The 55339-nt window shown below is 73.4% G+C and carries 55 protein-coding genes, 1 tRNA gene and 1 other RNA gene (1 of these 57 cut by a window edge); 31 read left to right on the top strand and 26 right to left on the bottom strand.

Going from position 1 to position 55339, the window contains the following annotated elements:
* Positions 1-890, top strand: the 3' portion of a protein-coding gene (locus tag ACFYMO_RS16970) for a precorrin-2 C(20)-methyltransferase (RefSeq protein WP_366774093.1). The gene continues 844 nt to the left of window position 1, outside the view; only the last 890 of its 1734 coding nucleotides appear in the window; its start codon lies off the left edge, out of view; its stop codon occupies positions 888-890.
* A gap of 72 nt (positions 891-962) precedes the next feature.
* On the opposite strand, the gene ACFYMO_RS16965 is transcribed toward ACFYMO_RS16970, so the two are convergent.
* From ACFYMO_RS16965 to ACFYMO_RS16955, 3 genes are all read right to left on the bottom strand, one after another.
* The gene (locus ACFYMO_RS16965; protein WP_366774094.1) at positions 963-1457 is read right to left on the bottom strand and encodes a multidrug efflux SMR transporter; all 495 of its coding nucleotides are present in this window, start codon (positions 1455-1457) and stop codon (positions 963-965) included.
* Positions 1458-1570: 113 nt separating this feature from the next.
* Positions 1571-1891, bottom strand: a complete 321-nt coding sequence (locus ACFYMO_RS16960; protein WP_360292506.1) for a multidrug efflux SMR transporter — start codon at positions 1889-1891, stop codon at positions 1571-1573.
* 87 nt (positions 1892-1978) lie between these two features.
* Entirely contained in the window at positions 1979-2344 is a 366-nt protein-coding gene (locus ACFYMO_RS16955; protein WP_366774095.1) for a DsbA family protein, read from the bottom strand.
* Between the two features lie 113 nt (positions 2345-2457).
* Here ACFYMO_RS16955 and ACFYMO_RS16950 point away from each other — a divergent pair, with 113 nt between their 5' ends.
* The gene (locus ACFYMO_RS16950; RefSeq protein ID WP_366774096.1) at positions 2458-2637 is read left to right on the top strand and encodes a MerR family DNA-binding transcriptional regulator; all 180 of its coding nucleotides are present in this window, start codon (positions 2458-2460) and stop codon (positions 2635-2637) included.
* A gap of 185 nt (positions 2638-2822) precedes the next feature.
* Positions 2823-3512, top strand: a complete 690-nt coding sequence (locus ACFYMO_RS16945) for an aspartate/glutamate racemase family protein (protein ID WP_388547084.1) — start codon at positions 2823-2825, stop codon at positions 3510-3512.
* Between the two features lie 75 nt (positions 3513-3587).
* Here the strand turns inward: ACFYMO_RS16945 and ACFYMO_RS16940 are convergent, their stop codons facing one another.
* Entirely contained in the window at positions 3588-4334 is a 747-nt protein-coding gene (locus tag ACFYMO_RS16940; RefSeq protein ID WP_366774098.1) for a cobalt-precorrin-6A reductase, read from the bottom strand.
* Positions 4335-4351: 17 nt separating this feature from the next.
* Here ACFYMO_RS16940 and ACFYMO_RS16935 point away from each other — a divergent pair, with 17 nt between their 5' ends.
* Positions 4352-5509 carry a cobalt-precorrin-5B (C(1))-methyltransferase gene (locus tag ACFYMO_RS16935; RefSeq protein ID WP_366774099.1) on the top strand — a complete coding sequence of 386 codons (1158 nt, stop codon included), beginning with the start codon at positions 4352-4354 and terminating at the stop codon, positions 5507-5509.
* A 41-nt stretch (positions 5510-5550) separates the two neighbouring features.
* Here ACFYMO_RS16935 and cobM read toward each other — a convergent pair whose 3' ends face one another.
* Positions 5551-6300 (bottom strand): precorrin-4 C(11)-methyltransferase, encoded by a 750-nt coding sequence (gene cobM, locus ACFYMO_RS16930; RefSeq protein WP_366774100.1) that lies wholly within the window; start codon positions 6298-6300, stop codon positions 5551-5553.
* Complete coding sequence (gene cbiE / locus ACFYMO_RS16925; RefSeq protein WP_366774141.1) at positions 6297-7622, bottom strand: precorrin-6y C5,15-methyltransferase (decarboxylating) subunit CbiE; 1326 nt, start codon at positions 7620-7622, stop codon at positions 6297-6299. The genes cobM and cbiE overlap by 4 nt, the downstream gene beginning before the upstream one ends.
* 250 nt (positions 7623-7872) lie before the next feature.
* Between cbiE and ACFYMO_RS16920 the strand changes: the two genes are divergently transcribed.
* The gene (locus ACFYMO_RS16920; protein ID WP_366774101.1) at positions 7873-9714 is read left to right on the top strand and encodes a prolyl oligopeptidase family serine peptidase; all 1842 of its coding nucleotides are present in this window, start codon (positions 7873-7875) and stop codon (positions 9712-9714) included.
* On the opposite strand, the gene ACFYMO_RS16915 is transcribed toward ACFYMO_RS16920, so the two are convergent.
* The 4 genes from ACFYMO_RS16915 to ACFYMO_RS16900 form a co-directional block, all read right to left on the bottom strand.
* Positions 9620-10465 carry an SURF1 family protein gene (locus ACFYMO_RS16915; protein ID WP_366774102.1) on the bottom strand — a complete coding sequence of 282 codons (846 nt, stop codon included), beginning with the start codon at positions 10463-10465 and terminating at the stop codon, positions 9620-9622. The two genes, ACFYMO_RS16920 and ACFYMO_RS16915, sit on opposite strands and share 95 nt — an antisense overlap.
* Positions 10466-10588: 123 nt before the next feature.
* Positions 10589-11965, bottom strand: coding sequence for a hypothetical protein (locus ACFYMO_RS16910; RefSeq protein WP_366774103.1), 1377 nt, complete (start codon positions 11963-11965; stop codon positions 10589-10591).
* Entirely contained in the window at positions 11962-12537 is a 576-nt protein-coding gene (locus ACFYMO_RS16905; protein WP_063829223.1) for a SigE family RNA polymerase sigma factor, read from the bottom strand. Before ACFYMO_RS16905 ends, ACFYMO_RS16910 begins: the two co-directional genes overlap by 4 nt.
* Positions 12538-12884: 347 nt before the next feature.
* Positions 12885-14165, bottom strand: coding sequence for an aspartate kinase (locus ACFYMO_RS16900; protein WP_019354760.1), 1281 nt, complete (start codon positions 14163-14165; stop codon positions 12885-12887).
* A 489-nt stretch (positions 14166-14654) separates the two neighbouring features.
* Between ACFYMO_RS16900 and ACFYMO_RS16895 the strand changes: the two genes are divergently transcribed.
* Positions 14655-15458, top strand: a complete 804-nt coding sequence (locus tag ACFYMO_RS16895; RefSeq protein ID WP_366774104.1) for a VWA domain-containing protein — start codon at positions 14655-14657, stop codon at positions 15456-15458.
* A 192-nt stretch (positions 15459-15650) separates the two neighbouring features.
* On the opposite strand, the gene ACFYMO_RS16890 is transcribed toward ACFYMO_RS16895, so the two are convergent.
* The 6 genes from ACFYMO_RS16890 to ffs all read right to left on the bottom strand — a co-directional run bounded on the left by ACFYMO_RS16890 (position 15651) and on the right by ffs (position 21794).
* On the bottom strand, positions 15651-16670 hold the full coding sequence (locus ACFYMO_RS16890) for a hypothetical protein (RefSeq protein ID WP_366774105.1): 1020 nt from the start codon (positions 16668-16670) through the stop codon (positions 15651-15653).
* A 367-nt stretch (positions 16671-17037) separates the two neighbouring features.
* The gene (locus ACFYMO_RS16885; RefSeq protein ID WP_366774106.1) at positions 17038-17706 is read right to left on the bottom strand and encodes a DUF5063 domain-containing protein; all 669 of its coding nucleotides are present in this window, start codon (positions 17704-17706) and stop codon (positions 17038-17040) included.
* Positions 17707-17765: 59 nt separating this feature from the next.
* Positions 17766-18365 (bottom strand): recombination mediator RecR, encoded by a 600-nt coding sequence (gene recR / locus ACFYMO_RS16880; RefSeq protein WP_019354764.1) that lies wholly within the window; start codon positions 18363-18365, stop codon positions 17766-17768.
* A gap of 368 nt (positions 18366-18733) precedes the next feature.
* The gene (locus tag ACFYMO_RS16875) at positions 18734-19069 is read right to left on the bottom strand and encodes a YbaB/EbfC family nucleoid-associated protein (RefSeq protein ID WP_074998858.1); all 336 of its coding nucleotides are present in this window, start codon (positions 19067-19069) and stop codon (positions 18734-18736) included.
* Between the two features lie 133 nt (positions 19070-19202).
* Complete coding sequence (locus tag ACFYMO_RS16870; protein ID WP_366774107.1) at positions 19203-21632, bottom strand: DNA polymerase III subunit gamma and tau; 2430 nt, start codon at positions 21630-21632, stop codon at positions 19203-19205.
* Between the two features lie 65 nt (positions 21633-21697).
* An RNA gene (gene ffs, locus ACFYMO_RS16865) (signal recognition particle sRNA small type) lies at positions 21698-21794 on the bottom strand.
* A 118-nt stretch (positions 21795-21912) separates the two neighbouring features.
* Between ffs and ACFYMO_RS16860 the strand changes: the two genes are divergently transcribed.
* The 7 genes from ACFYMO_RS16860 (at position 21913) to ACFYMO_RS16830 (ending at position 28436) form a co-directional block, all read left to right on the top strand.
* A tRNA-Ser gene (locus tag ACFYMO_RS16860) sits at positions 21913-21997 on the top strand.
* A 623-nt stretch (positions 21998-22620) separates the two neighbouring features.
* On the top strand, positions 22621-23724 hold the full coding sequence (locus ACFYMO_RS16855; protein WP_366774108.1) for an acyltransferase family protein: 1104 nt from the start codon (positions 22621-22623) through the stop codon (positions 23722-23724).
* 271 nt (positions 23725-23995) lie between these two features.
* Entirely contained in the window at positions 23996-24577 is a 582-nt protein-coding gene (locus tag ACFYMO_RS16850) for a TerD family protein (RefSeq protein WP_366774109.1), read from the top strand.
* A 274-nt stretch (positions 24578-24851) separates the two neighbouring features.
* Positions 24852-25853 carry a sporulation protein gene (locus ACFYMO_RS16845; RefSeq protein WP_366774110.1) on the top strand — a complete coding sequence of 334 codons (1002 nt, stop codon included), beginning with the start codon at positions 24852-24854 and terminating at the stop codon, positions 25851-25853.
* Positions 25854-26092: 239 nt separating this feature from the next.
* Positions 26093-27427, top strand: a complete 1335-nt coding sequence (locus ACFYMO_RS16840) for a hypothetical protein (protein ID WP_366774111.1) — start codon at positions 26093-26095, stop codon at positions 27425-27427.
* Positions 27428-27588: 161 nt separating this feature from the next.
* Complete coding sequence (locus tag ACFYMO_RS16835; RefSeq protein WP_366774112.1) at positions 27589-28212, top strand: DUF2975 domain-containing protein; 624 nt, start codon at positions 27589-27591, stop codon at positions 28210-28212.
* Positions 28212-28436 (top strand): helix-turn-helix transcriptional regulator, encoded by a 225-nt coding sequence (locus ACFYMO_RS16830; RefSeq protein WP_366774113.1) that lies wholly within the window; start codon positions 28212-28214, stop codon positions 28434-28436. The genes ACFYMO_RS16835 and ACFYMO_RS16830 overlap by 1 nt, the downstream gene beginning before the upstream one ends.
* A gap of 119 nt (positions 28437-28555) precedes the next feature.
* Here ACFYMO_RS16830 and ACFYMO_RS16825 read toward each other — a convergent pair whose 3' ends face one another.
* On the bottom strand, positions 28556-29866 hold the full coding sequence (locus ACFYMO_RS16825; RefSeq protein ID WP_366774115.1) for an NAD(P)-binding domain-containing protein: 1311 nt from the start codon (positions 29864-29866) through the stop codon (positions 28556-28558).
* A 185-nt stretch (positions 29867-30051) separates the two neighbouring features.
* Between ACFYMO_RS16825 and ACFYMO_RS16820 the strand changes: the two genes are divergently transcribed.
* Entirely contained in the window at positions 30052-30408 is a 357-nt protein-coding gene (locus ACFYMO_RS16820; RefSeq protein ID WP_019354782.1) for a helix-turn-helix transcriptional regulator, read from the top strand.
* A 52-nt stretch (positions 30409-30460) separates the two neighbouring features.
* On the opposite strand, the gene arsB is transcribed toward ACFYMO_RS16820, so the two are convergent.
* Together arsB and ACFYMO_RS16810 are read right to left on the bottom strand one after the other, a co-directional pair.
* Complete coding sequence (gene arsB, locus ACFYMO_RS16815; RefSeq protein ID WP_366774116.1) at positions 30461-31561, bottom strand: ACR3 family arsenite efflux transporter; 1101 nt, start codon at positions 31559-31561, stop codon at positions 30461-30463.
* The gene (locus ACFYMO_RS16810; RefSeq protein WP_019354784.1) at positions 31558-31872 is read right to left on the bottom strand and encodes a helix-turn-helix transcriptional regulator; all 315 of its coding nucleotides are present in this window, start codon (positions 31870-31872) and stop codon (positions 31558-31560) included. Before ACFYMO_RS16810 ends, arsB begins: the two co-directional genes overlap by 4 nt.
* 116 nt (positions 31873-31988) lie before the next feature.
* Here ACFYMO_RS16810 and ACFYMO_RS16805 point away from each other — a divergent pair, with 116 nt between their 5' ends.
* Entirely contained in the window at positions 31989-32420 is a 432-nt protein-coding gene (locus tag ACFYMO_RS16805; RefSeq protein WP_388547068.1) for an arsenate reductase ArsC, read from the top strand.
* Positions 32421-32508: 88 nt separating this feature from the next.
* Here ACFYMO_RS16805 and ACFYMO_RS16800 read toward each other — a convergent pair whose 3' ends face one another.
* Genes ACFYMO_RS16800 through ACFYMO_RS16790 form a run of 3 tightly spaced genes read right to left on the bottom strand, consistent with a single transcriptional unit; the run spans position 32509 to position 34177 of the window.
* The gene (locus tag ACFYMO_RS16800; protein WP_388547065.1) at positions 32509-32832 is read right to left on the bottom strand and encodes a hypothetical protein; all 324 of its coding nucleotides are present in this window, start codon (positions 32830-32832) and stop codon (positions 32509-32511) included.
* Positions 32829-33596: an Asp23/Gls24 family envelope stress response protein gene (locus ACFYMO_RS16795; protein ID WP_388547062.1), complete on the bottom strand. Its 768-nt coding sequence runs from the start codon at positions 33594-33596 to the stop codon at positions 32829-32831. Before ACFYMO_RS16795 ends, ACFYMO_RS16800 begins: the two co-directional genes overlap by 4 nt.
* Complete coding sequence (locus ACFYMO_RS16790) at positions 33593-34177, bottom strand: sigma-70 family RNA polymerase sigma factor (RefSeq protein ID WP_366774120.1); 585 nt, start codon at positions 34175-34177, stop codon at positions 33593-33595. The genes ACFYMO_RS16795 and ACFYMO_RS16790 overlap by 4 nt, the downstream gene beginning before the upstream one ends.
* Before the next feature lie 312 nt (positions 34178-34489).
* Here ACFYMO_RS16790 and ACFYMO_RS16785 point away from each other — a divergent pair, with 312 nt between their 5' ends.
* From ACFYMO_RS16785 to ACFYMO_RS16760, 6 genes are all read left to right on the top strand, one after another.
* Positions 34490-35041, top strand: coding sequence for an Asp23/Gls24 family envelope stress response protein (locus ACFYMO_RS16785; RefSeq protein ID WP_366774121.1), 552 nt, complete (start codon positions 34490-34492; stop codon positions 35039-35041).
* A gap of 156 nt (positions 35042-35197) precedes the next feature.
* Positions 35198-35383 (top strand): hypothetical protein, encoded by a 186-nt coding sequence (locus ACFYMO_RS16780; RefSeq protein WP_366774122.1) that lies wholly within the window; start codon positions 35198-35200, stop codon positions 35381-35383.
* Complete coding sequence (locus ACFYMO_RS16775; RefSeq protein WP_388547058.1) at positions 35380-36723, top strand: DUF6286 domain-containing protein; 1344 nt, start codon at positions 35380-35382, stop codon at positions 36721-36723. The genes ACFYMO_RS16780 and ACFYMO_RS16775 overlap by 4 nt, the downstream gene beginning before the upstream one ends.
* Positions 36723-37331, top strand: a complete 609-nt coding sequence (locus ACFYMO_RS16770) for a hypothetical protein (RefSeq protein WP_366774124.1) — start codon at positions 36723-36725, stop codon at positions 37329-37331. Before ACFYMO_RS16775 ends, ACFYMO_RS16770 begins: the two co-directional genes overlap by 1 nt.
* A gap of 268 nt (positions 37332-37599) precedes the next feature.
* Positions 37600-38451, top strand: a complete 852-nt coding sequence (locus ACFYMO_RS16765) for a YihY/virulence factor BrkB family protein (RefSeq protein WP_388547055.1) — start codon at positions 37600-37602, stop codon at positions 38449-38451.
* A gap of 137 nt (positions 38452-38588) precedes the next feature.
* Positions 38589-40208 carry a PH domain-containing protein gene (locus ACFYMO_RS16760; protein ID WP_366774125.1) on the top strand — a complete coding sequence of 540 codons (1620 nt, stop codon included), beginning with the start codon at positions 38589-38591 and terminating at the stop codon, positions 40206-40208.
* Positions 40209-40272: 64 nt separating this feature from the next.
* Here ACFYMO_RS16760 and ACFYMO_RS16755 read toward each other — a convergent pair whose 3' ends face one another.
* Positions 40273-41778, bottom strand: coding sequence for an NAD-binding protein (locus tag ACFYMO_RS16755; RefSeq protein WP_388547052.1), 1506 nt, complete (start codon positions 41776-41778; stop codon positions 40273-40275).
* 819 nt (positions 41779-42597) lie between these two features.
* On the opposite strand from ACFYMO_RS16755, the gene ACFYMO_RS16750 reads away from it, so the two are divergent.
* From ACFYMO_RS16750 to ACFYMO_RS16725, 6 genes are all read left to right on the top strand, one after another.
* Positions 42598-43527: a serine hydrolase gene (locus ACFYMO_RS16750; protein WP_366774127.1), complete on the top strand. Its 930-nt coding sequence runs from the start codon at positions 42598-42600 to the stop codon at positions 43525-43527.
* Positions 43528-43873: 346 nt separating this feature from the next.
* The gene (locus ACFYMO_RS16745; RefSeq protein WP_366774128.1) at positions 43874-44530 is read left to right on the top strand and encodes a class I SAM-dependent methyltransferase; all 657 of its coding nucleotides are present in this window, start codon (positions 43874-43876) and stop codon (positions 44528-44530) included.
* Between the two features lie 291 nt (positions 44531-44821).
* Positions 44822-45709 carry a response regulator gene (locus ACFYMO_RS16740; protein WP_388547048.1) on the top strand — a complete coding sequence of 296 codons (888 nt, stop codon included), beginning with the start codon at positions 44822-44824 and terminating at the stop codon, positions 45707-45709.
* Positions 45706-46959 carry a histidine kinase gene (locus ACFYMO_RS16735; protein WP_366774130.1) on the top strand — a complete coding sequence of 418 codons (1254 nt, stop codon included), beginning with the start codon at positions 45706-45708 and terminating at the stop codon, positions 46957-46959. The genes ACFYMO_RS16740 and ACFYMO_RS16735 overlap by 4 nt, the downstream gene beginning before the upstream one ends.
* Before the next feature lie 189 nt (positions 46960-47148).
* Positions 47149-48126 (top strand): phosphatase PAP2 family protein, encoded by a 978-nt coding sequence (locus ACFYMO_RS16730; RefSeq protein WP_366774131.1) that lies wholly within the window; start codon positions 47149-47151, stop codon positions 48124-48126.
* Between the two features lie 83 nt (positions 48127-48209).
* The gene (locus ACFYMO_RS16725) at positions 48210-49970 is read left to right on the top strand and encodes a bifunctional phosphatase PAP2/diacylglycerol kinase family protein (RefSeq protein WP_388547044.1); all 1761 of its coding nucleotides are present in this window, start codon (positions 48210-48212) and stop codon (positions 49968-49970) included.
* A gap of 96 nt (positions 49971-50066) precedes the next feature.
* On the opposite strand, the gene ACFYMO_RS16720 is transcribed toward ACFYMO_RS16725, so the two are convergent.
* Positions 50067-50840, bottom strand: coding sequence for a CAP domain-containing protein (locus ACFYMO_RS16720; protein ID WP_366774133.1), 774 nt, complete (start codon positions 50838-50840; stop codon positions 50067-50069).
* Positions 50841-51397: 557 nt separating this feature from the next.
* Here ACFYMO_RS16720 and ACFYMO_RS16715 point away from each other — a divergent pair.
* The 4 genes from ACFYMO_RS16715 (at position 51398) to ACFYMO_RS16700 (ending at position 53328) form a co-directional block, all read left to right on the top strand.
* The gene (locus ACFYMO_RS16715) at positions 51398-51733 is read left to right on the top strand and encodes an ArsR/SmtB family transcription factor (protein WP_388547041.1); all 336 of its coding nucleotides are present in this window, start codon (positions 51398-51400) and stop codon (positions 51731-51733) included.
* Positions 51734-52480, top strand: coding sequence for a cation transporter (locus tag ACFYMO_RS16710; protein WP_388547038.1), 747 nt, complete (start codon positions 51734-51736; stop codon positions 52478-52480).
* Between the two features lie 129 nt (positions 52481-52609).
* The gene (locus ACFYMO_RS16705; RefSeq protein ID WP_366774136.1) at positions 52610-52945 is read left to right on the top strand and encodes a YnfA family protein; all 336 of its coding nucleotides are present in this window, start codon (positions 52610-52612) and stop codon (positions 52943-52945) included.
* A 107-nt stretch (positions 52946-53052) separates the two neighbouring features.
* The gene (locus ACFYMO_RS16700; RefSeq protein WP_388547035.1) at positions 53053-53328 is read left to right on the top strand and encodes a hypothetical protein; all 276 of its coding nucleotides are present in this window, start codon (positions 53053-53055) and stop codon (positions 53326-53328) included.
* Positions 53329-53384: 56 nt separating this feature from the next.
* On the opposite strand, the gene ACFYMO_RS16695 is transcribed toward ACFYMO_RS16700, so the two are convergent.
* Together ACFYMO_RS16695 and ACFYMO_RS16690 are read right to left on the bottom strand one after the other, a co-directional pair.
* On the bottom strand, positions 53385-53915 hold the full coding sequence (locus ACFYMO_RS16695; RefSeq protein WP_366774137.1) for a flavoprotein: 531 nt from the start codon (positions 53913-53915) through the stop codon (positions 53385-53387).
* The gene (locus tag ACFYMO_RS16690; protein WP_366774138.1) at positions 53912-55099 is read right to left on the bottom strand and encodes a helix-turn-helix transcriptional regulator; all 1188 of its coding nucleotides are present in this window, start codon (positions 55097-55099) and stop codon (positions 53912-53914) included. The genes ACFYMO_RS16695 and ACFYMO_RS16690 overlap by 4 nt, the downstream gene beginning before the upstream one ends.
* Between the last annotated feature and the right edge of the window lie 240 nt (positions 55100-55339).

The following is a 55339-nucleotide window of genomic DNA, read 5'->3' as shown; positions in this document are numbered from 1 at the left end:
GCTACGTGGAGCGCGCCACGATGCAGGGTGAGCGCACCGGGCGGGTCGCGGACGTGGATCCGGACTCCGTGCCGTACTTCTCCGTCGCCGTACTGCCGAGCAGGGTCGGCGCGCCGGCCCGCGAGTGCCGCGAGGACTCCCCCGGCGAGGTCGTCGTCGTGGGCACCGGCCCAGCCGGGCCGCTGTGGCTCACCCCCGAGACCCGGGGCGCGCTGGCCGCCGCCGACGACGTGGTCGGCTACACGACCTATCTGGACCGGGTGCCACGACGGGACGGCCAGCGGCGGCACGGCTCGGACAACCGGGTGGAGGCCGAGCGCGCGGAGTTCGCCCTGGAACTGGCCCGGCGCGGACGGCGGGTGGCCGTCGTCTCCGGCGGGGACCCCGGCGTGTTCGCCATGGCGACGGCCGTACTGGAGGCGGCCGAGCAGGACGCGTACGCGGGGGTCCCGGTACGCGTACTGCCCGGGGTGACGGCCGCCAACGCGGCAGCCGCCCGCGTGGGGGCGCCGCTGGGCCACGACTACGCCGTGCTCTCCCTCTCCGACCGCCTCAAGCCCTGGGAGGTCATCGCCGAACGCCTGCGCGCCGCAGCGGCGGCCGACCTGGTGCTCGCCCTCTACAACCCCGGTTCCCGCAGCCGCACCTGGCAGGTCGGCAAGGCCCGCGAGGTCCTGCTGGAGCACCGCGCCCCCGACACCCCGGTCGTGCTGGCCCGCGACATCGGCGGGGACGGCGAGCGCGTCCGCACCGTCCCGCTGGCCGAACTGGACCCGGACCAGGTGGACATGCGCACCCTGCTGCTCGTCGGCTCCTCGCAGACCCGGACCTTCGGCGGAGCGGACGGCCCGGCGCGAGTGTGGACCCCGCGCCGGTATCCGGAGGAGTGAACCGCCCGCCGCCCGCCACCCGCTGCGGAGACAGCGAGCGGCGGGCGGCGGCGCCGGCCGGTGGGCGGTTGCTCACCGGTCCGGCCGGGCGGGCAGCTCGTCGGTCCGTGGGCGCTGGGGCCGGTCGGAGAGCTTGAGCCAGACCACCCCGGCGATGATGACGGTCAGCCACAGGGCCTTGACCGGGGTGAGGGTCTCGTCGAAGAACACGGGGCCGAGCAGCGCGGCCCCGACGGCGCCGATACCGGCCCAGACCGCGTAGCCGAGGCCGACGTCGAGGGTGCGCAGGGCGAGGCTCAGGGAGAAGAGCGTCAGGAGGAAGAAGACGACCGCGACGAGCGACCAGGACAGCACGGTGAAGCCGTGGCTCCCTCCCACGGAGAGCGCGTAGCCGACCTCGAACGCTCCGGCCAGGAGGAGCACGAGCCAGGCCCGTGCCCGGCCGCCGGGGGCGGCGGCGCCGTCCCCGCCGCTGGTGTCGCCGTGGCGGACGATGTCTTTGTTTCCGAGGGTGTCGTTGTTGCCAAGGGTGTCGTAGTTGCCGACGGCGGCGGTGTGGTGGGACATGTGCGGGCCCTTCTCATGCGTGCGGGAACGGGTGAACGAGACAGCGGGGGAAGCGGCGGAACAGGGGACGGCGGACCGCGGGCGGACTGGCCGGCCCACTGGGCGCCGGACGGTCAGGCCGCTCCGCTGAGCTGGAGGCCGACGACGCCGACGATGACCGCGGCGATGCCCAGGAGCTTGCGCCAGTCAAGGCGCTGGCCGAAGAGGAGGGCGCCGAGGACGACGATCCCGACCCCCGCGGCGGAGGTCCAGATCGCGTAGCCGACGCCGACGTCGAAGGTCAGCAGCGCCAGGCTGAGCAGATAGGTGGCGATGCCGCCGCTGGCCAGGGTGACCGCGGTCCAGGCGGGCCGGGTGAAGCCCTGGGCCTTGCCGGCGGAGAGGGCGACGGTGATCTCGAAGACGACGGCGGCGCCGAGGTAGAGCCAGTGCATGAGAGGTCCTTGGGTCGAAAGGGTGCGAAAGAGCGCGAACGGGAAAGGGCATGAACGGATTCGCGGGGCGCGAGAAGGCGCGCGGGGTCAGAAGCGGGCCGTGGAACCGGAGTGCGGTTCGGAGGAGTCGGCCGGCAGATCCCGGAGCCGGCCCTGCTCCGCGGCGTACTGGGCGCCGCGGAAGGCCGACTCGGTGTAGGGCTGTGGTGAGACGGTGGGCAGCCGCATCGGCACCTGGTGGCGGCGTGCCATCGGATACCCGGCGCGCTGCCAGGTGTCGGGCAGGTACGGATCCTCCGGGCGGAGCGTGGGGGCCGGACGAGGGCGCAGTTCGTGGGGGTGGTGGACGACCTCGACGTCGGGCCGGTCGCGGACCGCCCGCTCGGTCACCTCGTCGGCGATCAGGCAGAACGGGCAGACGTAGTCCGACCACAGATGGATCCGCGCGGTCATGACGGCCTCCGATTCCCCCGGGCACCCCCGGTGGGTGCGGCTCCCAGAGCGTCGGACCTCACACCGGTGTCAACTGCAACACTGGAGTCCCACGGACGGCCTCGGGAGGTCTCATGCGTATCGGTGAGCCGGCGGACGCCGTCGGCGTCAGCTCCCGGTCGCTGCGGTACCACGAGGAGCACGGGCTCATCCGCTCCCAGCGCACGCCCGGCGAACGGCGCGGCCTCGACCGCGAACTCGACACGCTCCAGGCGCTCCGCAGCGAGACGGCCGTGCCCCACGACGCCCGGTGACCCCGTCGGCGTCCCCCTCGTCCGCCGACGCCTCTGCGCTCCTACCCGCAACACGCCAAAGGCCGCCTTATGTGGTGGGCTGCGGTACGGAGGTGCCACGGCGGGCGAGCCACGGCGCGACGGCGGCGACGGTCTGAGCGCACGCACGGGGCGACGGGACGGGACGAGGAAGGGCGGCGGCAGCGGTGCGAACCATCGGGCTGATCGGCGGAATGAGCTGGGAGTCCTCGGCGGAGTACTACCGGATGCTCAACGAACTGGCCAGGGACCGGAAGGGCGGGCTGCACTCGGCGCGGCTGGTGCTGTACTCCGTCGACTTCGCCGAGATCGAGGTGTTGCAGGCGCAGGGGCGCTGGGACGAGGCGGGCGGCATCCTCGCGGCCGCCGCCCGGGCCCTGGAGGCGGCGGGCGCCGATCTGCTGGTGCTGTGCACGAACACCATGCACCGGGTGGCCGAGCGCATCGAGGAGGCCGTGGAGGTGCCGCTGCTGCACCTGGCCGATGCGACGGCGGGCGCGGTGCGGGCGGCGGGGCTGCGGCGCGTCGGCCTGCTGGGGACCGCGTTCACCATGGAGCAGGACTTCTACCGGGGACGGCTGGCGGCCGGCGGCCTGTCGGTGCTGGTCCCCGGCCCCGCCGACCGGGACCTGGTGCACCGCGTGATCTACGAGGAACTGTGCCGGGGAACCGTGCTGGACGCGTCCCGTGCCGCGTACCGGCGCGTCATCGACAAGTTGGTGGCGGACGGGGCGGAAGGCATCGTGCTGGGGTGCACGGAGATCGAGTTGCTCATCGGGCCGCAGGACAGCCCGGTGCCCGTCTTCCCCACCGCCCGGCTGCACGCGGAGGCCGCCTTCGAAGCGGCCGACCAGTGACCCGCGCGGCTCGGCGACCGCCCTCCGGGCGGCCGGCCCGAAGGGCGGCGCAGGCCGCCGGGGAAGGAGAGCCGGTCACATTCCGCGGAGCACTTCGGCCGCCTCCTCGGGGCTCGGCACCTCCCGTACTCCCGGCGGGACCGGCGGGCGGCGGACGACCACGACGGGCAGTCCCGCCTCCCGCGCCGCCGCGAGCTTGGGCGCGGTGGCCGCACCACCACTGTCCTTCGTCACCAGCACCTCGATGCGGTGGCCGCGCAGCAGTTCGCGTTCGTCGTCCAGCGCGAACGGCCCCCGGCCGAGCAGCAGCTCCATCCGGGCGGGAAGGGGCGTGCCCGGCTCCGGCGGGTCGACCGAGCGGGAGAGGAACCACAGCCCGGCGGTCGCGGGCCCGGCGAACGCGGCCAGTCCCAGGCGTCCGGTGGTCAGGAAGATCCGCTGTCCCAGCCGCGGCAGCAGCCGGGCCGCCTCCGGCAGCGAGTCCGCCAGGTGCCAGTCGTCCCCCGCACCGGGCACCCAGCCTGGGCGGCGGAGGGCGAGCAGGGGAACATGGGCTCCGGCGGCGGCTTCGGCGGCATGGAAACTGATCTTCTCGGCGAAGGGATGGGTGGCATCGATGAGAACGTCCACATGGTGTGTGCGCAGCCATTCCGTCAGCCCCGGCACGCCTCCGAAGCCGCCGACCCGCACCTCCCCCACCGGCAGCCGGGGGCCCGCGACGCGTCCGGCCAGCGAACTGGTGACCCGGAGGCCGGGGGCGCCCGCCAGCAGCTCCGCCAGCCGGCGGCCTTCCGTCGTCCCGCCGAGAATCAGTGCGTGCACGGGATCCGGTTCCTCTCATGTCTGAGGCGAGCGAGGCCGCGGCGGACGAGGCCAAGGGCGGACGCGGTGCCCAACTCAAGCACACCGGGCTGCGGCCGGGCTGGACGACCGGTGCCTGTGCGACGGCGGCCACGACCGCCGCGTACACCGCGCTGCTGACCGGCGACTTCCCCGATCCGGTGACGATCACCCTGCCCAAGGGCCAGACCCCCGCTTTCGCCCTCGCGTACGAGGATCTGCGGCCGGGCAGCGAGGCAACGGCCGCGGTGGTGAAGGACGCGGGCGACGACCCCGACGTCACCCACGGCGCCCTGGTGCGGGCCACCGTGCGCCCGCTGGCGCCGGGTGCGGGCGTCGTCTTCCGGGCCGGGCCCGGCGTGGGCACCGTCACCCGTCCCGGCCTTCCGCTCGACGTGGGCGAGCCGGCCGTCAATCCGGTGCCGCGGCAGATGATGCGCGCGCACGTCGCCCGCGTGGCGGACGAGCACGCCGGCCCGGGCGCAGGCGCCGGTGCCGACGTGGAGATCACCCTGTCCGTCGACCACGGCGCGGAGATCGCCCGCTCCACCTGGAACCCGCGGCTGGGGATCGTCGGCGGGCTGTCGATCCTGGGGACGACCGGCGTCGTCGTCCCCTACTCGTGCTCCGCGTGGATCGACTCGATCCGGCGCGGGGTGGACGTGGCCCGTGCCGCGGGGCGGACACATGTGGCCGGCTGCACAGGGTCGACCTCGGAGCGGACGGTGGTCGCCGAGTACCGGCTCCCGGAGGACGCGCTGCTGGACATGGGGGATTTCGCGGGCGCCGTCCTCAAGTACGTACGCCGCCACCCCGTGGACCGGCTCACCGTCTGCGGCGGCTTCGCCAAGCTGTCCAAGCTGGCGGCCGGGCACCTGGACCTGCACTCCAAGCGCTCCCAGGTCGACAAGGGCTTCCTGGCCGGCCTGGCCAGGACCGGCGGCGCCGACGAGGAGCTGGCGGACCGGATCCGGGCGGCCAACACCGGTCTCGCCGCGCTCCAGTTGTGCGCCGCGGCGCACGTCCCGCTCGGCGATCTCGTCGCCGAGGCGGCGCGCGACGAGGCACTCGCCGTCCTGCGCGGGGCACCCGTGCGGGTGGACGTCATCTGCATCGACCGCGCGGGGACGGTCGTCGGGCGCAGCGCCGTGCGCTAGCCGCCCCGGCACGCACTCCCGCAGCAGGTGTGGCGGTCGCCTCAGCAGGTGTGCCGGTCGCGTTCCGCGGAGTAGAGGTGGCTGTCGCGGAAGTGCTCGGCGGCGAGGGTGCGGCCGACCAGGATGACGGCCGTCCGGCTGAGCCCGGCCGCCTTCACCTGCTCCGCGATCTCCTCCAGGGTGCCCCGCAGCACGACCTCGTCGGGGCGGCTGGCGAACGCGACGACGGCTGCCGGGCAGTCGCCCCCGTAGTGCGGGAGGAGTTCGGCGACCACCTCGTCCACGTACCGCACCGCGAGGTGCAGTACGAGCAGTGCGCCGCTGCGGCCCAGCGTGGCCAGGTCCTCTCCGTCCGGCATGGGGGTGGCCTGCCGGGCGACCCGGGTCAGCACGACGGTCTGGCCGACGGTCGGCACCGTCAGCTCCCGCTTCAGCGCGGCGGCCGCCGCCGCGAACGCGGGGACGCCCGGCACGACCTCGTAGGGCACCTCCGCGGCCGTCAGCCGCCGCATCTGCTCGGCCACGGCGCTGAAGACGGACGGGTCGCCGGAGTGCAGCCGCGCCACGTCGTGCCCCTCCCGGTGCGCGCGGACCAGTTCCCCGGTGATGGCGTCCAGGTCGAGCTGCGCGGTGTCGACCAGCCGCGCGTCGGGCGGGCACTCGGCGAGCAGTTCCCGGGGCACCAGGCTGCCCGCGTACAGGCAGACCCGGCAGGCGGCCAGCGTCCGGGCGCCACGCACCGTGATCAGGTCGGCGGCGCCGGGTCCGGCGCCGATGAAGTACACCGTCATCTCTCGTCTCCCCATGCGTCTTCGGGTCCCCGTGCGTCTCCGGGTCCCCATGCGTCTTCGGGCGGCTCGCCCGTCACGTCGGCTGCGCCCTTGCACACCGCCCACTGGGTCACCGGCATCGCCTGCCGCCAGCCGGTGAAGCCGCCCACCGGCACCCCGTGCGCCACCGACAGCCGCACCAGTTCACCCCCGTACCTGCGGTACCAGCGCACCAGCAGCGCCTCCGACTCCAGCGTGACGGTGTTGGCGACCAGCCGCCCGCCCACCGGCAGCGCCGCCCAGCAGGCGGCCAGCAGGCCGGGCGCCGTCAGCCCGCCGCCGACGAACACCGCGTCCGGTGCGGGCAGTCCGGACAGCGCCTCCGGCGCCGTGCCGGTGACCACCCGGAGCCCCGGCACCCCGAGCCGGTCGGCGTTGCGCGCGATCCGCGCGGCACGCTCACCGCTGCGCTCCACGGTCACCGCCCGGCAGGCCGGATGGGCCCGCAGCCACTCCACCGCGATCGACCCGGCGCCGCCTCCCACGTCCCACAGCAGTTCGCCGGGCGCGGGCGCCAGCGCGGCCAGCGTCGCGGCCCGCACATGGCGCTTGGTGAGCTGGCCGTCGTGCTCGTACGCGGCGTCCGGCAGCCCGGGTACCGCGCCCGGCCGCACCGGGTCGGCGGCCGGGTCGGCCGCACAGACCACGGCGACGATGTTCAGCGGGTCCCCCGGCGGGTGCCGCCAGTCCTGTGCCGTCCCCTCGCAGGAGCGCTCGCGCGGGCCGCCGAGCTGCTCCAGCACCCGCATCCGGCTCGGCCCGAAGCCGTGCTCGCGCAGCAGTTCCGCGACCCGGGCCGGGGTGTCGGCCCCGGCGCTGAGCACCAGCAGTCGCCGCCCGTGGTGCAGCGCGGCGGCGATCCGGGCGAGCGGCCGTCCGACCACGCTGACGACCTCGCACTCCTCCAGCGCCCAGCCGAGCCGCGCGCACGCGTGGCTCACGGACGAGGGATGCGGCAGCACCCGGAGGGGCAGCTCCGGCAGCAGCTCGGCCAGGGTGCGGCCGATGCCGTAGAAGTACGGGTCACCGCTGGCCAGCACCGCTATCCGGCGCCCCGCGTGCGCCGCGAACAGCCCCGGCACGGCGGGCCGCAGCGGGGACGGCCAGGCCACCCGCTGCGCGGCGCACTCCCCGGCGGGCAGCAGAGCGAGTTGCCGGGCGCCCCCGAAGACCACCTCGGCGGTGCGCAGCGCCTCCCGGGCGGGCTCGGCCAGCCCCGGCCAGCCGTCGGCTCCGACACCGACGACCGTCACCTCGGGCGGTACCGCGGCGGACGGGGACATCGCAGACACGTCGGAGATCGCAGCCACCTTCACCTCGGAGATCGCATCTCGCCTCGGAGATCGCACAGCGCTCGAACAGGGACGGCTCGAACTGTACTGTTCGGGACCCCGCGCTCCCACCGCCGGTCCCCGCACCCCCGGGCCGCCGGCCCCCACGCCACCGGTCAGCAGGCCCCGCACCCCCGGCCCCCGACCGTCCGCCCACCGGCCCCGGTCCGCCGGACGCGGCCCCCGGGCCACAATGGGGCGCATGGATCAGAACGCACTGCCCGACCACGCCATGCCCGACTGGGAGAAGCGGTTCAGGGCGCCGCGCGTCTCACTGCCCGAGTGGGCCGAGGACGCACCCGCCCGGTCGCTGTTCGTATCGAACGCGACGGGCACGTTCGAGCTGTACGCCTGGGACCGGACGACCGGCGAGCAGCGGCAGGTGACCGACCGGCCCAACGGGACCACGGACGGCACCCTTTCGCCCGACGGCGAGTGGATCTGGTGGTTCTCGGACACCGACGGCGACGAGTTCGGTGTCTGGATGCGGCAGCCCTTCGGCGGCGGCCCCGACGCCCGCGCCGTCGAGGGGCTGGACCCCTCCTACCCGGCGGGGCTGGCGCTCGGCCGGGACGGCACCGTGGTGCTCGGCCGCTCCACGGACGAGGACGGCTCCACCGTCCATGTGCTGCGCCCCGGCTCGCCCGCGCCGGTCGAGATCTACCGGCACAGCGAGTCGGCGGGCGTGGGCGACCTCTCGCACGACAGCAGCCTGCTGGTGATCGAGCACACCGAGCACGGTGACGCCATGCACGCGGCGCTGCGCGTCGTACGCCCCGACGGCTCGACCGTCGCGGAGCTGGACGACAGCGAGGGCGGCACCGAGGAACTGGGCCTGACCGTGCTGGGCTTCGCCCCGGTCGACGGCGACCCCCGGCTGCTGGTCGGCCACCAGCGGCACGGCCGGTGGGAGCCGATGCTCTGGGACCCGGTCGCGGGCACGACCACCGAACTGGAGCTGGACCTGCCCGGCGATGTCGCCGCCGAGTGGTATCCGGACGCCTCGGCCCTGCTGATCGCCCACAGCCACCGGGCCCGCGACGAGCTCTTCCGCTACGACCTGGCGAGCGGCACGCGCACCCGGATCGAGACGCCCGCCGGGTCCGTCATGGGCGTGACGGCGCGGCCGGACGGCAGCGTGGAGTACCTGTGGTCGTCCGCCGCCGAGCCGCCCCAGGTGCGCTCCGCGAGCGGCGCCACCGTGCTCGACCCGCCCGGGATGACGGCTCCGCGCTCGGTCCCCGTCGAGGACGCCTGGGTCGAGGGCCCCGGCGGAACCGTGCACGCGCTGGTGCAGAAGCCCGCCGGGAAGGGCCCCTTCCCCACCGTCTTCGAGGTGCACGGCGGCCCCACCCACCACGACAGCGACGCCTTCGCCGGGCAGCCCGCCGCCTGGGTCGACCACGGCTTCGCCGTCGTGCGGGTCAACTACCGCGGCTCCACCGGGTACGGCCGCGCCTGGACGGACGCGCTCAAGCACCGGGTCGGCCTGATCGAACTGGAGGACATCGACGCCGTCCGCGCCTGGGCCGTCGGCTCCGGTCTGGCGGATCCGGACCGGCTGGTGCTGGCGGGCGGCTCCTGGGGCGGCTACCTCACTCTGCTCGGGCTCGGCGTCCAGCCGGAGGTGTGGGCGCTGGGACTGGCCGCGGTGCCGGTCGCGGACTACGTCACCGCCTACCACGACGAGATGGAGGCGCTGAAGTCCCTGGACCGCACCCTGCTCGGCGGCACGCCGGAGGAGGTGCCCGAGCGGTTCGAGGCGTCCTCGCCGCTGACGTACGTCGAGAAGGTGCGCGCGCCCGTCTACGTCTCGGCCGGGGTCAACGACCCCCGCTGCCCGATCCGGCAGGTCGAGAACTACGTCACCAGGCTGGAGGAGCGCGGCCACCCGCACGAGGTGTACCGCTACGACGCGGGGCACGGCTCCCTCGTCGTGGAGGAGCGGATCAAGCAGATCCGGCTGGAGATCGACTTCGCGTTGCGGCATCTTCCGCGGACGGACGCGGAAGGCCGGCATCCGCTTCCGGACCGTCCGGCGTGAGCCCCAGCGCGGCGTCCGCGGCCGCCTCCGCCTCCCGGCGGAAGAAGCGGAACCACATGAACACCACGAACCCGGCGAAGACGAACCACTGCGCCGTGTAGCCCAGGTTCTGGAAGGCCTTCATGTCGAGGCCGGTGTTGTCGGGCGCGACCGGCGGCACCGGCCTCAGCGGCCGCTGGGTGTGCTGTTCGGTGATCCAGGCGTCCCGCACGCCGTACGGGACGACGTTGACGAGCGGCGCGGCACTCACGAACCCCAGCTGCCCCTCCGGCAGCGCGCCCGGAGCACCGGCGTCGTGCTGCGACTCCGGCGCCTGGAGCACTCCCGTGACGGTGACCTCCCCCGCGGGCACCGCGGGCACCCGGTCCGGATCGGCCGTGCCGGGCAGCCAGCCGCGCACCACGGGCAGGGCCTTGCCGCCGCCCTCGGGGCGCAGCAGCGACAGCACGTAGAAACCCCGCTTCTCCTCGACCGTCCGGTCGGGGACGAGCAGCGGGTGCGCCGCGTCGAACCGGCCCGTCACCGTGGCCGTGCGGCCCACCGTGTCCTGGGTCACCGGAAGCAGCTCCCGCAGCGGCCGCGCCTCGGCGCGCGCCTCCGCGCTCGACTGCTCCCGCTGCTGCTGATGCCGGTCGACGCGGTCGTCGAAGCGGCTGAGCTGCCAACTGCCCATCAGGACGCAGACCGGAATCGCCACCAGGGCGAAGAGGTTGATCGCCCACCATCGCGGCGTCAGCAGGAACCGGTACACATTCCCACAGTACGGCCACACGCCGGCGCCGCCGCCAGGAGGGCCCGCTCGCACCATCCCCGGCGCGTGCCGGCTCGCGCCACCGCCTCGCGGGCCCGGCCCGCGAGGACTGCGCGGGCCGGGTCAGGTCTGCGGGATCACACCCGTGCGGTAGACCGTTCCGCTGCCGCACGCCCCGGCCACCTTCGTGCCCGCGGCGGGGGCGCCGCCCTCCGGGGTGTGCGAGACCACGACATCGGCGCCGCCGCCGCCCGGGTCACCGCCACCGCCGTCGCCCTCGCCGGGCGTTCCGGTGCTGCCGCCGGAGCTCTCCCCGCCACCGTCCGCGGACCCGTCGCCGCTCCCGGCGCCGGGGCCGGCGGTCTCGCCGTCGTTGCGGCCGCCCTGCGGGGTGGGCGAACTGCAACCGCCGCTGGGCACCCAGGCGAACTTCACCACGTACGCCTGACCCGGGCGCAGCACGACCTCGTCCCGTGCGGCGGCCGGATCGCCGAGGCCGGGCGCCGGGTCACCCGCGGTGTGGTCGACGACCAGGACCTGCCCGCCGCCGGCCCTGCCCTGCACGGAGGCGCCGACCAGCCCTTCGCCCTGGACCGTGCAGGGGTCGCCGGAGACGTTGGCGACCCGGAAACTGCCGTAGACGGTGCCCTTGCTGTCGGGCGCCCCGGACTCCGCGGAGCCCCCGCCGAGCTGGTTGCTGCCGCAGGTGGGTGCGCTGGCGCTGAGGCTCTCGTTGGGGTCGGCGCTGTCGCCGGGGCCGCCGGTGGGCGCCGGGTGGGTTCTGCCGTCGCCTTTGTGCTTCTTGTCCTTGTCCTTGTCCTTGCCGCCGTCCCGGTCCTCCTCGCCCTTGCCGCCGTTCCCGCCGGCGCCGGCGTCGGGGCCGCGGGTCTGGCCATGGACGCTGCCCGCGGTCACCGGGTGGTCGTCCCCGCCGACGCCGGGTACGCCGCCGTAGACGAGGGCGGGCACGCCGACGAGGGCCACGAGGGCCGCCGCCACCCCGCCGACCATCGCCTGGCGGCGGTGCGCACGCCGCGCGGGCACCGCCCGCTGGAGGTGGTCGAGGGTGCGGTCGACGCTCTCGGCCGGGGGTTCGATACCGCGGACGCTGTGCCGCATGAGGTCCCGGAGGGTCTCCTCCTCGGAGCTGAGTGCGGACTCGTCGAACAGGTCCAGCGACATCTCCTCGGGAGCGCCGGCCCCCTGCGCACCGGCTTCACCCGACGGGCCCGCGTCCCCGGCGCCCTGAGCCGCCGCTGCGGGGCGCTGGTCCGCGGGCCCTGCCGGGCCGTCCGGACGGGTGCCCGGTTCGGCGGTGCCGGACGGCGTCGTCCGCTCGCGCGGCCCGCCGGATTCGCCGGCGCCCCGCGCCTCGGGGGAACCCGGCGTTTCAGGAGAGCCCTGTGCCTCGGGCGACCCCTGTGCCTCGGGGGAGCCCCCCGGCACCTCGTGCGACCCGCGCGGCTCCTCGCCGTCGGGGAGACCCAGTCCGTCACTCATGACGCCGCCTCCATGGCGGTACGCAGCGCGGCGATCCCGCGCGACCCGTAAGCCTTCACGGAACCCAGGGAGAGACCGAGCACCTCGGCCACCTGAGCCTCGGTCATATCGGCGAAATACCGCAGCACCAGCACTTCCCGCTGGCGCCGCTGCAGACCGCGCATCGCCTTGATCAACTGATCCCGTTCGAGCTGCTCGTACGCCCCCTCCTCGGCGCTCGCCATGTCGGGCATCGGCTTGGAGAGCAGCTTGAGCCCGAGGATGCGGCGGCGCAGCGCGGAGCGGGAGAGGTTCACGACCGTCTGCCTGAGGTAGGCGAGGGTCTTCTCGGGGTCGCGCACGCGCTTGCGCGCCGAGTGGACGCGGATGAACGCCTCCTGGACGACGTCCTCGCACGAGGCGGTGTCGTCGAGCAGGAGCGCCGCGAGCCCGAGCAGGGACTTGTAGTGGGCGCGGTAGGTCTCGGTCAGGTGATCGACTGTGGTGCCATGTGCCATCGCCTCGTCAGCGTCCCCATGCTGTGTGAGCGGACGCGAGGGGCGCGCGGCGGGCCACGGCGCGATCACAGACATGCCTCCCGCCACTGGTAGCCCTCCAGCACCAGCGCTGGGGCGACCAGGGACCGTTGCGATTCCGAGTACCTCTGCCACGCCTGTTTGACACGTTTCCCCCCGTCAGGGTTGTACGCGGCAGGCACTGTGCGCGAAAACACACCACATGCCGTCATACACACATCTCTCAGTCTCCGTGAACGCCCCGTGTCTCCCAGGCCCTCGACCGCGCTCCCCGTGCGCGTCAGGCTCCAGGGGCACAAAGACGCTCCCCGCCTGCCTGCCGGTTGCAGGGGCGGGGAGCGCCATTGTCCGTCAGTGCACACCACCGTGGCCAGTGGGTCCGGCCGACCGGTGGAATGCGCCGGTCAGCGGCCGGTGCCGCCGTAGACCACGGCCTCGTCGGTGTCGCTGTCCAGCCCGAAGGCGGAGTGGACGGCGCGGACCGCGTCCTGCACGGCCTCCTCGCGGGTGACGACCGAGATGCGGATCTCCGAGGTGGAGATCAGCTCGATGTTGACCTCGGCGTCGGACAGCGCCTCGAAGAAGGTCGCCGTCACGCCCGGGTTGGTCTTCATGCCCGCGCCGACGAGGGAGATCTTCGCGATCTGGTCGTCGTAGCGCAGCGAGTCGAAGCCGACCGTGCCCTGCACCTTCTCCAGCGCGGCGATGGCCTTCTTGCCCTCGGACTTGGGCAGCGTGAAGGAGATGTCGGTGAGCCCGGTGGAGGCGGCGGAGACGTTCTGGACCACCATGTCCAGGTTGATCTCGGCGGCCGCGACCGCGCGGAAGAGCGCGGCGGCCTCGCCCGGCTTGTCCGGCACCCCGACGACCGTGACCTTGGCCTCGGACGTGTCGTGCGCCACACCCGAGATGATCGCCTGCTCCATCGACTCTTCCCCTTGCCCGTCCGGCTGCTCGTTCGTGACCCACGTACCCCTCAGGCCGGAGAAGGACGACCGCACGTGGATCGGGATGTTGTAGCGGCGCGCGTACTCGACGCAGCGGTGCAGCAGCACCTTGGAGCCGGACGAGGCCAGCTCCAGCATGTCCTCGAAGGAGATCCGGTCGATCTTCCGCGCCTTCTTCACCACGCGCGGGTCGGCGGTGAAGACACCGTCGACGTCGGTGTAGATCTCACAGACCTCGGCGTTGAGCGCCGCGGCCAGCGCGACCGCGGTGGTGTCCGAACCGCCTCGGCCCAGGGTGGTGATGTCCTTGCTGTCCTGCGAGACGCCCTGGAATCCGGCGACGATCGCGATGTTGCCCTCGTCGACCGAATCCTTGATCCGGCCGGGGGTGACGTCGATGATCCGCGCCTTGTTGTGCGCGGAGTCGGTGATCAGACCCGCCTGGCTGCCGGTGAACGACTGCGCCTCGTGACCGAGGGATTTGATCGCCATCGCCAGCAGGGCCATGGAGATCCGCTCTCCTGCGGTCAGCAGCATGTCGAACTCGCGGCCGGAGGCGACCGGAGACACCTCTGAGGCAAGATCGATCAGCTCGTCCGTCGTGTCACCCATCGCCGAGACCACGACGACAACCTGGTTGCCGTTCTTCTTGGCTTCGACGATCCGCTTGGCAACGCGCTTGATGCCTTCGGCATCGGCAACGGAGGAGCCGCCGTACTTCTGCACGACAAGGCCCACGTGTGCTCGCTCCTCGAATCATTTCCCGGGACCCCGGCGCTCCGTGCGACGCTGCCCGGAAGGATGGGATCCACTGGTCGGCTCAGTGTATCGACCGGACGGAACCCGGTCCCGTCCGCGGAGGCCCCTGCCCACCAGGGCCGAAATGACACGGAAACGTGAGTCTGTTCACGATCCCCCGCCGCACACCCCGGACGAAGGGCCCCACTCCGGCATATCGTGCTGTATCTGCTTCTTTTACGCTTTCCCTTTTTTCGCATCCGCTGCTTTTCCGCTTTGCCGCCCCCGGCCGCCGCGCACTCCGTACTGTGCCGGGCAGCAGCTCGGCAGGGCCGACGCACGGCCGCCGCAGGGCCGACGCACGGTGGGGCATGACCGTGACCTGGCGGAACGGAACCGGCCCGGCCCTCCGGCCGTCCCGGTGCACGGGACGACCGGAGGAGCCCGCTGCGGTACGAGGGGCGAGGGACGAGAAGCGAGGAGGCCGGCATGGCCATCGACTACGTGAAGCGGGCACCGGGGCAGTCGGGACAGCCGGGCCGGCCCGCGGCGGGCGCGAGCCCCGCCGGGAGAGGCCCGGCGGTCGACCTGCGGAAAGTCACGGCGCGGGCCCCCGGACTGGTCAACCTGTACAAGACCGCCCGCCGCTCCCTGGAGAGCGCCGGGCTGGAGGGCCAGCGGGCCGCGGTCTACCTGGTGCTCGACCGTTCGGGAAGCATGCGGCCCTACTACAAGGACGGCACGGTCCAGCACCTCGCCGAACAGACGCTGGGGCTGTCCGCGAACCTCGACGACGACGGCGTCGTACCGGTCGTCTTCTTCTCCACCGAGGTGGACGGCACGGCCGAGGTCGGCCTGGACGCCTACGAGGACCGCATCGGCGCCCTGCACGACAGCCTCGGCCACATGGGCCGGACCAACTACCACGTGGCCATGCAGGCGGTCATCGACCACTACACCGCCTCGGGCGCCACCGACCCCGGCCTGGTGATCTTCCAGACGGACGGCGGCCCGACCTCCCGCGCCGCCGCCGAGCACGTGCTGTGCACGGCGGCACGGCTGCCGCTGTTCTGGCAGTTCGTCGGCTTCGGCGATCCGGACAGCAAGCAGTTCGACTTCCTGCGCAAGCTCGACGAGCTCCCGGTCCCTGCCACGCGCATGGTGGACAATGCCGGGTTCTTCCCGGCGGGCCGGGCACCCCTCACCCTCTCGGACGACGCCCTCTACCGGAGCCTGCTGAGCGAGTTCCCGTCCTGGCTCACCGCGGCGCGGCAGGCGGGAATCCTGGGGTGAGGCAGGGGGGCGGCCCCGGTTTGACCTCTGGTTTCCCGTTGATGAATTCCAGCGACACGGTTTCGGGCGCGGTCCGGGCCGGCTCCTCGAAATCCTCGACAGGCATCTGGGGGTGGTCGGCAGTGCTGTGGGTCATGGCGTCGCCTCCTCCCCTCCATGCTGCCCCGGGCCCGGGATCCACGTCGTGCAGGGTCATGCGTCGTGCCCTGCTGTGAGGCGGGTCAGGCGAGGCCGGGCCGGCCGTGGCCGGATGGGTGGTCGGCCCGCGGCCAGGCCGCCGCGTACCAGGGCCGCCCAGCGGCGGACGTCCTCGCCGGGCAGGCCGTCCCGCGGTGGGGCGGGTTCGGCTCGGCAGGTGCGGCAGAGGCCGCCGCGCAGGGATTCGGAGCTTCCGGGCCGACCGCAGTCGGTGCACTCCGGGCGGAGCCGTACGGGCGCACGGCGTTCAGGCGGCGCCGGTACGGGCGGGAGTTTGGCCGTGAGACGGCTCCGCACCAGCCCCGCAGGGCTGTGGACGACGGGCGGCAGCCCCGCTGTCATCGCGGACGCGAACCGTTCCGCGTCGGTGTCGCGGGCCAGCCACTCGGCTGCCGGTGCCGCCAGTTCCGCGCACTCCGCCGACGACAGGACGAGCCGGGGATCGCGCCGGCCGAGCGCCGCGAGCGCCCGGTACGCCTCCGGGCGGCGGGGCGGTTCCGGGGCCGGGCTCACGTCCGTGGCGGGGACGGGAACGGGGACGGGGTTCGGGGCGGGACCGGGGGCGCGGACGGAGTCCGTGGCGGGGCCGGGAACGGGGCACTGGTCCGCAGCCGGGGAGACCCGGCCGTCGAGGAATGCCGTCCACCAGTCCTCGTCCCGCGCCGCACGCGAGAAGTACGTCCGCGTCACATGCTGCGGGCACCCCTCCCCCACCAGTCCGCCGACCCGGCGCAGATGCCCCGCCCGGGACAGCTCGCGGAGCGCGGAACGGCACGCCTGCTGGCCGTAGCGGGGCTGGGACTTGGCGAGGGTCTTCACATCGATGGCGGCACCCTCGGGCAGCCGGTCGATGAAGGACGCGAGGCAGGCGGCACGCTCCGGCAGATGTGCGAAATCCGCCCGGGACGACGGGCCTTCCGGCTGTGCGGAATCGGGGGTCCGCTTCCCGAATCCCGGCTTGGCCATGGGAGGTGCGGACGCGGAGAGCGGGGCGTTAAGGTCGGCGTAAGCCATCAGATCAAGTTCCTGGTCTGGTGGTGAGACCCCGGCCGGTGTTGGTAGCACCGCGCCGGGGTTGTTGTTGTCGGTGTGAACGCTAACCACACCCTGTCACCCTCTGCAACGGCGCCCGGCACACTCCGTCGCGCCCCCTGCCGTGCCCGGCTTCAGGGGCGGGGTGGGCGGGGAGAGACCCACCGCCCATTCCTCAGAAAGAGGGCTCGGAGCCCGGCGTCCGCCACCCGGCGCTCGGGACCCGGCGCCCGGGCGGTTTCGCGGCGCGCAGCAGCCGACAGCCGGCAGCCGCCGGGACGTACCCACCCCACGACTGCCGGACGACGTACCGCCAGAGAAGCGGCGCACGACCGCGCCGCCGCAGCGGCTACGCCTCGCTCTGCCGCATCCCCAGCGGGCCGCCGATCTCGGCGGCCATCACCGCACCGGCCTCGGCCTCCAGCGAGCCGTCCTCGTCCGCGGCGTTGCTGTCGGTGTCCAGCCCGTCGAGCTCGTCGAGCGGCTTGTCCAGCCGGACGTGCGCCACCAGCGACTGGAGCGCACGCAGCGACGCCGAAGCGGTCGTCCCCCAGTTCGAGAGATAGGAGAACTGCCACCACCACAGCGCTTCGCTCACCCGGCCCGCACGGTAGTGGGCCATGCCGTGCCGCAGATCGGTGAGGACGTCCGAGAGATCGTCCGAGATCCGGCACGCGACCGGCGCGGAGCGCGGCACATACGGGTCGAAGACCTCGGAGTAGACGTCGACCGGATCCAGCAGCGCGGCGAGACGCTCACGCAGCTCGTCCACGTCCGGCTCCGGGCCCACGTCCGGCTCGTACCGCTCGTCCGGGAGGAAGTCCTCGTGCGCGCCCAGCCGCCCGCCCGCGAGGAGCAGCTGGGAGACCTCCAGCAGGAGATAGGGGACCGCGCTGTCCGGATCGTCGCCCTTGGCGACCTCGGTGACGGCGACCACGAAGCTCTCGATCTGGTCGCTGATCTGCACGGCGAAGTCGTCGGGACTGTTCTTGATGGAGTTCAGCGTCGCATCAGACATCGGGCAACCTCTCCCCTGTGGGCTCTTCGTGGCCCTGGCTCGCACAAGCTCGCACGGGCTCACACATCCAGGAGCCGCCTTCCTTCGAAGGCCCGCCCCAGCGTGACCTCGTCCGCGTACTCCAGGTCTCCCCCGACGGGGAGCCCGCTCGCCAGCCGCGTCACCTTCAACCCCATGGCGGAGACCATCCGCGCGAGATACGTGGCCGTCGCCTCGCCCTCCAGGTTGGGATCCGTGGCGAGGATCAGCTCGGTGACCGTCCCGTCGGCGAGGCGGGAGAGCAGTTCCCTGATCCGCAGATCATCGGGACCGACCCCCTCGATGGGACTGATCGCGCCACCCAGCACGTGGTACCGCCCCCGGAACTCGCGGGTGCGCTCGATCGCCACGACGTCCTTGGGCTCCTCGACCACGCAGATGACCGACACGTCACGGCGCGGATCGGCACAGACCCGGCACTGCTCCTCCTGCGCGACGTTGCCGCACACCGCGCAGAACCTGACCTTCTCCTTGACCTCGGTCAGCGCACCGGCGAGCCGGCGCACGTCCGCGGGCTCGGCCTGCAGGATGTGGAAAGCGATCCGCTGCGCGCTCTTGGGACCGACGCCGGGCAGTCTGCCCAGTTCGTCGATCAGGTCCTGGACCACGCCTTCGTACACGGATGGCTCCCGCCTGCTCTCTGTTCGTCCTCTGAGTACGTTAGTGGTCCGTGCGGGCCACCACTAGCCGCTGCCCGGGAGCCGGCCCCCGGCTGAACGACCGCTCGACCTCCGGCTCCGCCGCTGTTGCCGGGCCGGTACCGCGTGCCTGCCTGCCCGGCTCGGTACCGCGAGCCGCAGAGCCGAGGACTCACCCGGACCCGGCAGCGGACTCAGCCGAACCCGACAGCGTGCGGCCGGGTCGACCGAACCGGCCGTCCGGCCGGTGGGAATCCGCCGCGCCGGAGGCACCGGCCGGACCAGTCGTACCGAGCGAACCGACCGAACCAGTCCTACCGGCTGAGCCGGTCGAACCCGTTGGGGTCGCTTCAGAACGGCAGGCCGGGCATTCCGCCCATGCCCTGCGCGAGCGGGCCGAGCTTCTGCTGCTGGAGTTCGGCAGCGGCGCCGTTCGCGTCGCGGACGGCGGCGAGCACCATGTCCGCGAGAGTCTCGGTGTCCTCCGGGTCCACCGCCTTCGGATCGATGACCAGCCCCTGGAGCTCACCGGAACCGTTGACGGTCGCCTTCACCAGGCCGCCGCCCGCCGAGCCCTCGACGGAGGTTTCGGCCAGCTCCTGCTGCGCCGCGGCCAGATCCTGCTGCATCTTCTGCGCCTGCTGCAGCAACTGCTGCATGTCAGGCTGCCCACCACCGGGAATCACGATTGCTCCTGGCTCACTAGACGCCTCTTCAACGCCCCGAGCCTACGTGCTCCGCCCTGGACCGGCGACGGCACCGGCACCGGCACCGGCAAGGACGACAGCCGCACGGCCCGAACACCGCACCGCCCGGACGTCAGTCGTGCCGGAGCTCCTCCAGGACCGTCGCTCCGAGCTCCCGGACGATGAGGTCGTGCCCGGAGAGCGCGGACTCGTCCAGGTCGGGATCGTCCTCGGCGGGCATGTCCTCCTCCGGCACATAGCCGGACGGCGCGGATGCCGCACGCGGCGCCTCCGGAGCCGGTGCGGACGCCTGGGAGGGCACCGCTGCGGATTCGGCCGCCGGGGCTGCCGAGGGGTGCCCCGGCCCGCCGGGCGCGCCCGGCGCAGACGCGGCAGGCCCCGAAGCGGCGGCGCCGGACGCCGGAGGCGCCGCCGACCACTGCTGGGGCGGCGCCGGGGCCGGAGCGGGTGCCGCCATCGCGCTCCGCGTACCGGCGGCGCCGCCTCCCGTCGTCCCGGACCCCGCGCCGTACCCGGAGCCCGGCCCGCTAGGGCCCCCGGCACCACCGCCGCCGCCCGACGGATCGACGATGGCCTCGACCTGCCACTGCACGCCCAGCGCGTCGCCGAGCGCCTGCCGCAGCACCTCGTCACTGCCGCCGTTGGCGAAGCTGTCACGAGCGCCCGCGTTCGGGAAGCCGACCTGGAGGGTCTTGCCGTCGAAGCCGACGACCTGCGCGTTCTGACTGAGCAGGATCCAGGTGAAGCGCCGCCGGTTCTTGACGGCCTCCAGGATCTGCGGCCACATCTGCCGGATCTGTGCGGGGTCGCCGCCACCCTGTGCGGGCCCGCTCGCAGGCGCGGAGCCCGCGGGACCGGCCGGCACGGACGCGGGCGGACCGGTCCGCTCCGGAGCCGCGGGAGTCGGAGCCGCCGGAGCGGATTCGGCCGGCGTGGATGCCGCCGAGCCGCCGCTCGGCGGGCCCGCCGTACCGGGCCAGGCGCCGGGGCGCCGCGCGGGCTCACCCGTACCGCCGCCGGGCGCTCCGCCACCACCGCCGGGGCCGGTTCCGCCGGGCCAGGCACCGGGCCGCCGCGCGGGCTCCGCGGGCGGCTGCTCCGCGGGGGCGGCTCCGTCCGCGGCGCCGGAAGGACCAGCGGCACCCGCGGCGGGTGACCCCGCGGAAACGGCACCGGGATGGCTCTCGACCGCTCCGCCACCGGCCGCAGGGGCGGGGGCGGGCGCGCCGGGGGCACCGGCACCGGAAGCCCCGTACCCCGGCGCTCCACCGGAAACAACCCCGGGACCACCGGCAGCGGCACCCGCACCACCGTCGGCACCCGGACCAGGCGCACCGGCGCCGGGAGGAGCCCCGGCACCCGGAGCGCTCAGCGCAGCCGCCGCCGCACCGCGCTCCAGCCGGTCCAGCCGGGCCTGCACCGAACGCTCGTCCCCGTACGTGGCGGGCAGCAGCACGCGCGCGCAGATCAGTTCGAGCTGCAGCCGGGGGGAGGTCGCCCCCCGCATCTCCGTCAGCCCCGTGTTGACGATGTCCGCTGCGCGGCTCAGCTCGGCCGCGCCGAAGACGGACGCCTGGGCCTGCATCCGCTCGACCACGTCCCCGGGCGCGTCGATCAGCGTCTTCTCGACGGCGTCCGGCACCGCGGCCAGGATCACCAGGTCCCGCAGCCGCTCCAGCAGGTCGGTGACGAACCGGCGCGGGTCGTGCCCGCCCTCGATGACGCGGTCGACGATCTCGAACGCCCGGGCCCCGTCACCGGCGGCGAACGCGTCCACCACGTCGTCCAGCAGCGCGCTGTCGGTGTAGCCGAGCAGCGAGGTCGCCATGGCATATGTCACACCGTCCGCACCCGCACCGGCGAGGAGCTGGTCCATCACCGACATCGAGTCCCGCACCGAGCCGGCGCCCGCCCGTACGGCCAGCGGCAGCACCGCGTCCTCGACGGAGATCTGCTCGCGTCCGCACACCTCGTCCAGATAGTCACGGAGCGTGCCGGGCGGGACGAGGCGGAACGGATAGTGGTGCGTCCGGGAGCGGATCGTCCCGATGACCTTCTCGGGCTCCGTCGTCGCGAAGATGAACTTCAGATGCTCGGGCGGCTCCTCGACGACCTTGAGCAGCGCGTTGAACCCCGCGGGGGTCACCATGTGCGCCTCGTCGACGATGTAGATCTTGTACCGGCTGGAGGCGGGGCCGAAGAACGCCTTCTCCCGCAGCTCGCGGGCATCGTCCACACCACCGTGCGAGGCGGCGTCGATCTCGATGACATCGATCGACCCGGGCCCGTTCCGCGCCAGGTCACGGCACGACTGGCACTCCCCGCAGGGGGAGGGCGTGGGGCCCTGCTCGCAGTTCAGACACCGGGCCAGAATGCGCGCACTGGTCGTCTTGCCGCAGCCGCGCGGGCCGCTGAAGAGGTACGCGTGGTTGACCCGGTTGTTGCGCAGCGCCTGCTGCAGCGGGTCGGTCACATGCTGTTGCCCGATGACCTCGGCGAAGGTCTCGGGGCGATAGCGGCGGTACAGGGCGAGGGACGACACACCCCCGACGATATAGGCCGACACCGACAACCGGCCCACGCCGCGGCAACCCGGGAACCCGGGCACGCAAACGCCCCCCACGCACCCGCCAGAGCCAACCTACCCTTGCTGCCTTCCGGCCCTGGGGGAGTTCAGTCAGATAGCGCCACGTGAGGGGCTGCCGCCACACTACCCGATCCCCCGCCTCCCGTTCGACCTCGCGCCCCGCCACCCCACCCCCGGATCCATGATCGGAATCCGGGTTCGCGAGCACCCCCCATGGTCTTGTACAGTCTGCGGCGGAGGATTCGCCTAGTGGCCTAGGGCGCACGCTTGGAAAGCGTGTTGGGGGCAACCCCTCACGAGTTCGAATCTCGTATCCTCCGCCCAGCCTCACCGGGCTGAACGTAGGGCCCCACCGCCTCGGCGGTGGGGCCCTACGTAGTTCTCGACCTCGAAAAAGGATCGGGATCGCCTGCAAGAGCCGACCGACGGGCCGCAGGAGGAGCAGGCCGCCGCCGAGGACGAGCGCGCGCGGCATCAGCGGACCGGAGGGCCTCGACGCGGAACACGCGCGGCCGGCCGGACTACCCGTCAGCGCGCTCCGGCGGAGAGGACGGGGCAGCGGGCCGCACCGATCTCAGCGGGCGTCGGCGAGGTCCACGACGGTGTCGGGTGAGGGGATCAGCCCGTCTTCGCCTCTCGCGCCCTCCGCCGCCCGGTCTCGCCAGAGGGGCCACACGACGGGAAAGGGGGGAAGAGGGGAAGCAGAGGAAGCGGAGGAGCGGAGGAGCGGACGACTGCCCGGAGGCCGGACCGACGCCGTGGGCGCCTCACGGCTCCAGCCGGGCGGCAGTGCGGGGGCACGGACATATCCACCGAACCAGCCCGTGTGCCCCACCGGCCGTGTGCTGACACAGACTTGACCGCTATCGTGCTCATAATGTTGCAGGCTGGTTATACGCGAGCACCGCTGCCCTCCGCCCGCCCGGCACCTCCCGTTGCGCCGGTGGAGAGACCGTCGGCGCTACCTGCATCCGCGAAAGCCGCCGGCCGCCCGTCCGGCCGCCGCGATCCGTTTCTGGACAACGCGAAGTACCTCACCATCGTGCTGGTCGGGGCCGGGCATCTGTGGGCACCCATGCAGGGCGACAGCCGCGCCGCCGCCGCCCTGTACGCCACGGTCTACGCCTTCCACATGCCGGCCTTCATCGTCATCTCCGGCTATCTCTCCCGGAGTTACGAGGGCACCCCGCGCCAGATCGTGCGACTGGTGACGGGCGTCCTGGTGCCGTATCTGGCGTTCCAGACGGTCTACACGCTCTTCATGCGGTGGCTCGACGACCCGCAGCGGGAGTTCCACTATCAGGAGCCGGGGTTCGCGCTCTGGTTCCTCGTCGCCCTGTTCGTGTGGCGGCTGACCACGCCGGTGTGGAAGAACCTGCGCTGGCCGGTGCCTGTGGCGCTGGCGATCGCCGTCGGTGCGAGTGTCACGCCGAGCGTCGGCAACGACCTGGACCTGATGCGCATCGCCCAGTTCCTGCCCTTCTTCGTGCTGGGGCTGCAACTGCGGCCGGAGCACTTCGCACTCGTGCAGCAGCGTGCTGCACGGTGGCTCGCGGTGCCGGTGGTGGCCTGTGCACTGCTGCTGGCCTACTGGGCGGTGCCGCGGATGTCCTCGGGCTGGTTCCTGCGGGAGAAGTCTGCGGCGGAGATGGGCGTCCCCGCCTGGGTCGGCGCCACCATGGTGCTGGCCGTCTTCGGCTGCGGCCTGGTGCTGACGGCGTGCTTCCTGGCCTGGGTTCCCCGTCGGCACATGTGGTTCACCACGCTGGGCGCGGGCACGCTGTACGCCTACCTGCTTCATGTGTATCCGATCAAGCTCTCCCGCGAACTGGACTGGTACAGCCTGGACTGGGTGGGTCACCCGGCGGGCCGGGTCGCCCTGACGGTGCTCGTCGCAGCGATGATGACGCTGCTGTGCACGTCTCCCGTGCGGAAACTGTTCCGCCCCCTGATGGAGCCGGACATGCCCTGGTTCTTCCGGGGCGGCCGGAGGACAGGGGGCGCGACCCACGGCAAGCGGTCGCGGCAGGGCCACCCGGCAGCCTGAATGGTCCGCCGCACCGGCAACGGACGGTCAACGCCGGATGTGCCCGGCGCGGTCGGTGACGCGGTTGTCCGGCTACCCGCCCCCATTCTTCTACAGTGCTGTAGTTTTTCGTTGGGGCCGCGTTCCGAGGCCGCCGGATCTGACACCGGCGCCCAGGATGACTGCCCCGGCCGGGCACCACAGGGCGGCATTCTCTCGACCTGTCCACCTTCTCCCTGCCGTCCACTGCCATCCGATGCCATCCCATGCCACGCGAACCGAGGTACCTGAGATGTCCGTGAACCTCTCCAAAGGCCAGCAGATCAGCCTGACCAAGTCCGGCGGTGGCTCGCTCACCAAGGTGCGGATGGGGCTGGGCTGGCAGGCCGCGCCCCGCAAGGGCTTTCTCGCCAAACTCGCCGGAACCCGTGAGATCGATCTCGACGCCTCCGCAGTGCTGTTCGCGGGCGGTGAGCCGGCCGATGTCGTGTTCTTCCAGCATCTGGTCAGCGACGACGGTTCCGTACAGCACAGTGGTGACAACCTCGTCGGCGGCACCGGTACGGGCGATGACGAGTCCATCAGCGTGTCCCTCGAACGTGTCCCGCCGCAGGTGGACCAGATCATCTTCACGGTGAACTCCTTCACCGGCCAGACCTTCGAGGAAGTGCAGAACGCGTACTGCCGCCTGATCGACGAGACGTCCGGTGAGGAGCTCGCGCGCTACACCCTCACCGGAGGCGGTCCGCACACGGCGCAGATCATGGCCAAGGTGCACCGCTCCGGCGAAGGATGGCAGATGGCCGCCATCGGGGAGCCGGCACAGGGACGCACCTTCCAGGACCTGCTGCCTGTCATCGCCCGTCACCTGTGACCCTCCGCCGTGCGGCCGGTCGCGGCCGGCCGCACGGTCGAGCCGCCCGGAATCCGGCGTCCGGCACGGTGTTCCGCGGGACCGGTTCATTGCGCCCGGACCGCCGGTGCACCCCTGAGCCGGCCGGCGAGAACACCGGTTTCGGCGGCGACTTGAAAACTACAGTGCTGTAGAGGCCTGCCGTAGCGTGGGACCTGCGGCGGACACGCCCCGTGGCCGGGGCCGGACTCCCCGCACTCAAGCGTCGGCAGACAAGTGAAGGAGAACGCCCGCGATGGTGTTCAAACGGCTTCTCGGAGCTCTCGGGGTGGGCGGTCCCTCGGTGGACACGGTCCTGGACGACGGGCCGACGCGGCCGGGTGGCCCGCTCAGCGGCCAGGTGCATCTCGAAGGTGGCTCCGCCGACTGCGAGATCGAGCAGATCACTCTCGAACTCGTCGCCCGCGTCGAGGCGGAACACGGTGACGAGGAGCACGAGGGCGTGGTCGCCTTCGACCGCCTCACGGTGGGCGGCGGGTTCCGGCTCGCCGAGGGTGAGCGGCGCAGCGTGCCGTTCACCGTCACCCTTCCGTGGGAGACGCCGATCACCGAGCTGCACGGTCAGCCCCTCGGGGTGATCCTCGGAATCCGGACGGAACTCGCCGTCGCGGGAGCCAGGGACAAGGGCGACCTCGACCCGCTGCGGGTGGCACCGCTTCCCGCACAGGAAGGCGTGCTGGAGGCCCTGGGACAGCTCGGGTTCGGCTTCACGTCCGCGGACCTGGAACTGGGCCACATCCACGGCACGGGACAGACCCTGCCCTTCTACCAGGAGATCGAACTCTCCCCCGCCCCGCAGTACGCCCACGCCGTCAACGAGGTGGAGGTGACCTTCCTCGCCGCCCCGGGCGGTATGGAGGTCGTCCTGGAGGCCGACAAGCGCGGCGGGCTCTTCTCCGAGGGACACGACGCCGTCAACCGCTTCGCGGTCAGCCACGAAGGCGTCGAGCACGTCGACTGGAACGCCGAAGTCGACTCCTGGGTCCGGCAGATGGTCGAGCAGCACGGCGGCGGCCACGCAGCAGGCCACTCCGGGTACGCACCGCACCAGGGCCATGGACTCCACCACCACGAGACCTCGCACGACGGTCACCACCGCTCCGGGCCGAGCACCGGTGCCGTCGTCGCCGGTGCGGCGGCGGGCGTCGCCGTCGGCGTGGTCGGGGGATTCGTGGCCGCCGAGGTCATCGACGAGGTCTTCGACGACGACGAGGACGAGGGAGACGAAGAGGACTGAGCGCCGGGCGGCCCGGCCGCTGCGGCCACCCCGGCCGGATGCGGGGACGTGTCCCCGGTCGTGCCGGTCGCCCCCCTGCGGTCCCCGCCTTCCCGGCTGCTCCGCGGGCGTGCTCTGCGCCGATGTCCGCCTTGCCGTCGACCCGTTGTCAGTGGCCTGCGGCAGGATGCACGGCAGGTGACGGACCGTCGACCGAGGGCCGTCACGGCTGTCGTCCACGAAGGGGGAGGGGTGCTGCTGTGCGCAGGCCGGTCGCGGGTGAGGTGCAGGTTCACTACGGTCAGATATACGTGCACGCTCCGGGCAGCCTGAATCCGGATCTTTGCGAGGCGTTCGCAGGCCAGAGCGGGGGCCTGTGCGGGGCGGCGGTCCCGGGAGCGCTCTGGCTGAACACCGGGCTGCACACGGGAGACGTCGGCTTCGCCGTGGAGGTCCACGACGAGGAACCCCCGCTGGACCCGGGCTGGGAGGACGTCGTGGAGGTGTCCTTCCACCCGGAGTCGGAGGACACCTGCCTGGTGTCGTGGGCGGGTCAGGCCGCATGGGACCTCGGTCTCGCCCGGACCGACCACCGGGTACGGTACTGCGGCCGGGGGATGGACGAGGGGCGGGAGCTCGACACCAGAGTGTCCGGCGAGCCGGCGGCGGACAGCTACCTCCTGCAGTTCTGGCCCGCACCGCCACAGGCCGACCGTGTGGTCCGCCAGGCCTCACGATCAGCCGCCCACTGGCACCGCTTCGCGCGGCAACTCCCCCCACCGCCCACACCGGAACAGCGCGCCGAAGCCGAACGCCTGGCCCGGCAGGCAGCGGAGCGGGCAGCCGAGGAGCGGCGCCTGCACTTCGAGCGATGGGAGTGGGGCGGTCGGTCGCCGAGCGGGAGGCTGCGCGACGTCCGTGGCAACGTCCGCGGTCTGCTTCGTTTCGACAGCGAGTTGGTGCACACGCTGGGCGCCGCGCCTTCCGAGGTGCAGCGCGCGGTGGCGTCGCTGGCCGCCCGGCGGGCCTGCGAGGCGGCGGGCCTCGTGGGCATTTCCTGGGTCGCTCGGGCACTCACCGCGATGTCGGAAAGACGTCCCCTGCCACCGCCCTTCGACGACGCGGACCGGATGCGGGAGACGCTGTGCTCCGACCCGCAGGTCCCGAGCCGGTCGGTGCTCAGGGCGGAACCTCCCGAGCGGCCGCCCTACCGTCCGCTGCCGTCTCCGTCTCCGTCAGCGGCCGGGCCGACGTGGGACACGGCCTCGAAGCCGGGGGACCGCGAACGGAAGGCGGGTCCCGGCCGCTTGCTGGGCAGGCTCGCACCCTCCACGTCCGCCGCTGACAGGCCGATCTCCCTCGGAGCGGTGCCGCCCCTCGTCGCGGTGGTGCGCACCTCCGGCACATCCGGCACTTCGAATGACCCCGAGCAGATCTCCCAGCCGCACTTCGCTCTTCCCGCCGTGCTCGCCGCCGCCGATCCCGATCCGCTGAAGGCGGCACTGGACGCTGTGTGGCACGCGGTGGGCACGTACGGCGTGCACTACCCGGAGCTGCTGGAGGAGGTCCGGTCGTGTGCGGCACCGACGGAGTGAGCCCGGCCGGTGGACCCCACTGTTCCTCGGACGTGTCCTCGGGACACGCCCCGACGGACCCGTCCAGGTAGGGGCCGGGTCCGCCGATCCCTTGAGACGACTGCTATATCGTTTGTCGATACTATCGACAAACGATATGCCACCGCGTGCAGGGGGAGAGTATGAGCACCACGTCCTGGTGGAGCCGGACCGACAGCCGACTCCTGGAAGCAATTCTGGGCCTGGCTGTTGTCCTGGTCGGCGTCTTCGGGGTGCTGCTTCCGGCGCTCGGCGTGGTCGGGCTGAGGGAGGGACCCGTGGACACCGTCGAGGTCGAGCCCGAGACCGCAGCCCGCATACCGGAGAAGGTTTCCGCCGCGGTAGCGGGCCACGGCATGACCCTCACCGGCACGCGGCAGGCAGAACTCGTCTTCGCCGACCCCGGCCCGGGTCAGCGAGTGCTGCTCGCCCTTCCGGAGGTCGTCGGGAGCCTGCTCCTGCTTCTCGTCCTGGTACTCCTCTTCAAGGTGGCCCGAACCCTCAGCGGCGGCGACATCTTCGTACCGGCGAACGCCCGGCGGCTGAGCGCCATCGGTCTGACGGTGCTGGTACAGGCCGTTCTCACCCCGGTGTTGCCGGCGCTCACCACGGAAATGCTGGTGCATGGCTCCCCCATGGCCGAGCAGATACCGTTCTCGGTCACCTTCACCGGGGAACATGTCCTGCTGGCCTTCCTCGTCCTGGCGCTGGGAGAGGTCTTCCGGCGCGGAACGAAACTGCGCGCCGACACCGAGGGACTGATCTGATGCCACCGGAAGAGGAGCACCGGGTACGGATCCATCTGGACCGGCTGCTGGCCGAGCGGGGCATGACCCTGTCCGAACTGGCGGCCAGGGTCGGGGTGACCGTGGTCAACCTCTCCGTTCTCAAGAACGACCGGGCGAAGGCGATCCGCTTCTCCACTCTCACCGCGCTCTGCCGCGAACTGGGCTGCCAGCCCGGCGATCTGCTCAGCGTCCACGAGGACTGACCCCCAGCACGTCACCCGCCCTCTGCGGCGGCCGGGCACCGGCAGCACTCTCCCGGCGCCCGGCGGAACCGTGCCGATGCCAGGCGGAGCCGCGCCGGTGCCCGGCGGAACCGTGCCGGTCAGGAACCGCAGCAGCCGCCCTCGGTGGGCTGTCCGGCTTCGGGGGTGGCGAGGAGACCGGTGCCGCCGCACACGCCGGTCTCGGGCAGGGCGAGGGCGACGCGGTCCGCGGATTCCAGGTCTCCGGCGAGGGCGGCGGCCACGGAGCGGACCTGCTCGTAGCCGGTCAGCGCGAGGAACGTGGGGGCGCGGCCGTAGGACTTCATGCCGACGAGGTAGAGGCCCCGGTCGGGGTGGGACAGTTCGCGGTGGCCGTGCGGGTAGACGGTGCCGCAGGAGTGGGCGTTCGGGTCGATCAGCGGGGCGAGTTCGGCCGGTGCCTGGAGGCGCTCGTCCAGGCGGAGGCGGATCTCGGACAGGAAGGACAGGTCCGGGCGGAGGCCGGTGAGGACGATCATCTCGTCCACCGGTTCGAGACGCCGCCCGTCCTCGGAGACCAGCACCAGACGGCCGTCGGCTGCCCGCTCGACGGTGTGGGTGAGGAAGCCGGTGACCGCTTCGGCATGTCCGCCGTCGACGGCAGCCTTGGCCGCGAGGCCGAGGGCGCCGCGGGCGGGGAGTTGGTCGGCCTCGCCGCCGCCGAAGGTGGCATCGGAGATTCCTCGGCGCAGGAGCCAGACCGCCTTCGTGCCGGCGCCGTCGTCCGTCCCGGCGAGGTCGGCCAGGTGGGCGAGGGCGGTGAAGGCGGAGGCGCCCGAGCCGAGGACGGCGGTGCGCTTGCCCGCGTAGCGGGCCCGTACCGCCGGGTCTGCGAGGTCGGGGACGCGGTAGGTGACGCGGTCGGCCGCGGCCTGTTCGCCGAGCGCGGGCAGGCCGCTGGCGCCTGCGGGGCCGGGGACGTTCCAGGTGCCGGAGGCGTCGACGACCGCGCGGGCGGTGATCCGTTCCTCGTGTCCGTCCGTGTACCGGACGTGGACGGCGTAGGGCTGGGCCTCGCGGTCGGCGTCCACGACGCGGTCGCGCCCGGCCCGGGCGACGCCGGTGACGGTGGCGCCGAAGCGGACCCGGTCCCCGAGTGCCTCGGCGAGCGGCTGGAGGTACTGCTCCGCCCAGTCGCCGCCCGAGGGGTAGGCGGCCGCGTCGGGCTCGGCCCAGCCGGTCGGGGCGAGCAGCTTCTCCGCCGCGGGGTCGGTCACCTCGCCCCAGGGAGAGAACAGCCGCACGTGGGACCACTCGCGCACGGCCGTGCCGGCGGACGGACCGGCCTCCAGGACGAGGGGCTCGATGTCCTGCTCGACGAGGTGCGCCGCGGCGGCGAGGCCGACCGGTCCGGCTCCGATCACCACGACGGGCAGCTGCTGGTTGCTCATGACAAGGGGCTCCTCACGGGCGTGGGCGGGGTGGTGGCGGCCGGGCCGCCAACTGATTCGATGATTGTCTATGTCTTGCCCTCACCAGCGTGACACCTGGTTCGACGCCCGTCAACATAGACAAATATCTAATCAGACCTTCCGTGCCCTCGGAGTGCTGTTTCGATTTGTGTCAAAATAGAGTCATGCCGAAGCCCAGTACCCCGTCCGCCGAGGTGGTGCCGTGCTGCCCGCCGCTGACCGAGCGCCCCATGACGGCCGAGGAGGCCGAGACCGCCGCGCGGATGTTCAAGGCGCTCGGCGACCCCGTGCGGCTGCGGCTGTTCTCGACGGTCGCCTCCCATCCGGGCGGCGAGGCGTGCGTGTGCGACATCTCCGACGTCGGGGTCTCCCAGCCGACCGTCTCCCACCATCTGAAGAAGCTCAAGGAAGCCGGACTGCTGCTCTCCGAGCGGCGCGGCACCTGGGTCTACTACCGGGTGGCCCCGTCCGTGCTCGCCGCGATGGGACAGATCCTGACGACCGGACCGGCGGCCGCCTGAGACCGGACCAGCACCCGGAACCCCGCGGAACCGGGCCGGCGGGCCCCGCACGTCACCGCGCGGCGAACTTCCCGCGCCAGGCCAGGGACACGTAGACCAGCGCCACCAGCACCGGGACCTCGATGAGCGGGCCGACGACCCCGGAGAGGGCCTGGCCCGAGGTGACGCCGAAGGTGGCGATGGCGACCGCGATGGCCAGCTCGAAGTTGTTCCCGGCGGCGGTGAAGGCCAGGGTGGCCGTGCGGTCGTAGGCCAGGCCGATCGCCTTGCCGAGTGCGAAGGCGCCGAACCACATCAGCGCGAAGTACACCAGGAGCGGCAGCGCGATCCGGGCCACGTCCAGGGGCTGCGACGTGATCGTCCTCCCCTGGAGCGCGAAGAGCAGCACGATCGTGAAGAGCAGCCCGTAGAGCGCCCACGGCCCGATCCGCGGCAGGAAGTTCCGCTCGTACGGTCCGCGGCCCAGCCTCTTCTCGCCGAGGCGGCGGGTGAGGAATCCGGCCAGCAGCGGGATGCCGAGGAAGACGACGACGTTCAGCGCGATGTGCCAGACGGAGACGTCCAGCCCCTGCCCGTCGCCGAGGTCCAGCCACCGGGGCAGCAGGTCGAGGTAGAACCAGCCGAGCAGGCCGAACGCGAGGACCTGGAAGACGGAGTTGAGGGCGACGAGCACGGCGGCGGCCTCGCGGTCGCCGCAGGCCAGGTCGTTCCAGATGATCACCATGGCGATGCAGCGGGCCAGTCCGACGACGATCAGCCCGGTGCGGTACTCGGGCAGATCGGGCAGGAAGAGCCATGCGAGGGCGAACATCACGGCCGGGCCGAGGATCCAGTTCAGGGCCAGCGACGAGGCCATCAGCCTGCGGTCGCCGGTGACCGCGTCGAGCCGGTCGTAGCGGACCTTGGCCAGCACCGGATACATCATGATCAGCAGACCGAGGGCGATCGGCAGCGAGATGCCGCCGACCTCGACCCTGGACAGCGCGTCGTCGAGACCGGGAACCGCCCGGCCCAGCCCCAGGCCGACGGCCATGGCGGCCAGGATCCACACGGCCAGGAAGCGGTCGAGGGTGGAGAGCCCGCGGACGACGCCTCCGTCCGCGGCGCGGGTGTCGGGCGCGGGCGCTTCGGTGGTCTCTTCGGTGGCGCTCACGGGCAGGCCCTCTTGATGTCGGCGGCGGCGGTGGTGCGGGCGGTCGCGGCCAGTTCGGCGAACTGCCCGGCGAGGGCGGTGAGGACATCGGGCCGCAGCCGGTAGTAGGTGAACCGGCCGCACGGCTCGGTGTCCACCACTCCGGCGTCGCGCAGCACCCGCAGGTGGTTGGAGAGATTCGTCTGGCGCGCGCCGGTCTCCTCGACCAGGTGCGTGGTGCACAGGGTCTCCCGGGCGAGCAGATGCACGATCGTCATCCGGAGCGGGTCGGCCAGGACGCGGATCAGATCAGTCTCGACTGACGTCAGCATGTGCTGATACTGTCACATCACTCGAAGCTGATGCCAGACCGGTCCGCAGCCGCCGCTCTCCGGGGGCTCCCCGGAGGCGGTCCGGCGCTCGCCACGGACCCGCGAAGGATGAACCGATGCCCTCCACCCCCGCCGCGTCCGTGCTGTTCGTCTGCGTCCACAACGCCGGGCGCTCGCAGATGGCCGCCGGCTTCCTCCGCCACCTCGCGGGCGACCGCGTCGAGGTCCGCTCCGCGGGCTCGCTCCCCGGCGACCAGGTCAACCCGGCAGCGGTCGAAGCGATGAGGGAGGTGGGCATCGACCTCTCCGGCCAAAGACCGAAGGCGCTCACCCCCGAGGCCGTCCAGGCGTCCGACTACGTCATCACCATGGGCTGCGGCGACGCCTGCCCCGTCTTCCCCGGCCGGACCTATCTCGACTGGACGCTGGCGGACCCGGCAGGAAGGGGCCTGGCGTCCGTGCGCCCCATCCGCGACGAGATCAGGACCCGCGTCGAGGCACTCGTCGCCGAGATCGACGCGGCAGGCCCCCCGCCGGCCGAGGGCTGAGCCGGACCTGCGCCTTCAGCCGTCTCCGGACCCAGGACCGCTGCCGCCGGATCCGGAATCCGTGCCGGCGGACGAGGCCGGTGACCCGTCAGACGACACCGGTGACGGTGACGGTCACCCGCGCGGTGTCGGCCGGGTGGGTCTCGGTCAGGCGGGCCGTGACGGCGGCGCTCGCCGCGCGGGCGACATCCACCGCACGCGCCTCGGCGGAGATGACGATCCGTACGTCGATCCGCCACAGGGCACCCGGTTCCGCGGGGCGGCTGACGCGCAGGCCCGCGGGGGACGCGCTCTCGGAGCCGGTGAGCGCGGACCGCAGCCGCCGGGTGATGCCGGGCGTGAGGAAGGCGACACCGGGCACGTCCCGGACGGCCGCGGCGAGGTCCTCACTGAGGACGGCGTGCTGACTCATCGGCCCGTACCTTTCTCGGTGCTGTTCCCCGATTCGGCTCCCTCCGGCACGTTCCTCCCGGATCCGTTCGGCGCGTTCGCGTTCGCCGGGTCCGAAACCGGCACCTCGGCGTCGGCGTCGACCAGGTCCGTGACGCGGACGTCGACCGCGGCGGTCCGCAACCCCAGGTACCGGTCCGCGGCCCGCTCGACCCGCAGTCGCACCGCGTCGGCAAGACCCGGCAGGTCGGACGGTTCGGACGGTTCGGACGGTTCGGACACGGACAGCAGCACCTGGATGCCGAGACGCACGGACACCCGGCCCGCGGAGTCCGGCTCCGCGGAATCGGGTTCCGGAACGATGCGGCAGGAGCCCGCGCGGACGCCCGGCACCTGTTCGGCGGCGGCGCGCAGCGTACGGGCCGCCGCCGTCTCCATGATCCACAGATCTTCGGGGGGCGGGGCCAGGGGCAGCGGGTGCCCGGGGCGCAGCTCCACGCGGACGATGTCCATGACGCGCTGCGTCAGCGGCGCCGCGTCGTAGGCCACCGGGTCGTCCGCCTCGTCGTGCAGCCCCCGTACGGCCGTCTCCAGGTGGTCCAACTCCTCGACCGCGCGGCGGCAGTGCGGGCAGGTGCGCTCGTGGCCGTCGGAGGTGCCCTCCTCCCAGTCGGCCCACACCTGCGACAGCAGCCGCCCGCAGGGCAGCAGTTCGTCGTCCGGGTCGGGCGCGCCGGGCGGCTCGGGCGGCGGCGGGGAAGCGGGCGGGTGGATACGACTGGTCATCGCCAGGCCCCCAGAGCGTTGGTGAGATGGCGTCGGGCGCGGAAGACACGGGCACGGACGGCCTGTTGGGTGATGCCGACGGTGTCCGCGATGAAGGCGTAGGACTGGCCGTCCCATTCTCGCAGGATCCAGCAGGTCCGCTGCTCGGCCGAGAGCTCCGCGAGCGCACGGTGCAGGTCGCCCACGGCCGCGCGTCCCTCGGCGATCCGGTCGGGCGCGACGGTGTGCGCGGGTGCGGCCGGCTCCTGCGCCGCGTCCAGCGGATCCTGCGGCCTGCGGGCGCGCAGGGTGTTCAGGCACCGGTTGGTGACGATGCGGTAGAGCCACGTGCCGAAGGCGGAGTCCCCGCGGAACTCGGGCAGCTTGCGCCAGGCGCTGATGAACGCGTCCTGCACCGCGTCCTCCGCCTCGGCCCGGCCGCCGAGCAGCCGGGTGGCCAGCCGGACCAGCGCCGGAGCGTGCCGACGTACGAGGACGGCGAACGCCTCCTCGTCGCCCTCGACCGCGCGGACGGTCAGCAGGGCGTCGTCGGGCCCGTCCCCGCCGCCCGGTGGTCCGGCGGATGTGCGGTCCCCCGTCACAGGGCGCTCCTCTCGTTCGGTCTGCTCGTTGGACAACATCACCGGACCCGTGTGACGCATCGGTGCCTGTGACCTGACCCTCACCTGCCCGCGGGACACCGTCCGAAGATTTTTCGGAACGGTGCGTCACAACTGCCGCCCGCCGGTGTCCAACGCAGTGGGACCGTCCATCGGAACGGGACCGCGGAACCGCGCCCGGCCAGGGCGCAGGTGCCGAACCCGGGTCCGCCGGCCGCACCCGGCCGGATGACCGGCCGGCCCGAAGTCCGGTCCGGGTCCGAAGAGAGACCACCAGAAGGAGAGGGAGCAGCGATGACCACGCAGCAGACCGAACAGACCGAACAGACCGAGCAGCAGACCCAGCGGCGGAACACGCCGGTGTCCCAGAAGGCGTCCCGGGCGCAGCAGCCGGACAAGCCCGCGACGGGGACGACCGAGGTCGCCCAGGGCGCCTCCGGCGTGGACCAGCCGGCGCCGACGCGCGGCAAGACCTCCATCGCCGATGTCGTGGTGGTCAAGATCGCCGGGATCGCGGCGCGGGAGATCCCCGGCGTGTACGACATGGGCGGCGGGCTGTCCCGCACCATCGGCGCCGTCCGGGACCGGGTGCCCGGCGGGCGGCCGAACGTGGGCCGCGGCGTGAAGGTCGAGGTCGGCGAGCGGCAGACCGCCATCGACCTGGAACTGGTCGTCGACTACGGCGTGTCCATCACGGACGTGGCGGCCGACGTGCGGGAGAACGTCATCGGCGCCGTCGAGCGGATCACCGGCCTGGAGGTCGTCGAGGTCAACATCGCCGTCATAGACGTTCACCTGCCCGAGGACGACACCGAGGACGGCTCGGCCGACTCCCGCGTCGAGTGATCCGATGCCGTCCGCACGTCCACGCCCCGAAAGGCTGTGGACCGCTGTGGACGGCCGGGCGGCGCGCGGTCGGCGGCGCGGAGAGCGCCGCGCACCACCAGGGGACGGGACAGGTCGGGCTCTGTCGGGGGCTCGCGGGGAAGGCGGGGAAGGAAGATGGACAGAGGGCTCATCGGCATGATCGCGGGCATGGCGCTGGCGTTCGCCGCGTACTTCGGCGGCTTCGGTGCCTTCCTGCTGGTGGCGGCGCTGGGCGCGCTCGGCTACGGCGCGGGGGCCTGGCTGGACGGCGACGGCCGGGCGCAGGAGCTGCGGGCGCTGTTCGAGCGGAACCGCCGATGACCGCTGCCGCCCGACGGGGCACCACCACCGTCGCGGACAAGGTCGTACGCAAGATCGCCGAGCAGGCCGCCGGGGAGACACTGCCCGGTCCGGCGGCGGGCCGCGCCAGCGGCTCGGCCTCCGTCCACGGGCGGCGGGCCTCCGTGGCGCTGCGCCTGCCGCTGCCCTATCCGGCACCGCTGTCGGACACCGCCAGGCGAGTGCAAAGCCATGTGACCGACCGGACCCGCGAGTTGACCGGACTGGGCGTCGCCCCCGCACGGCTGACCGTGACCCGCTTGACGGTGCCGTCGCAATCAGCGGCCCCTGGGGTACGGGACATGGGCGCGGCGACCGGCCCGGGCACGACGAACGGTTCAGCTGGGGTGGTCGGCGCTGTGGCCGGCTCGGGCACGGTTCCCGCCTCCGCGCCCCTCGGTGCCTCCCCGGCCCGTGGTGCCTCCGCGGTCTCCGACGCCGAGCCGACGACGGCCGATCAGCCGACGGCCGAGGTGCCGGCGGACGAGGGGCCGGCGGACGAGGGGCCGGCGGACGAGTCGCCGACCGCGGGGCGGTCGGCCGCGGGCCGGCGAGCGCCGCGCCGCTGGTGGTCGGCCAGGCGTGCCCCCGTCGCGGCCTTGATCCTGCCGGCCGCCGCCGGATGCGCGGCGGTGACCGCCGATGTCGTGCGTGTCCACGTCGCCCACCGTCCGGCCGCCGCCTGGCGGACGCGCACGGTCGAGTGGCTGTCCGCGCACGGTCCGGGTGAGGTGCCGGTCGACGTCGGGAGTGCGGTCGTGGCGGTGCTGGGCCTCTGGATGCTGGTGCTCGCGCTCACCCCCGGCAGCCGCCACCGGTTCACGCTGGCCGCCGCCACACCCGTGCGGAACGCGGCGGTCGACCGGGCGACCGTCGCGGCGCTGCTCCGCGACACCGTCGGGGACGTCGACGGTGTCGCGGCGGTACGGGTGCGGGTCGGGCGCCGCCGCGCCACCGTCCGGGCCGCACTGGCCTTCGGCGACCGCGAGCAGGTCCGTGAGCAGGCCGCGGCCGCCGCCCACACGGTGCTGGCGGACTGCCTGCTGCGCCGCACCCCGCGCCTGCGGGTGCGGCTCATCCCCGAACCCACCTGGCAGGACCCGGATTCCGCGCCTCCGCCGTCGCCGTACCCGCCGGGGGCAGCACCTTCCGGCCCCGCGCCGTCCTCCGACCCGACACCCTCGTCCTCTGATCCGACGCCCTCGTCCTCCGACCCGACACCCTCGCCCTCTGATCCGACGCCCTCGCCCGAACCGGCCGACGGCACCGGCATCATGGATGCCACCGACACCGGACCCACGCCCGCGGGAGGTGAGCGCTGATGGCCGAGCCCCGCACTGCCGTCAACCGGACGGTGCTGGCGGTGACCGGCGGACTGCTGCTGCTCGGCGGCGGGTGGTCGGCCGGCCTGCGCACCGAGCCCGGGGAACGGCTGACCGCCCGGCTGGCGTCCGTGCCCGGGATGGGCTGGGTGCTTCCGCCCGCCGACGGCAACGTGCTGCTGGACCGCCCCGGCCTGGCCGGGTTGCGCGCGCACGACTGGTGGACGCCCGGCGTCATCGCCGTCGGCACCTTGCTGACGGCGCTGCTGACCTGGTGGTTCCTCGGACAGCTCCGGCTGCGTGCCCGCTCCCGGCTGCCGCTGGCCACGCCGGGCGGGGTACTGCGCACACAGGCGCTGGAGGAGGCGCTGACCCGGCGCGCGGCGTCCGTCGGCGGAGTCGCCCGCGCCCGGGTGCGCGTCCACGCCCGCCGTCGGCGGCTGCGTGCGCATGTGCACGTGTGGCTGGAGCCGGACACCACGCCGCGGGCCGTGCTCGACGCGCTGACCGCGGTCGGCACGGAGGCCGAGGCCGCGGTCGCCCCCCACACCGTCACCACCCGGCTGCGCCTCAGCCACCGCACCCACCGGATGCCGCATGTCCGCTGACTCCGCAGCCCCGGAGCCGGCGGACCGGACAGCGCGCACGGTCCGCGACCCTGCGGACCCCGCAAGCACCGTCGACCCCCTCGCCCCCGCAGAACCCGCAGATCCCCTCGCTTCCACCGACACCACAGGCCCCCTCGTCACGGCAGGCCCCGAAGGTCCCGTAGCTCCCGAAAGTCCCGCATACCCCGAAGGTCCCGCAGGCCGCGCGCCCACCGGCGGGCGCCCCGCCCGCCCGTGGTGGCCCGCCCTGCGCCGCATCCCGGTGCGGATGTGGAACGACGACATCAACGACTACGCGGCAGCCCTGACGTACTACGCCATACTCACCGTGCTGCCGGCGCTGCTCATCACCGTCCTGTCCTTCACCCTCGTCAGTCCGGACGCCGCCGAACTGTTCGTCACACACGTCACCCGGTACGCGCCCGGTCAGGCCGGCACCGAGCTGCACAACCTGCTCACCCACATCCTCACGCCGCGCTCCGGAACGTGGACGCTGCTGGCGGTGGGCGCGGGCAGCGCACTGTGGTCGGCCTGCAGCTATCTGGCCGTCTTCCGCCGCGCGCTGCACCGCATGCATCGCATTCCGGACAGCCGCTCCCCGCTGCGCAAGGTCCCCCGGATCGTGGCGACCGCGCTGAGCCTGCTCGTACTGCTCGTCATCAACGCTCTCGTGCTGCTGCTGAGCGGGCCGGTCGCGCGGCTCCTCGGCCGGCTGCTGCATCTGGGCGACACCGCGCCACTGGCCTGGGGCCTGGTGCGCTGGCCGCTGCTGCTGTGCCTGGTGGCCCTGATCGTGCTCGTGGTCTTCCGCACCGGACCCCCGCCCGCACGCCGACGCCGCGACAGCCTGCCCGGCGGTGTGCTCGCCGCCGGGCTGTGGCTGGCGGTCTCGGCGGGCTTCGCCTTCTACACCTCGCTGCTGGGCGCCTACAGCAGGCTGTACGGCTCGCTCGCCGGAATCGTGGTCTTCCTCATCTGGCTGTGGCTGTCCAACCTCGCGCTGCTTGCCGGGGCCCAGTTCACGGCCGAACTCCGGGGCGGCGCCCCGGCCCCCTCCCCCTCTCCGGGCCGGCCCCCGGGTCCGGGCGCGGCCCCCTCCCCTCCTGGGGTCCGCGCCTGACCCGCGCCCGGCTCCGGAACGCCCCGTGCCCGGCCCTCTCGCCCACGCTCTCTTCCAGTCACCGGCAGCGTGGCCCGGCCGGAGGCTGCCGCAGGGGGCAGCAGCGTGCCCGGCCGGGGCAAGGAAGAATCGCAGCTATGACCGAAACGTGGGAAGTGCCGTGCTCCGCGCCGTGGCGGCGCGCCCTGTGGCTCTCCGCCGGGCTCGGCACCGCCGTGGCCGGTCTGGAGGCGGCTCGCGCGATCCACCTGGGGACACCTCCGAACCCCTGGGCGGGGATCGGTCTGCTCGTCGCGCTGACCAGCTGTGCGCTGCTCCACGCGGTCAGCCACCGGGTGACCGCGGACGCGGACGGTCTGCACCTCCGCTCGCTGCTGCGCCGACGGCACATACCGTGGCGCGACATCTCCGAGCTTCAGATCCGGCGGATGCACACGGACAACTGGCGCGTCCCGGAGACCCACCGCATCGTGGTGGTGCTGCGCGGTCGGCGCAAGCGCCTCCTGCCACTGCCCAAGTGCCGCTCGGCGGCGGAGCTGCCCGACTTCGAGGCCAAGCTGGCGGCACTGCGCGCACTGCACCGCCGGCACGCGCCCGCCTCGGCCCCGCGCACCGACCGGGTGCCCGTCATCTCGGCCCGGACCGCCGGACGCACCTGGGCCGGGTCACTGGCCCTGTGCGTGCTGCTGCTGGCGGGCGCGGGCACCGCGCTCGCCTTCGTACCGGCGGCCGCGACGGAGAAGAGTGCCTGGGAGGCGGCCGTCCCCTGTACCGCGGCGACGCCCGCCGCGGAGCGCGCCGAGTGCCTCACCACGCTGCGGGCCGAGATCGAGCGCACCGACGCCAACCGGCCCAAGCAGCGCAGCTGGCTGTACTTCACCGAGGGCCGTCCGCTGGAGCGGCTCGGCGTCTCACGGGAGGCCGCGCTCGACTTCGAGGCCGGTGACCGGGTCGAACTGACCGTCTGGCGGCGCCAGGTGCGCGAGGTCTCGGGGGCGGGACACATATGGCGCGAGCACTTCCCCGGCGCGGGGGACGTGCTGATGGTGGCGGCCGGATGCGTGCTGGCGGCGGGCCTGCCCGGGGCGCGGATCCTGATGCGGCTGCGCGGGCGCCGGCTGCCGGAGGACGAGGTCATCCCCTCGTCGCTGCCGTTCGCGGGCGCGCTGGCCGGCACCGCCGGGTGGCTGCTGCCGCTCTGCTACCTCCACCCGCTGGACTTCCTGGCCTCGCCCGCGGTGACGGCCTGGACGGCGGGCGGCTCGGCAGCCAGTGCGGGCCTGTTCGCCTGGGCCTGGTACGCCAGCCGCATCCGCCGGCCCGACGCGGCAACGGGCACGGGCACCGGCACGGGCACGGGGTCCGGGACGGCTGCCGCACCGGCCGGGGCCTCCGCGCCCCGCGAGTCCGCGGCTCGCGGTGACATCTTCCTGACCGCACGCTTCCTGGAGCACACCGACTACAACCCGAACGGCTTCGGCAGCCACATCGTCCTCGGCGACGGCACGCCGGCGGTGGCTCCGCATGGGGGCCCGGGCCGGTTCGCGGTGAAGCCGCTGCCGGTGGAGCGGCTGACGGTGCGGAGCGTGCGGCGTCCGCGGGGCGGCGACGGCGAAGGGGTCCCCAGGAAGTGGCACATCGCCGAGATCGACGACGCGGGCACTCCGGTCCGCCTCACGGCCGCCCCCGCCGACCTGACCCGCATCGTCGCGGAGCTGCGCCGCCATGCGGGCGCTCCGGCGGAGTCCGGGGGGTGACCACCGGCGGGGGCGGCGGAACGGCACCCGGTGGAGTCCGGGGACTTCGCCGGCGGCGACCGCGTCACCCGCCGGTGTCCGCGGTCGGCGGTCCGCCCCGGTCGCTGACCCCGCCACCGCTGCGGCCGCCGCCCCCGCGGCTGCTCCCGTCATCGCTCCGGGCGCCGTCCTGGTGGTGCGTGCACCGGCCCGTGTACGGCCACGGGCTGAACGATCCGCTCGGTCCCTCCACGAGCAGCCGGGAGTCCTGCGCGAGCACCCCGTACGGCCGCAGTCCGGTCAGGCTCGCGGTGGTGTAGGCGGCGCTCAGGCTGGCGAGGTCGCGCACGATACCGATGCTGAACAGGGAGCGGGTCTCCGCGATGGCCTCGTGGTCGCCGGCCCGGACCACGACCCGCAGCTCGGGGTCGACCGCCCGCGCGGCCACGGCCACGGCGATGTTGTCCAGGTCGTCGGAGGCGACCGCCGCCATCGCCTGGGCCGTGTGGAGGCGCAGCTTGCGCAGCACGAACCGGTCCCGCGCGTCGGCGACGACGACGGGGATCCCGAGGGCCTTCGCCAGCCGGAGGTTCGGGGCGGCCGGGTCGCGTTCGACCGCGATCACGCCGAAGCCGAGCGCCTGCACCCCGGTGCACAGCCGGAGACCGACCTGCCCCAGCCCGACGACCACGACGTGGCCGGCGCGCGGCAGTGCCCGGGAGCCGACCATGCCGATCGCGCGCGGGGCCAGCAGCCGGTCGACCATCCCGGCGGTGAAGACGGCGGTGAGGACGATGGTGACCAGCATGGCGACGCCGGCGAACACCAGGTAGGCGGTCGAACCGTGCGCGGCCGCGGGGCCGACCGTGGCCAGGGTGCGGGCGGCTTCGAGGAAGGCTTCCACAGGCGGCCGGTGGTGGAGGGTCACGGCCCAGGTCCAGTCCGCCAGCAGCACCCCGAAGAGTCCGGCCAGTCCGGCCAGCATGATCCGCGAACTGCCGTCGTGCGGGCGCAACTGGCCGCGGATCTTGCCCAGTCGGGCCCGGTACCGCAGGGAGCGCGGCGGCCGGTACGCCTCCAGCCGGACAGCGCCCCGCTCCCAGCGCGCGCCGACCGGGCCGTCCGGGGTCTGCCGGAGCGCCAGCAGGTCGGGCTGGACGCAGGCGGCGAGCAGGACCGGCGCGGCGACGTCGGCGGACGAGGTGACCCGGCAGTTGGGGACCATGCGCGCCAGTTGCTCGGCGACGGTCCGGTCGAAGACCGTCACCACGAGCGGGACGCGGGGGCGGACGTGCTCCACCGCGAGCGCGTAGCGCAGGGACTCGACGTCGTCGTCGAACAGCACCGCGACGCCCGCCACCTCGCCGTCCAGCGCCGGGCGCAGCTCTTCGTCCGAGGGCTGCCGCAGGTGGCGTACGAGGTGCCCGGCGGACCGCAGGGAACCGCAGACCCTGCGTGCGGCATCGCTGCCGATCACGACGTAGTACGCCTGCGGCAGATCCCTCGCCGGGCCTTCCGTTGCGTCTGGCGCCTCCGGTGCTGCCCATGCGGCGGTGTCGTGGGGCTGTTCAGAGCGGGAAGGCGCAGTCATCGGAACGGTACGGGTCGCAGTCGAGGCAACGAGGGGACCGGCAGCCGGCGCACGGGGTGAACAGGCCGCCGCAGTGGCATCGGGGCTCAAGGGGATCACCAACGGCTCCGGGTTCGGAGTCCGGTCGGCGGCGGACCGGGACGGCGCCCGGCCGGGGGCGTCCGCTTGCCACACACATGGCTCTGCTCCAGGGGATCGGGGGGCCGCTCGGCGACGCAGCATGTCGGCGGAAGCGGCGGATGGTCCGGGCGTCCCGGCACGGGGGCGGCAGCGCCCTCGGTGTCGGGGCGGCCGTGCGGCTTCACCGCACCTCGGTCGAGGGCGGGCGGGGGCCGGACCGGCGGGGTGGGCCGGTTCCTTCCGGTACGCGCGAGAAGCGCGGCAGGGGTGCGTCGACGACGAGAAACGACGGACGAGGAGCGCGGAACGCCGGGATCGGCCGACGGGGGGCTCGCGTTCCGACGGTAGGGCGGGCCCCGCCACCGCACCATGGACAGATGTCACACCCCTGACGCTCCCGGTACGACAGATGCTCAAGAGGCGCGGCGCCTGCGGACCGGCTGGCGGCACGGACCACCCGGTACGGACCACAGCGCCCGCCCTGCCGGACGTGGCCGATCCGGCCCTCCGGCCGTGCGGCGTTCAACGGCTCCTGCCCACAGGCCGTGAACTTTCCTGCCGGTCCCGCCATCGAACGAGGGTGCCCGACTCGATCGCCGGGGCGCACCGCAGCAGCGCGCAGCACGCGGCACGCGGCACGCGGCACGCGGCACACAGCACCGCAGCTCCCCACCGACCCGCAGATGCCGGAGCGCTTCCATGACCGCCAGAATCACGAACGCACGCAAGACCGTTGCCGCCGTCGCCGTGGGCGGTTCGCTGCTCGCTCTCTCCCCACTGGTCGCCCGGGCCGTCACGTCCGACGATCCGGCACCGAGCGTCACCGCCGAGGGGGCCGCGCTGGTGGACGGCGGGAGCGGTGCCGCGCTGTTCGACAAGGCCGCGGACACCGCACGTCCGATGGCCAGCACCGCGAAGATCATGGTCGCCTCCGTGGTCCTGGACACCGGCGGCGTCGACCTCGATCGCAGGGTGACGGTCCGGAAGCAGTACCGCGACTACGTGGCGAAGCACCACGCCAGCACGGCGGATCTCCAGACCGGCGACAAGGTCACCGTCCGCCAGCTCCTCTACGCCTCCCTGCTGCCCTCCGGGGCCGACGCCGCCTACGCCCTCGCCGACACCTACGGGACCGGCGACACCCGCGCGGAGCGGGTCGACTCGTTCCTGCGGAAGATGAACGCGAAGGCACGGCAACTCCGCCTCCGCAAGACGGCGTTCGACACCTTCGACGGCACGCGCGGCGACACCAGCACACCCACCGAACTGGCGAAGCTGACCCGGCACGCCATGCGGCACAGCACGTTCCGCAAGGTGGTCGGGACCAAGCGGTACAAGGGCGACGCACCCGCCGCCAACGGCCGCACCCGCACCTACACCTGGACCAACACCAACCAGCTCCTCGGCGCGTACGACGGTGCCGTCGGCATCAAGACCGGCACCACCGAGCGGGCCGGCAAGTGCCTGGTCTTCGCGGCCACCCGCGACGGCAGGACCCTGGTGGGCACCGTGCTGGACAGCGACGACCGCTACACCGACGCGGCGAAGCTGCTGGACCACGGGTTCGGGTCCGACAGCGCGAAGGACCTGAAGATCCGCGAACTCCCGTCCGGCTCCCAGCACGACTGACGGCGGCACGGCCGGGCCCCGACGGAGCGGGACGGACGGTGCCGACGGGGCCCGGCGTCACTCTTTCGGTGCCCGGCTCCGCCCCGGCCCCTTGCCCGGGTGCCGCAGCCGGTGCTCCACTACGTAACCATGGCCATGTAGCCCGACGGCTGTCGCAACCCCGGAGCACCGTCCACCGCCGCGGCCGCCCCCGGGGCGGAGCCGGCCACCCGGCCCCCCAGCGGGGAGTCGGCCCGCCGCGGGCGGGCGGCCCCACCGCGGGCGGCCCGCCACGGAGCGGCCGGTACTCCGCGGACAGCAGTCGGGTGCGGCGGCGGCAGCGCACCCGAGCCACACAGGAGCCCCCGTGCATCCGGACACCACAGCGCCCAGCAGGCAGGACCTCCAGCATCCGCGCTTCGCGCGCCAGTACCTCAGGATCGCCGTCGCGGCGGACCGCCGGGGCGGCGCCGCACACCGGCGGCTCCTGCTGGAGGGACTCGGCGGCCGGGTGCTGGAGGTCGGTGCGGGTCAGGGGCGCAACTTCGCGCACTGTCCGGAAGCCGTCACCGAACTCGTCGCCCTCGAACCCGAGGACTCCCTGCGGGCCGCCGCCCGGCGCTCGGCGGATGCGGCGCCGGTGCCCGTGACGGTCGTCGCGGGGCAGGCCGGCGGGCTGCCGCTCGGCACCGGGACGGTCGACGCCGTCGTCTTCTCCCTGGTGCTGTGCAGCGTCGCCGATCCCGGTGCCGCGCTGGCGGAGGCGGCCCGCGTGCTGCGTCCCGGCGGGCAGCTGCGCTTCTACGAGCACGTGCGGTCGCGGAACCGGCTCGGCGCGCTGCTCCAGCAGGCCGTCGCGCCGCTGTGGCGCCGGGTCGGGGGCGGCTGCCACCCAGCCCGGGACACCGAGGCGCTCGTCCGGTCCGCCGGATTCACCGTGCGGCGGCTCGACCGGTTCGGCTTCTCCCCCACCCCGGTCACCCCGCCCCTTCCCCACGTCATCGGTACCGCGACCAGGCCATGAGCACCGGCACCCGGCACCGGGCCGGAGCACGGACACCGGGCAGCAGCAGGCTCCGGCCCGGAGCACAGGCACCGGGCCGGGGCAGCGGCACCGGGCCGGGACAGCGAGCCGGGCAGCCGGGCGGTCCCCCGACGGGCGCGGCGCACCGCCACCCCGCCGGTCGGCGGGGTGACCGACGCGCGATCTCCTCTCCAGGTCGCACGGGCTGAGGGTGCCCCTGCCGTAGCCTCTCCGGAGGGCGGGGAGGAGCGGACCGGGAGGGAGCAGGCACAGGACGCAAGGAGCGCGACGGTGATCCGGGTCGTGGTCGTGGACGACGAGGAACTGGTGCGTTCCGGGCTGCGACTGGTCCTGGGGACGGCGCCGGACATCGAGGTGGTCGCCGTCTGCGGCGGTGGCGCAGCGGTCGCCACGGTGCTGGCGCACCGCCCGGACGTCCTGCTGCTGGACATCCGGATGCCGGACGTGGACGGGCTGACCGTGCTGCGCCGGCTCCACGCCGATCCGGACGCGGAGGCGCCGCGGACCGCGATGCTGACGACGTTCGACGCGGAGGAGTATCTGGACGCCGCGCTGCACGCGGGTGCCGCGGGCTTCCTCCTCAAGGACACCGCACCCGAGCAGTTGGTGCACGCCGTCCGGGTGCTGGCGGGCGGCGGCCGGGTGCTCGCCCCGGGCGTGACGTCGACCGTGATCGGCGGCTATCTGAGCGGGCGGCACGGCGCGGACGCCGAACACCGTGCGGCCCGCCTCACCTGCCGCGAGCGGCAGGTGCTGGCGCTGGTCGGCGAGGGGCTGTCCAACAGCGGCATCGCACAGCGGCTGAACCTGGCACACGGCACGGTCAAGGACCACGTCAGCGCACTGCTGGCCAAGCTGGGCGGCCTCAACCGCGTCCAGGCCGCGGTACTGGCCGACCGGGCCGGACTCGTGGGATGCCTGTCAGCCGAACGGCGCGAACAATCGGAACAGCGCGAGGCAGCGGTACAGCGCCGGGAACCAGAACGACACGGGACCCCGGAGACCCGAGAAGCCGGCGACATCTCCGATCCCCTGGATTCCATCGAGACCGGCGACACCTCCGCCCCCCTCGAAACCGTCGAGACCGGCGACACCTGCGACCCCCTCGAACCCGGCGAAACCCGCAACCCCACCGGCCCCTCCGGCGCCGTGCCGTGAGTCCCGCCACCAGGCTCGCCCCCGGGTTCGCCCCGGCCCACCGGCAGGCGGCCGGGGCTGCCGCAGCGCACCGCCACGTGCTGGGGCTCCTCCTTCCGGTGGCGCTCGGCCTGCTCGACGCGTTCCTGGTCAACGGCGTGCGCCCCGGCTCGGAGCTGGGCGTGTCGGTGACGGCAGCGCTCGCGCTGCTCCTGCGGCGCCGGCTGCCGGTGACCGTCCTGGCGGTGACGCTGCCGGGGATGTACATCGGCTACATCTGGTTCGCCCCGATGATCGCCCTCTACACGGTCGCCTCCCGGCGCTCCAGCAACGCACTCGCGGTGGCGGGAGCCGTGGCGCTGGCGCTGGCGCACTACATCCCCCACCCGCTCGGCGGCTTCGTCCCCACGGCGGACCGCCAGGGCCTGCTCGACATGCTGGACTCGTGCGTCCAGGGCGCGGCACCGGCGGTGTTCGGGCGCTGGACACGTACGCGGCGGCAACTGGACGAGCGCGTCCAGGAGCTCACCGAGAGCCGGCACCGGGAGGCGGAGTTGCTGGCCGAACGGGTGGTGGCCACCGAGCGGGAGCAACTGGCCCGGGAGATGCACGACGTGGTCGCCCACCAGGTGAGCCTGATCAGTGTGCAGGCCGGGGCCCTCCAGATGACGTGCTGTCAGGACAGTTCCCGGGACCTGGCGCGGACCGTACGCGAACTCGCCGTCCGGACGTTGACGGAGCTGCGGCACATGGTCGGCACCCTGCGTGCGGGCCGCAGCGCCGGAAGCGGGTCGGCCGCGCCGCCACGGCTGGCCGACCTGCCCGCGCTGACGGAGGAGAGCGGACTGGAGGTGACGCTGGACCTGCCCGGCAGCCACGGCGACGGCGGCGGCCGAAGCGGCAGCGCAGGACAGGACGCCGACGACCAGGACGGCGGCTCCGTACCACGCGCTGTCTTCCCTGACGCGGTGGAGCGCGCCGCCTACCGCACGGTCCAGGAGGCGCTGACCAACGTGCGCAAGCACGCGCCCGGTGCCCACGTGCGGGTCACGGTGCGGGTGTGCGACTCCGGGACGGCGGATGCGCGGCTGACCGTGGCGGTACGCAACAGTCCGCCGACCGCCCCGACCCGCACCCAGACCTACCCGGAGGGCGGCCACGGGCTGCTGGGCCTGCGCGAACGCGCCCTGTTGCTCGGCGGTGCCTGCCACGCGGGACCGACCGCGGACGGCGGCTTCCTGCTGACGGCGGCGTTCGCCCTCGACGTCTGAGCCGGCCGGCCAGGACAGCCGGTCCGACTGGGTCGACTTGCCCGACTGAGTCGTCCGGGGCCCGCCGGAGGCCGGCGGCACCTGGCCCGTACCGCCACCCGGCCGGCGGCTCCCCGCTCGCACCTCTGAGCAGCGGCGGTTCTACTGAGGGTGACGAGATCGCGCGCCAGCCGCAGGAGGAGCCCACCGATGAGCGGGCAGTTTTCCCTGGAGTCGACGGGAACCCCGGAGCCGTCCCGGCACATGGCTCCGGCCGGAACCCCGGAGCCGACCGGAGCCCCGGACCCGTCCCGAGCCCCGGAGCCGACCGGAATCCTGGCCCCGGCCGGAGCCCTGCACCCGGCCCCGGAATCGCCCGGAGTCCTGGAGCCGCCCGGCTCCGACTCCCCCGGCGGTACGCACGCGCCCGAACCCCTCGCCCCCGGCCGCATCCTCAAACGGCTGGCGCCCGTCCAGGCGCCGGTTCCCGCGGGAAGCGCGACGCTGCGCGGCAGGAGCCGCGAGCGTTCCCGGCGGCAGGCGGTGCGCTTCCTGCCATGGAGCGCGGCGCTGCTGGCCAGCCTGCTGCTGTTCGCCGCCACCTCGTTCCTGGTGCTGCACGCCGACGCGGGCTTCCTCGACCGGCCGGTGCTGAACGCGCTGGTGCAGCACCGGTACGCCGCGGCCCTGCACGGACCGATGACGTACCTGACCCACGCCGCGGAGGGGCCGCTGGTCATCGCAGCGGTGCTGCTGGCGCTCTGGCTGTCGTGGCGGGACGCGTCCTGGCGGCCGCTGGTCCTGGTCGGTGGTTCGGCCGCGCTGGCCGTCGTGGCGGCGACCGCCGCCAAACAGGCCGCGTACCGCGCCCGGCCGCCCGCGGAGCTGTGGGAGATCCAGGAGAGCGGCTTCGGCTTCCCCTCCCGGCACACGGTGCTCGCCACCGCCGTGCTGCTCACCCTGGCCTGGGTGCTCGCCGAGCGGCTCGCCCGCCGCGTGGCCCGGGTCGCCCTGTGGACCGGCGCTGCCGTGCTGAGTCTGCTGGCCGGGATCTGCCGGGTCGGTCTCGGGGTGCACTGGCCCACCGACGTACTGGCCGGGCTGGCCCTGGGTGCGGCGGTCCCGCTGCTGGTCGTCGGGGCGTACGCACTGTGTGAGACCGGCCGCTTCCCTCCTCCCTCACGCTGAGATCCGGTGTGTCCCGTGCGGCACTGGGCAGAAGAAGTTTCGCCCGTGACGTATGACGGACATGACGGAAGCGAGGGGCGCAGATGGAGACGCACCGCCACCGGGGCCCGCGTTCGGGCCCGGGCCGGAGCCTGGCCGGCGGCCTGGGCCGGAGCCTGGCCGACAGCCTGGGCCGGGGCCAGGGCTGGGCAGTCGGCACAGGCATGGCTGCCGGCCGGGGCGCGGGTGCGACGGGTGCCGACGGGAGCACCGAAGGAGTACGTGCCTCCCTCAGCAGGACCTTCAGCGCCTGGGACCGCTCCCTCTTCCGCAGCGTCGCCCAGCGCCACTGGCCGCGCGGCGAACACGTACTGCCGCGGCTGAGCCGCACCGCCGACCACAGCAAGCTGTGGCTGGGCACCGCGGCGGCCATCGCGCTCTCCGGGGTGGGCGGGCCCGGCGCCCGGCGGGGTGCGCTGCGCGGACTGGCGTCGGTCGCGGTGACCTCCGCGGTGGTCAACACCGTCGGCAAGGGCGTCTTCGGCCGCTCCCGTCCGCTGCTGGACGAGGTACCGGTGATACGGCGGCTCAAGCGGCTGCCGACCAGCACCTCCTTCCCCTCCGGCCACGCGGCCTCGGCGGCCGCGTTCGCCACCGCGGTGACGCTGGAGTCGCGCGGCTGGGGCGCGGTGGTGCTGCCGGTCGCCGCGTCGGTCGCGTTCTCCCGCGTCTACACCGGCGTCCATTACCCCAGCGACGTGCTGGCCGGCGCGGCCATCGGCACCGCGGCCGCCTTCGGGGTACGCGCCGTACTTGACGCGCGGCGCCAGGTACCGCCCGCGCAGCCCCTGGTGGAGGCGCCGGCGCTGCCCGCGGGCCGCGGTCTGTCGGTCGTGGTCAACCCCGGTTCGGGGTCGGCGGCGTCCGCACGCGAGATCGGCGAGGCCCTGCCGGAGGCCCGGGTGGTGCACTGGGACCCGGACGCCGGAGAACTGCCGGACCTGCTCGGCGAGGAGGCACGGCGCGCGGCCGAGGAGGGCGGCGCGCTGGGCGTGTTCGGCGGCGACGGCACGGTCAGCGCCGCGGCCCGCGCCGCGCTGGCGCACCAGGTGCCGCTCGCGGTACTGCCCGGCGGGACCCTCAACCACCTCGCCCTCGACCTGGGCATCGGCAGCTGCGCCGATCTGGCCGACGCGGTCGGCTCCGGGCACGCCATCGCCGTCGACCTGGCCCGGTTCGCGCCGCCGCACCGGTTCGCGCAGACCGCGGTGCGGCACGACGCCGGAGGGCGGGGCGCGGAGAGCGCCGAGAAGCCCGAACCCGACTACGAACCCGGCTACTTCGTGAACACCTTCAGCCTGGGCGCCTACGGCGACCTGGTCGAGGTGCGGGACCGCTGGAGGCACCGCGTCGGACCGTGGGCGGCCGGGCTGGCCGCGGCGGTGCATGTGCTGCGCCACTCGCGCCCGTTCGAGGTGCGGGTGAACGGGCGTCCGCAGTCGCTGTGGCTGCTGTTCATCGGCAACTGCTCGTACCACACCGTCGGCGGCGGCCCCGGCGGAGCGCGGCGCTTCAACCTCGCCGACGGCATGCTGGACATCCACCTCGTCCGGGCCGGCCGCTGGGCCCGCACCCGCCTGGTGGCCTCTTCGCTCGCCGGGGTCCTGCACCGCTCGCCGGTCCACGCCGCCGCGCGCGGGCGCCGACTGCACCTGGCCGGGATACCGGACGGCACGCTGTGCTCGTACGACGGCGAGACGGCACCCGCGGCCCCGAGCCTGCTCATCGACAAGCCCGCCACCACGCTGACCGTCTACCGCCCCCTGCCGGCGTGGCTGAGCGGTTCGTCCCTGCCGGACGGCTGACCTCGCCCGGAACGCGCAGGGTGCGCCGATCGGCGACCGGCGCACCTCGGGCCGGGCCGGACCTGACTGGCCCGGCGTCCGCCCCGCTGCGAGGGGTCAGCGGCCGGTGCCGAAGTCCTGGGTCCAGTAGTGACCGGGCTGGGCGTGACCGACGCCGATCTCCTCGAAGTCGCAGTTCAGGATGTTGGCCCGGTGGCCGGAGCTGTTCATCCAGCCCTCCATGACGCTCTCGGGCGAGGAGTAGCCGTAGGCCACGTTCTCCCCGTAGGTGCTCCAGGAGTATCCGGCGCGCTCGATGCGGTCGCCGGGGGACGAGCCGTCGGACCCGGTGTGGGACATGTTCTTGTGCGCCGCCATGTCCTCGCTGTGGGCCTGGGCGGCCTTGGTCAGCTTGGCGTTCGCCGTCAACGGCTTGCAGCCGGCCTTGGCGCGCTCCTTGTTCACCAGCGCGAGGACCTGGTCCTCCAGACCGGAGGAACCGGAGGGCGCGGGCGGCGTGGTCGACGCGGGAGCGGTGGAGGCGGGAGCCGTGGGCTTGGTGGGTGCCTTCTTCGTGGGCTTGGCCGATGCGCCGCGGGTGGGGGCGGCCGTGGTGTGGTGGGACGGCTCGGAGCGGTCGCCGCGGTGCTCGGAACGGTCGCTGCGATGGGTGAAGGTGCCGCCGCGGTGCTCCGCGTCGTCGCCGTCCCGGTCCGCGGCGGCGTGACCGCGATGCCGCGCGGTCGACTCGCCGGCGGCCTGGGAGCCCTTGTCGTCCTGCCGGTCCAGGCAGGCCATGGCGACCGAGGGCACGCCCAGGGCGGCGACGGCGACGGCTCCGATGACTATCTTCCGGCGGTGCTTCCGTTTGCTGTTGCGGTGCTTGCTCATGCCTGACCTCATTCGTGATCGCGCGGCACGCCCTCTCCCCCTTGGTCCGGCGAAGCGCACGCCAGGGCGTGCACGAGCCACCGGGGGCGTCTTGCAGGGCGACATTCTTAGACCCGCCGAAGTCGGGGAGCAACACGCGTTCGGCCCCCGCGAGGTGCCCGGCGGCGGCACCCGGCTTGCGGTGCGCGGCAATGCGTGCTGGTGCGGCTTCACACGTCCTCGACAGAGCTGTCACGCCGTCAGAACACCTGGTTGCGGGCACCAGGACACCCCGGCCCGCGAAACCATCCGGACCGGAGCACACATGTCCAGCAGAGCACTGGAAACACTCCTATGTCGGCCAGGAGGTATCGCCCCGCACATACCTTTTGACCCGCGCGACGCTGTGATGGACGTCACGCCATGAAGAGGTGTGAGGCGCCTCCGCAACCCGCGAACGACGTCCCGCCTCCGCCGAGTTCACCAGGGCCCGGCGCGGCACCGGAACAGCAGGCCTCCACGGCGAGCGTCTTGATTCAAGATTCCATGAATTCAGCTTCTTGTGTACTATTCGGAAAGTGCTGACACTCGCTGCCGACATCGACGTGCTGGCGCGGTTCGGCCGCGCCCTGGCCGACCCCATCCGCTGCCGCATCCTGCTCGCCCTGCGCGAGGCCCCGGCCTACCCCTCCGAACTCGCCGACGCCCTCGGGATCTCCCGTACCCGACTGTCGAACCACCTGGCCTGCCTGCGCGACTGCGGACTGGTCGCCACCGTCGCGGACGGCCGCCGTACCCGCTACGAACTGGCCGACGCACGGCTCGGACACGCCCTGGACGACCTGCGCACCACCGTGGTCGCCGTCCACACGGACCGCACCTGCCCGGACGCCGTCGAGAAGGGCTGCTGCTGAATGGCCGCGACGTCCCTCGGCCCCGGCCCGGCCCGCCGCGAAGTCCTCACCCGCCGCATACGCCTCCTGGTCGCCGCGACCCTCACCTACAACGCCGTCGAGGCCGCCGCGGCGCTCACCGCCGGGAGCATGGCCTCCTCCACGGCGCTGATCGGCTTCGGGCTCGACTCCGTCATCGAGGTGTCCTCCGCGGCGGCCGTCGCCTGGCAGTTCTCCGCCCGCGACCACGCGGACCGGGAGGCCCGCGAGCGGCGCGCCCTGCGCATCATCGCCTTCTCCTTCTTCGCCCTGGCGCTCTATGTCACCGTCGACTCGCTACACACCCTGACCGGCAGCGGCGAAGCCGGCCACTCGATCCCGGGCATCCTCCTCGCCGCCCTGTCCCTGACGGTCATGCCGTTCCTGTCCGCGGCACAACGCAGAACCGGGCGCGAACTCGGCTCGGCCAGCGCGGTCGCCGACTCCAAACAGACCCTGCTGTGCACCTACCTGTCCGCCGTCGTCCTGCTGGGCCTGCTCGCCAACTGGCTGCTCAGCTGGACCTGGGCCGACCCGGTCGCCGCCCTCACCGTCGCCGCCCTCGCCGTCAAAGAGGGCCGCGACGCCTGGCAGGGCAAAGGCTGCTGCGCACCCGCCGCCCCGGCCGCGGCACCCGACACCGCCGGACGGCACCCGGCACTCGACGCCACCGGGAAGCGCCCGGCACTCGACACCTGTGGCTGCGGGCCGGGGTGCGCCTGCTGCTGAGCCGTACTCCTGTCCTTCCCGGTCCCCACCCGGCCCGGCCACGAGACTGCGGGCCGAACCCGCCCCACCGCCTCCCGTGTCCGGCACGGAACTCGGAAACGTCCCCGCCCGACCAGTAAGGTCCCTCCCGTGCTCGTCGCCCGCTCCCTCGCCCTGTTCGCCGTCGCCGCCCTCTTCGAGATCGGAGGGGCCTGGCTGGTGTGGCAGGGCCTGCGCGAGCACAGGGGCTGGCTCTGGATCGGCGCGGGCGTCGTCGCCCTCGGCCTGTACGGCGTCGTCGCCACCTTCCAGAGCGACGACCACTTCGGCCGCGTCCTCGCCGCATACGGCGGCATCTTCGTCGCCGGATCCCTCGCCTGGGGCATGGCCGCCGACGGCTACCGCCCCGACCGCTACGACATCATCGGCGCCCTGATCTGCCTCGCCGGCATGGCCGTCATCATGTACGCCCCCCGCGGCCGCTGACGCCTCGACAGGGCGCGAACGTCGTCCGCCGGCACCGCGTCACCTTCAACGAGTCCGGGCCAGTCAGCTCCTGGACTTCGTGGTTCCTGGGCGAGCTGGCCGAGCGGGTGCCGAGCCTCGTGCAGGCCGAGCGCATCATCGGCGGCACGCCGAAGGCGATCGAGGAGCAGGCCGGCTGGGCGTGGGAGGACGGCCAGGACCTCGTCGGTGCCCGTGTGGCGACGGACGAGGAGGCCGAGTTTCTCGGCATCCGCTCGCGGCCGGCCGCCCTGTTCGTCGGCTACAGCTCGCTGTTCGACGCCGAGGGCCGCATCGAGTACGACGAGTACCGCTCCGACGGGAACCGGCTCACCCGCTACACCTGCGCCCGCCCCCACGACTGACGCGGGGTGGCCCTCGCCTGGCATTGGTCAGGCGAGGGACGGGCCCCGCGGCTGGGTCAAAGCCCACCATTGAGCGCGCCGAGTAGCCGCGCCCATGGGAACTCCTCCCCATTACCCTGCTTCGGCTGATGCGGCTCGCCGGGAGCAAAGACCACCCGAACGCCTTGCTCCCGCAGCGTCGCCACAGCGCGGCCCACAGCAGGCTGGCCGCCCAGCGCTGTCGACCAGAAGGGCGCCGCCATGACCGGCACTCCCATATGCACGGCCTCTGCGGGGATCCCCAGGGCCAGAGTGTCAGTGATGCCGTCCGCCCACTTGCAGGCGCTCGTCGTGGTCAACGGCGCCACAAGCATCGCGTCCGCCTTCGGTAGCCCGCCTGATTCGCCGGGGAGCGTGTAGCGGTGCCGTACCGGGTGCCCAGTGAGCGCCTCCAACTCCGCCATGCGAGGCTCCCACCACCTCGCGGCCGTCGGCGAGAGAATGAGGCAGGTGTCCCATCCGGCGCCCTGCGCAGCGCGAACGCCGTCGTCGATGTGCTGGGCAGGGCCTGCCGCACAGGAAATCAGGTACAGAACGGGCCGTGTCATTCCGGGAGTCCACAACGTTGTGCCAGGCCGCGCAACTCAGGGCCTGGCGACGGAACCAGTTCCAGAAGCTGACCAGCCAACTGGACAACGGACGGACGCGCAACCTCCTGCGGAGCCAGCCGCTCTGCCTCCAGCAGGTCCCGGAGAGCGTCTTCCCGCCGTCGAGTCAAGGCTGAAGCGCGTGCAGTCGTGACCAGGTGACGAGCCTGCCGCTCCCGTCCCAGACTGGATACCGCAGCGCGGTCAATCCCCTGAGCTGCTTCAGCTGCCGACCATGCGTCGTCCAGCCGCAGCAGCACATCCACGTGGTGCAGGGCCACGTTGGTCGGGCCGAAGCTGGTGAAGTCGGCCGCCGCTTCGCCCTGTTGCTGGGCTACCTCGTTGGCCTCATCAAGCCGGTCCGTCGCGGCGGAGACGGCCTGGGGCGTGCGGCCACCGCCTGTAGCACCCACTGCGGCGACGAGGTACAGCATCCCCAGTGTGGACAGCCCGGCCGGCCCCGCTCGTTCGAGATCGGGGCGCAGCGTATCGGCGGTTGTGGTCGCGTAGTCAGACGCGGCAGCGTGCCGATGCTGATGGATCAGGCCGCGAGCGACGCGGCGTGCAGCAGCACCGATTGCCACGGGGTCGCCAGAGGATTTCGCAGCGATCAGAGCCCGCTCCGCAGCGAGCACGGCGGGAGTCCGGGCGAGAGCCCCGTACTTGAACAGCAGGCTCGCGGTCAGTTGGTAGGCGCGGGATAGCAGTACCGCAGCTTCTTCGCTCGTGGTCGCAGTTCGGTGGGCGTCGGCGAGCACGGCGGGCAGGTCCCGGGCGGCGGCCGTGTAGTGGCACGACTCCCACGCCTGGCAGCAGAACGTGACGCGTCGCTTGAGGTCTTCTATGGACACGACGTTCCCCGCGCGGGTGGGAGTGTGCAAGGAATCCACGAGCGCGGCCACGTCAGCGGGGAGGTCCTGAACAGGGGGTTCAGGTGCGGGGTCGGTCACAAGTCGTTCCAGGGGGATGCGTAGGGCCTCGGCCGCCCGTTCCAGAACGGACAGGCGGGGGTCGGTTTGCCGGTGCCCACCTTCGAGATCCTGGACCCAGCGGCGGGACTGTCCCATCAGACGTCCGAAGTCTGCTTGCGTGAGTCCGCGTCGATCGCGCCAGTAGGCGATGCGTCGGCCGATGCCAGTCTCCATGGAGAACTCCCCGCCAAGGCACGCACTTTGCGTGCTCGCTTCCGTTGTACCCCGCCCTACGTTGCGCGTACATACGGAACGTAGCGAAGGAGTCACGGTGAGATCCACTGAGGCAGCAGTGCCGAGTCGGCCGAGGCCAAAGCGCGGCGACTACGTGGTGGACGAGGCCACCCGGCAGAGAATGCCGCCCGAGCCGGCGTGGGTGGGCCGGGTGCAGACCGTCCTGGACGCCGGGCACGT

The organism is Streptomyces sp. NPDC007025 (assembly GCF_042869455.1).
GTDB lineage: Bacteria > Actinomycetota > Actinomycetes > Streptomycetales > Streptomycetaceae > Streptomyces.
The sequence above is the reverse complement of the archived record's forward strand: the minus strand, read 5'-3'. Positions and strand labels throughout refer to the sequence as shown.

Coding starts and splice junctions, on each gene's coding strand:
- ACFYMO_RS16965 (WP_366774094.1), bottom strand. CDS start 1,457: ATGTCCCACCACACCGCCGCCGTCGGCAACTACGACACCCTTGGCAAC.
- ACFYMO_RS16960 (WP_360292506.1), bottom strand. CDS start 1,891: ATGCACTGGCTCTACCTCGGCGCCGCCGTCGTCTTCGAGATCACCGTC.
- ACFYMO_RS16955 (WP_366774095.1), bottom strand. CDS start 2,344: ATGACCGCGCGGATCCATCTGTGGTCGGACTACGTCTGCCCGTTCTGC.
- ACFYMO_RS16950 (WP_366774096.1), top strand. CDS start 2,458: ATGCGTATCGGTGAGCCGGCGGACGCCGTCGGCGTCAGCTCCCGGTCG.
- ACFYMO_RS16935 (WP_366774099.1), top strand. CDS start 4,352: ATGTCTGAGGCGAGCGAGGCCGCGGCGGACGAGGCCAAGGGCGGACGC.
- cobM (WP_366774100.1), bottom strand. CDS start 6,300: ATGACGGTGTACTTCATCGGCGCCGGACCCGGCGCCGCCGACCTGATC.
- cbiE (WP_366774141.1), bottom strand. CDS start 7,622: ATGTCCCCGTCCGCCGCGGTACCGCCCGAGGTGACGGTCGTCGGTGTC.
- ACFYMO_RS16920 (WP_366774101.1), top strand. CDS start 7,873: ATGGATCAGAACGCACTGCCCGACCACGCCATGCCCGACTGGGAGAAG.
- ACFYMO_RS16910 (WP_366774103.1), bottom strand. CDS start 11,965: ATGAGTGACGGACTGGGTCTCCCCGACGGCGAGGAGCCGCGCGGGTCG.
- ACFYMO_RS16905 (WP_063829223.1), bottom strand. CDS start 12,537: ATGTCTGTGATCGCGCCGTGGCCCGCCGCGCGCCCCTCGCGTCCGCTC.
- ACFYMO_RS16895 (WP_366774104.1), top strand. CDS start 14,655: ATGGCCATCGACTACGTGAAGCGGGCACCGGGGCAGTCGGGACAGCCG.
- ACFYMO_RS16890 (WP_366774105.1), bottom strand. CDS start 16,670: ATGGCTTACGCCGACCTTAACGCCCCGCTCTCCGCGTCCGCACCTCCC.
- ACFYMO_RS16885 (WP_366774106.1), bottom strand. CDS start 17,706: ATGTCTGATGCGACGCTGAACTCCATCAAGAACAGTCCCGACGACTTC.
- ACFYMO_RS16850 (WP_366774109.1), top strand. CDS start 23,996: ATGTCCGTGAACCTCTCCAAAGGCCAGCAGATCAGCCTGACCAAGTCC.
- ACFYMO_RS16845 (WP_366774110.1), top strand. CDS start 24,852: ATGGTGTTCAAACGGCTTCTCGGAGCTCTCGGGGTGGGCGGTCCCTCG.
- ACFYMO_RS16835 (WP_366774112.1), top strand. CDS start 27,589: ATGAGCACCACGTCCTGGTGGAGCCGGACCGACAGCCGACTCCTGGAA.
- ACFYMO_RS16830 (WP_366774113.1), top strand. CDS start 28,212: ATGCCACCGGAAGAGGAGCACCGGGTACGGATCCATCTGGACCGGCTG.
- ACFYMO_RS16825 (WP_366774115.1), bottom strand. CDS start 29,866: ATGAGCAACCAGCAGCTGCCCGTCGTGGTGATCGGAGCCGGACCGGTC.
- ACFYMO_RS16820 (WP_019354782.1), top strand. CDS start 30,052: ATGCCGAAGCCCAGTACCCCGTCCGCCGAGGTGGTGCCGTGCTGCCCG.
- ACFYMO_RS16810 (WP_019354784.1), bottom strand. CDS start 31,872: ATGCTGACGTCAGTCGAGACTGATCTGATCCGCGTCCTGGCCGACCCG.
- ACFYMO_RS16805 (WP_388547068.1), top strand. CDS start 31,989: ATGCCCTCCACCCCCGCCGCGTCCGTGCTGTTCGTCTGCGTCCACAAC.
- ACFYMO_RS16800 (WP_388547065.1), bottom strand. CDS start 32,832: ATGAGTCAGCACGCCGTCCTCAGTGAGGACCTCGCCGCGGCCGTCCGG.
- ACFYMO_RS16795 (WP_388547062.1), bottom strand. CDS start 33,596: ATGACCAGTCGTATCCACCCGCCCGCTTCCCCGCCGCCGCCCGAGCCG.
- ACFYMO_RS16785 (WP_366774121.1), top strand. CDS start 34,490: ATGACCACGCAGCAGACCGAACAGACCGAACAGACCGAGCAGCAGACC.
- ACFYMO_RS16780 (WP_366774122.1), top strand. CDS start 35,198: ATGGACAGAGGGCTCATCGGCATGATCGCGGGCATGGCGCTGGCGTTC.
- ACFYMO_RS16775 (WP_388547058.1), top strand. CDS start 35,380: ATGACCGCTGCCGCCCGACGGGGCACCACCACCGTCGCGGACAAGGTC.
- ACFYMO_RS16770 (WP_366774124.1), top strand. CDS start 36,723: ATGGCCGAGCCCCGCACTGCCGTCAACCGGACGGTGCTGGCGGTGACC.
- ACFYMO_RS16765 (WP_388547055.1), top strand. CDS start 37,600: ATGTGGAACGACGACATCAACGACTACGCGGCAGCCCTGACGTACTAC.
- ACFYMO_RS16760 (WP_366774125.1), top strand. CDS start 38,589: ATGACCGAAACGTGGGAAGTGCCGTGCTCCGCGCCGTGGCGGCGCGCC.
- ACFYMO_RS16755 (WP_388547052.1), bottom strand. CDS start 41,778: ATGACTGCGCCTTCCCGCTCTGAACAGCCCCACGACACCGCCGCATGG.
- ACFYMO_RS16750 (WP_366774127.1), top strand. CDS start 42,598: ATGACCGCCAGAATCACGAACGCACGCAAGACCGTTGCCGCCGTCGCC.
- ACFYMO_RS16730 (WP_366774131.1), top strand. CDS start 47,149: ATGAGCGGGCAGTTTTCCCTGGAGTCGACGGGAACCCCGGAGCCGTCC.
- ACFYMO_RS16725 (WP_388547044.1), top strand. CDS start 48,210: ATGGAGACGCACCGCCACCGGGGCCCGCGTTCGGGCCCGGGCCGGAGC.
- ACFYMO_RS16720 (WP_366774133.1), bottom strand. CDS start 50,840: ATGAGCAAGCACCGCAACAGCAAACGGAAGCACCGCCGGAAGATAGTC.
- ACFYMO_RS16710 (WP_388547038.1), top strand. CDS start 51,734: ATGGCCGCGACGTCCCTCGGCCCCGGCCCGGCCCGCCGCGAAGTCCTC.
- ACFYMO_RS16695 (WP_366774137.1), bottom strand. CDS start 53,915: ATGACACGGCCCGTTCTGTACCTGATTTCCTGTGCGGCAGGCCCTGCC.
- ACFYMO_RS16690 (WP_366774138.1), bottom strand. CDS start 55,099: ATGGAGACTGGCATCGGCCGACGCATCGCCTACTGGCGCGATCGACGC.